The organism is Candidatus Omnitrophota bacterium, assembly GCA_023227985.1.
GTDB lineage: Bacteria > Omnitrophota > Gorgyraeia > Gygaellales > Profunditerraquicolaceae > JALOCB01.
In genome coordinates, this window is record JALOCB010000013.1 from 1 (window position 1) to 45,760 (window position 45,760).

A 45,760-nucleotide genomic window follows, 5' to 3' on the forward strand; every position below is an offset into this window, starting at 1 on the left:
AGGGAGGTAGTAGTGGCGGTCACTAAAGGGAAGCTTGACTTTGGACCCTGGGAACAGATCTTCTACGCGGAATTCGACGGCCGGCGCAGGAAGCGGGTGTTGGTCAAGATAATCGGGGAATAATCAACAAAATGAAGATAAATAATACCGAGATAAAAATAGTAAAAGGGGATATTACCGGTTTTAAGGTTGACGCTATAGTCAACGCGGCGAATAATCTTCTGGAAATGGGTGGTGGCTTGGCTGGAGCGATAAAAAGAAAAGGCGGGCAATGTATCGAGGATGAGGCGATAAAAAAAGGCCCGATACAGGTCGGCACGGCGATATATACATTCGCAGGCGGATTGCCTTGTAAATATGTGATCCACGCGGCTACAATGGGGATGGATTTTAAGACCGACGAGAATAAGATCCGTAAGTCTTGTAAGGATTCTTTGAGGGTAGCTGAGGAATTGAAGATAAGATCAATAGTTTTTCCGGCTTTGGGCTGTGGGGTGGGCAGGTTTCCGCTTGCCGCTGCCGCCAAGATAATGGCCCAGGAGGTTTTCAGGCATTTGAACGAGGATGCTTGCGGACTTGAGGAAATAATCTTTTGTTTATATGACGAAAAGGCCTTGGCTGCGTTTGAGGCTAATGCGCTGGGGTATTTGGATTATATATCCAACAAGCTGAAATCTCCGTTCCTGACCGTTGACGCGATCATCTCTGTTGAGGGAGGGGTAGTCGTTATTAAACGGAGCAATCCTCCTTTTGGCTGGGCTTTGCCCGGAGGCTTCGTGGATTACGGGGAAAGCCTGGAAGAAGCGGTAAGGCGGGAGATGAAAGAAGAGACCAGCCTTGATCTGTTAGATCTGAAACAGTTCCACACTTATTCCGATCCCGGACGCGACCCGCGTTTTCACACCGTCTGCACGGTTTTTACCGCGAAAGGCAAAGGCACGCCTGAAGCCGGCGATGACGCGGCGGGGATCAAGTTGATAACTCCGCAGGACCTGGAAAGCCTGGATTTCGCTTTTGACCACCGCAACATACTAAAAGAATATTTCTGCAGTCTTAAGAAGGGTTAACTCTCGCGCAGTTGTTTTTCCGCATCCACTATGCCGCGGTTGATCACGCGGATAGTCTCTTTGATCCTTGCTTTTAACAAAGCCGAAGAAACCGGATTATCCTGTATTTCCCTTAAGATCTGGATCGCCATCCGGAAATAACGGATTATCTCTCCTTCATCGGTATCGGTAAACTGCAGGATATTGGCGAATTCGGTGCCGCGCAGCCAGTATTCCATGGCTTGAGAGAGGTGGAAGTAGGGGAGTTTGCACTGCGGGAATATCCTGAACGCGGTTTCCTTTTCCCTGATCTCGGCGTAGATCTGCTCGGATCCGGTCCTGATCCTGCGGGCGTTCTTGGACATGCTCAGTATTTCCTGGTTCTTGCGCGGTTCAAAAACCATGGCCGCTGCGATTATCCCTAACCCGAATTCATCCAGTTGTTCAAATACTCCCTGTTCATAAAGCTCTGATAGGAGCAACTCGTAGCCGTAGACCGTCCGGGCGAATTTGCCTTTTTGGGTCAATTCGCCGTTCTTGATATAACCCATATTTTTGAGAAGATTGAGTTTCGCCTCCATTAATTTCAACGCCTGCTGCCGCTGGTTTTTCCGGCTCTGGAAATAATGGAAAGACAGCGTATATGTGCTGAAAAGCTCTTCTTTATATTTCTGGTAAAGGTTCAATATGGTGGCGTATGATGTGTTCAACTGGCTGTTTACCGGCTCGGGCTTGTTGTAGATCACTTTTTTGACGTCTTCCGGGCTTATCCTGTTGGGGTTTACCCGGCAATAAACAAAACCTTCCTTGTCCATTCCGCGCCTTCCCGCCCGCCCGGCCATCTGGTAAAAATCCCGCGTCTTCAACACCCGGATGTACCTGCCGTAGAATTTTTTCAGGTCGTCGAATATGACCGAGCGGCTGGGCATATTTATCCCCAGGGCAAAGGTTTCGGTGGTGAATATCACTTTAAGCAGTTTGCTGGTGAAGAGCCTTTCCACTACCTCTTTAAGAGTGGGAAGCATCCCGGCGTGGTGAAAGGCTATGCCTCGGCGGATCAGAGGGAGCATGCGGGTGGCGCTTGTTTCGTGCTTCAGGTCGAAACGCTCGCACAGATCCTCATACATCCTAACGATCTGCGCCTGTTCCCTGGAATTAAGGAAATTATCGGCGGAGAGGTCAAAGGCCAGATCTTCAGCGCGCCTGCGCCCGAATACGAAGTATATGCAGGGTAGGCCTTCTGTATTGCGCAGGTGATTAGTCAGGTTCGACAATTTATTGGATTTGGCATAAGCGAACCTTTGCGGCCGGGTGACCCTGTCGGTTATTTGATTGGCATATTGGTAGAGAAAATGCAAAGGCACAGGCCGGTTATCTTCGACGACTATCTTTACCGGTTTCTGATGTATGGACTGGATCCAGTCAGCCAACTGTTTTATGTTGGGGATGGTGGCTGACAGCCCGAGCAGGCGCATATGTTTGGGGAGGAATATCAAGGATTCCTCCCAAACCGTGCCCCGTTCGTAATTATCCAGGTAATGGATTTCGTCATAGATGATCCAGGAGTATTTTTTAAGGCTTTCCGGTTCATCCAGCACCTTGTTGCGGAAGATCTCGGTGGTCATTATCAATACCGGCGCGTCCGCGTTCAGGGAGACGTCGCCGGTAAGTATCCCGATATCCTGGTTGAACTGTCCCTGGAAATCGCGGAATTTCTGGTTAGAAAGGGCTTTGATCGGCGCGGTATATATCACCCCGACCCTTTTCTCCAGGCAGCTTCTGATGACATGCTCGGCGATAACGGTCTTGCCCGCGCCCGTGGGGGCGGATACGATCACCGAATGGCCTTCATTTATGAAATTGATAGCTTCTTGTTGAAAACGGTCGTAAATCATGTGTTCATTATAACCTAAAACTGTTGATTTCTCCAACTAAAAAGAGTAGAATAAAAACATGGGTTACGCCGTCGCTATCAATAAGGCTTGGGAAGAATTAGCAGGTTTATCTGGGGGCGGGGCCAGGCAGGTCAAGTTCTTTTCGGATGTTTATTCAGTCGATTTTTCCGCCCGAATGGTCTCGTTCCTGCCATCGCAAGCTGCGGCGAAGGATTTTACCGCGGTCTTGATCCTGCATTACGCGATACGCGAATTAAAAGGGCTTAAGCCTTTGGCAAACGAATGGATCTCTTTTAAGGAATTATCCGGCGGTGAGGCGTATTACCCCGCTTTTCGTAAAAGGGCGATAGACCCGATAATCCGTAAATACGGTGATGACCCGGTTGGTTTGTATTCGAATCTGGACAGGCTTAGCGGCAAAAAAGCGGTTGGCGCTGACGCCGGTATTGTCATAGAGGCATTCAGCGGCGTGCCGGTGATGGTTTTGGTCTGGAAAGCGGATGAGGAGTTCAGCGCCGAGGCTAATCTTCTTTTTGACCGCGGTATCAGCGGTCTTTTTAGCACCGAAGACATCGCTGTGCTGTCCGGGTATATCACGAAATATGTTTAGAATAACGATGGATATCCGCACAATACCGGTTTTGGTTTTATTGGTCGCTTTTTTTACGGTTATCCCTTTCTTTTACGGTTGTGATCCTTCCAATGCGGGGATATCCGCAACAGGCGAATTTTCGCTGCCTTGGGGCAGGACATACAATTATGAGGATATCCTGGTAACCCGGGTTATCGACGGGGACACGCTTAAACTGGAGAACGGAAAGCGGGTCAGGTTGATAGGGATCGATACCCCGGAGATGCACGAGTCGGCGAAACTGGACAGGGATAGCCAGAGAAGCGGGCAGGACAAGAAGGCCATTCAGGCTATGGGCAGAAGATCGTCCGATTTCACTAAAGGCCTGATTGAGGGCAAGCGGGTGCGCCTGGAATTCGATGTGGAAAGGCTCGATAGATATGACCGTATTCTGGCGTATGTTTATTTGGGTGACGGGACTTTTGTGAACGCGGAAATAATAAAACAGGGATATGCCTCTTTGATGACTTATCCGCCTAACGTAAGGCATGTGGATATATTTAAACAGCTGTATCGGGAAGCCAGGGAAAATAACCGGGGTTTGTGGAAAGAGTAAATTACCCCCGGAGTAAGGCGCCGCGCAGATTTATCAGCGTAAACGCCGGTAAATCTGCCCGCAACTCCAGGGGTTAATTCGCAGGCGTTCCGAAATTCCTTCGGAGCTATAACTTGCGTCGCTCAAGATCGCTCACTGTCTGTCGGCAGGCAGGTTTTTTTATAGTAATGTCTGGGAATAGACCCCTCGGCCATCATTCGGTTTTTCAGTATGGCTGTGGCCTCGGGGTCAAATTTTCGCTGCTACCGCAACTCAAATTTGAGGAGGTTTTATTATGTTGAGATGTCTTACTGCAGGAGAATCGCACGGCCGGTCGCTGGTAGCCATACTTGAAGGCCTGCCCGCGGGGCTAAAGATAGACCTGGATTTCGTGAACAGCCAGCTTAAGCGCCGGCAAATGGGCTTTGGCCGGGGCAAGAGGATGCGGATCGAGAAGGATACGGTCAAGTCCCTTTCCGGATTAAAGAATAATATTACCCTGGGCAGTCCTATAAGTATCGTAATTGAGAATAAGGACTTCAGCATAGAGAAACTGCATAAAGTAATTTATCCCAGGCCTGGCCACGCCGACCTGGCGGGTTTGTTAAAATACGGTTTCAGCGATATACGCCAGGTCCTGGAGCGGGCTTCAGCCAGGTCTACCGCAGCTACCGTAGGGGTAGGCGCTATCGCCAAGATATTCTTGCGGGAGTTCGGCATAGAACTGGGAAGCAGCGTTTTATCCATCGGCGGCGAGACAACTCATCAGGCTAAAGTAAATAAGATCAAAGAGGCGATCAGGCGCAAGGATACCCTGGGCGGGATCTTTAAGGTCAAGGCCTGCGGTGTGCCTGTGGGGTTGGGAAGTTATGTCCAGCCTGACCGCAGGTTGGACTCAAGGCTGGCTATGGGCATAATGGGGATCCCGGGGATCAAGGGGGTTGAGATCGGTCTGGGATTCGGTTACGCGGATAAATTCGGCTCAGAGGTTCATGACGCCATATATTATTCAAAAAACAAGGGATTTTTCCGGAAGAGCAACAATGCCGGAGGCATAGAAGGCGGGATTTCCAACGGCGGGGACATAATTTTGTCAGCTTGCATGAAACCCATATCTACTTTGATGAATCCGTTGGATTCAGTGAATATAAACACCGGTAATTCCGGTAAAGCGGCAACCGAGCGCTCCGATATATGCGCGGTCGAATCCGCGGCAGTGGTGGCGGAGGCTGTTTGCGCCTATGCCCTGGCCGAGGTTTTTCTGGAAAAATTCGGCGGGGACAGTATCAGCGACATAAAACAAAGCTATTCAGCTTACCTGAAAAGAATAGCCCGCAAGAAATAGGCAAATATCCTGTTAGAAAATCGCCTTTCTCTCGTCTATTATAAGCGAGAGGGGGTGATCGTTATGGGTGATTGCGCGGAAGTTCAGGTGGTCCGGTTATACCGCCTGGAGAACGAATCAAAGGTAAAGGCCTTTGTTGACGTCTCTATCGGCGATTTTATCGTCAAGGGTTTGAAGGTCCTTGAAGGCAAGAACGGCTTGTTCCTGGCTATGCCGCAGGACAAGGCTAAAGACGGTAAATGGTATGAAACATGTTTTCCGGCGACCAAGGATGCCCGGCAGAAAATAAGCCAGGTAGTCCTGGATGCGTACCAGCGTTGAGACTCTGTAGAAAATGACATAGGTATAGGAAGAGGGAAAGGTATAGAAAAACTTCAGTTATTATCTTTACCTATACCTCTACCTTTGCCTGTGTTTAAAATCGTGAGACAGATATGGGGAATATTTATCTAGTGGGGTTTATGGGAACGGGAAAGACCGCTGTGGGCCGCGAGCTGGCTGAAATAAAGGGATGGCGGTTTATTGACCTGGATGATCTGATAGAAGACTCTCAGCATAAAAGCGTCCCCGAAATATTCGCCAAGTCCGGTGAGGTTTATTTCCGAGAATTGGAAAAAGACGCGCTGTCCGGGATTTCCCGAAAGAGCGATTGTGTGGTTTCCTGCGGAGGAGGGATCGTCCTGGATCAGGGGAATATAGATGTGATGAGATCCACCGGCGTAATGGTCTGCCTTAGCGCTTCAGTGGATGAGATCATCCGCAGGACCCGCGGCCGCGTCCACCGTCCCTTATTGAATGTGCCTGACCCTAAAGAAAAAGTCGAATATCTCCTTAAAGTCCGCGCTCCTTATTATGACCGCGCAGATATCATTATCGATACTACGCAGGTCCCGATAGACGAAATAGCGAAAAAGATACTGTCCGCGATCGCAGATAAAAAATGAACGATTATGAGGCGTTGATCGGATTGAACCTTGTCCCGGAAATGGGCAGCGCCCGCCTTAAAAGGCTGTTGGCTGTTTTCGGCAGCCCGCGGGAGATACTGGCCGCTAATAGGGGATCTTTATGCGCGGTTCCGGGTATAGGCGATGGCATCGCAGAAAAGATAAAAGCCCTGACGGATAAAGATATCGGGCGGGAAATATCCGCCGCCGGTAAGAATGGGCTTACTATTCTTATTCAGGAAGATCCGGATTACCCGGAAAACCTGAAAAATATTTTTGATCCGCCTATAGTTATTTACGTGAAAGGAAGTTTGCTCCGGGAAGATAATTACGCGGTTTCTATTGTCGGTTCGCGCCAGGCGTCTATATACGGTTTAGAGGCGGCGGAAAGGTTCAGCCGCGATCTGGCAGGTTTGGGTTTCACTGTAGTATCCGGCCTGGCCCGGGGTATTGATACCGGCAGCCATAAGGCGGCGATAAAAGCAGGCGGAAGGACGATCGCGGTGATGGGCAGCGGGTTCGGTCATATTTATCCCGCGGAGAACAGGGGATTGGCCGAAGAAATAGCCCAAAACGGCGCGGTTATCTCGGAATTCCCTGTTGCTACCAGCCCTGCCAGGCAGAACTTTCCCCGGCGCAACCGGATTATCAGCGGATTGGCGCTGGGGGTACTGGTGGTTGAGGCTGCCCGGAACAGCGGCGCGCTTATAACCGCGGATTTTGCTTTGGAGCAGGGGCGGGATGTTTTTGCTTTGCCCGGAAAGGTGGATTCTTTGAATTCATTCGGGACGAACGGTTTGATCAGACAGGGGGCGCAGCTGGTTTGTTCGGCTGAGGATATTGCGGACGAGTTGAAACTGTCTTTAGGCTGCGTCGGTCAACCCGTAAAGAATTCCGCTGTTAATGCCGGAGAGGCTGCCCCGGAAGTCCTTGACGGGGTTTGCGCTTTATCTTGCGCAGAAACGCTATTGTATAATATAATATCAATTCAGCCGGTGTCTCTGGATGATATCCTGGAAAGGACAAATCTGGGGATCCCGGAATTATCACCCGCGCTTTTGAATCTGGAGTTGCGAAAAATGATTAAACAACTTCCGGGCAAACAATTCATACGGAGAGATCATGGCAAGTAAAAAACTGGTTATCGTGGAATCGCCGACTAAAGCCAAGACCATCAGCAGGATACTGGGCAAAGGTTATGAGGTGGTTTCCTCTATGGGGCACCTTATCGACCTGCCTAAGAAAGAGCTGGGGGTGGATATAGAAAAAGATTTTGAGCCTTCTTATGTGGTTATTTTCGGTCGGAAGAAACTGGTAACTCAGCTGAAGAAAGAAGGCGGACAGTCTGATGTGGTTTATATAGCCACAGACCCTGACCGCGAAGGCGAAGCTATCGGATGGCATCTGCAGGACAAGCTGTTCAAGGGGAAAGAAGTGTACAGGGTGAATTTCCACGAGATCACTCCCGCAGCGGTAAAGAACGCTTTTGATCATCCCCGGCCGTTCGACCATAATATGGTCCAGGCCCAGGTCTCCCGCAGGATCCTTGACCGGATTGTGGGGTATTTCTTGAGCCCGTTGTTATGGAAGAAGATCGCCCGCGGCTTAAGCGCGGGCCGCGTGCAATCCGTTGCCTTGAGGCTGATCGTCGAGAGGGAAAAGCAGATCAAGGAATTCATCCCTAAGGAATACTGGGAGATCGAGGCGGAATTGAGCAAGAAAGGTTCAAGTGCCGTCTTCACCGCCAAGCTGGATAAGATAGAAGGGCAGAAGGCCCAGATAAACAATAAGGAGCAGGCTGAAGAACTGGCCGGCCTGATAAATACCGGCAGTTTTACGGTAAAAGAGATCAAGACTACAGAGAAGAAACGTTACGCCGACCCGCCCTTTATTACCAGCACGCTGCAGCAGGAAGGTTTCAATAAATTAAAGTTCAACGCCACCAGGACAATGATCCTGGCCCAGCAGCTTTACGAAGGTATCGACATAGGCGAAGAAGCGCCTGTCGGTCTGATCACCTATATGCGTACGGATTCCACCAATGTGGCCAAGGAGGCGATAGCGCAGGTGCGTTCGCTTATCGCCGGTTCTTTCGGCAGGGATTATCTTCCGGACAGCCCGCCGGTGTATAAGACCAAAAAATTCGCCCAAGAGGCCCATGAAGCGATCCGCCCCACCTTGATCGACCGTAAGCCGGAGAGTTTAAAAAATTACCTCAACGCCGAACAGTATGAATTATACGAGCTTATTTATAACAGGTTTGTCGCCAGCCAGATGTCTCCTGCCCGGTATATGGCTACTTCCGTGGCGATCGAGAATGGCAAATTTATTTTTAACGCCTCCGGCAGCGCTTCTGTTTTTGACGGTTTCTCCGTGTTGTATAATAAGAACGGCCAGGACCAGGAGAAGAACAATATTCCATCCTTGGAGAAAGACGAGATCCTGGCCCTTTTGAAATTAGAGCCTTCCCAGCATTTCACCAAACCTCCCGCGAGATTCTCCGACAGTTCCCTGGTAAAGATAATGGAAGAGGAGGGCATAGGCCGGCCGTCAACTTACGCGCCGATCATCTCCACTCTTATATTGCGCGGATATGTGCACCGGATGCGGGGATATCTGCATCCCACTGAGCTGGGGTTTAAGGTCTGCGACATGCTTATTCAGTATTTCCCTGAGATAATGGATGTGAAATTCACCGCGTATATGGAAGGCGAGCTGGACGACGTGGAAGAAGGCAAGATCGCCAGGGGAAAGGTCCTGCTGGATTTTTATACCCCGTTCAAGGCCAGCTTTGATTTCGCCCAGGATAACATCAAGAAGGAAGTGGTGACCACCGACGAGATCTGCGATAAATGCGGCAAGCCGATGATCATTAAATGGGGCAGGAAGGGGAAGTTCCTGAGTTGTTCGGATTTCCCGGCATGTAAGAACGCTAAATCAATCACCTCGGGCGTGAAATGCCCTCAACCCGAATGCGGCGGGGAACTGGTCCAGCGCAGGTCCAAAAGGGGTTTTTTCTACGGCTGCACCAATTATCCCAAATGCACATTTATCGCCAAGGAGCTCCCGGAGGAAAAAGAATAGCTTATGGAGAGGTATATCGATAAATTCATGCGTTATATGGAGATTGAAAAGAATTACTCCAGGCATACGCTTTTGAATTACCGGATAGACCTGGAAGGGTTTCGCGCATTTCTGGGTCAGGCCGCCATAGAAAATGTCGATTACCTGTTCTTAAGGAAATACCTGGCCAATCTTAAAGAGAAGAGCCTGGGAGCGAAGTCAATGGCCAGGCATCTTTCAGCCTTGCGCTCATTTTTTAAATTTCTTATCCGGGAAGGATATCTCAAAGCGAACCCCATATTGAGCCTGTCCAGCCCGAAGATAGAGCAACACCTGCCTAAATTCCTGACTGAAGATGAAGTCTCTAATTTGATCGAATCCAGCATCCCCAAAGACCTCTCCGGTTCGCGCGACCGCGCGATCCTGGAGACTTTTTACAGTTCCGGCCTGCGTATAAGCGAACTGGTCGGGATAAATGTTGACGACATTGACTTTATCGGAGGGGTCATTAAAGTGCGCGGCAAAGGGAAGAAAGAAAGGATCGTTCCGATAGGGGATAAGGCAATTGAAGCCGTCCGGGTATACGTGGGTAAAAAAAAGAAAGAAACGCAGGCCTTGTTTCTGAATAAGAACGGCAAAAGAATAACCGATCGCGGGGTAAGGAATATCGTCGGCAAGTACCTGCGCATCTCAGGGGCCAAACAGGGGGCTTGTCCCCATACGCTGCGGCATTCTTTCGCCACGCATCTTCTGAACCGCGGGGCTGATCTGCGTACCGTGCAGGAGCTTTTGGGGCACGCCAATCTGGCCACCACGCAGATATACACCCATTTAACTACAGACAGGCTTAAGAGCGTTTACGATAAAGCGCACCCTAGGGCGTAAGGCATTTAAGTTCAACATCGGCAGAGGTAAAGGCATAGAAAGATCCTTGCCTGTGCCTATGTAAGGAGAATAGGAACCCTATGTTCATTATTTACGACCTGATATTCTGTTTGTTCGCTCTGATATACCTGCCGATGTTCCTGCTCAAAAAGAAAATGCATCCGGGGTTTGCTATGCGTTTGGGGATATTGCCGCCGGATTTTCATCCGAAGGCCCCTGTCTGGCTGCACGCGGTTAGCGTGGGCGAGGCGGTATCGATGAAGCAATTAGCGGACAGCCTGCGGATGGATTTTCCGGGTAAGGATTTTGTCGTTTCCACGGTCACGGCTACCGGCAACAAGATAGCCCGTGAGATAGCCTCCGGGCCTAACGACAAAGCGGTGTATCTTCCTCTTGACTTCAGCCTTATTGTAAAACGGGTGATCGACCGGGCTGACCCGGCTGTATTCGTGATCGCCGAGACCGAGATATGGCCTAATCTTATCCGTTATCTTTCCAAGAAAAATATCCCCGTTATCGTAGTTAACGGCCGCATATCCGATAGGTCATTTAAAGGATATAGGCGGATGAGATTTTTACTCAAGCCGCTTTTGAACAGGATCAGTGTGTTTTGCGTGCAGACCGAAACCGACAGGCAAAGGCTTATCTGCCTGGGGATGATGGGAGAACGGATAAAGGTCACCGGGAATATGAAGTTTGACCTTAGGATCAGGGATTACACGGAATTAAAAAAAGATTATACCGATTACCGCCTGGGATTGGGATTAGGGCCCAAAGACAAGCTGTGGGTCTGCGCGAGCACGCATCCGGGAGAAGAAGAGATATTGCTGGAGATCTATAAAAAGCTTTTAGAGAAAAATCCTTCGCTGAAATTCCTGATCGCGCCGCGGCATCCTGAAAGGGCGCGGGAGGTTGAACAACTCGCCGTAGCCAATGGTTTTAAGCCGGTCAAGGTATCTTGTTTATCGGCAAAGGCAAACGCGGGATCGGCTGTTCCGGCGGCCGTCCGGGCCGAACGGGGGGTGTTTATTCTGGATACTATCGGGCAGTTGATGTATTTCTACGCTATCGCGGATGTGGTATTCGTCGGCGGCAGCCTGGTGAATAAAGGCGGGCATAATATCCTTGAGCCTGCTTCTTTGGGGAAGCCGATAGTGTTCGGCTGTCATATGTTCAATTTCCGGGATATAACCAAGTCGTTCCTGGATGCCGGCGCGGGGATAATGGTATCCGACAAAAAGCAGTTGATGGAACGGGTCAGCGACCTTTTATCCAATGATCATCTAAGAAGCGAATTGGGGGCCAGGGCAAAGAAATTCATCCTGGGGAATCAGGGCGCGACCATGCGTAATAAGGATCTGATCAAACAGGCGCTTGAAAGATCGGGAAAGGCATAGAATATGCTGGAGATCTGTTTCCGGAAGGTGAACAACGCGGCAGTGCTGGATCTTTCCGGCACCCTGGATATTGATTCATCCAATTTGGTGGAAAAAGTCGCCTGGTGCCTGGAAAGCGGATACCAGGATATCCTTTGCACTTTGGACGGGATCGATGTGATGGATTATGCCGGGCTTTCGGCATTAGCCCTGGCTTTTAAGAATACGGTCAACCATCAGGCGGTGATGCGGTTGTGTAATGTCCCGGTGCATATAAGAAAAACGATCGAGTTGGTTTATCTGGACAAGGTTCTTGAGATATTCCCCGATGAGAATTCCGCGCTGGCGAGCTTTGTCCAGGACCGGGAAATGTCCCAGATACAAAATGCTAAACTGCGCAGGAGGTTCAAGAGGCTGCCCCTGGATATAGAAATGGGGTTGAGGTCCAAGCAGGATAAGGAATTCCACACGGTAAAACTGTTGAATATAAGCGCGATAGGGATGCTGGTCTTCAGCGATAAGGTTTATCCTTTGGGGGATATCCTGGATGTCAGGCTGTCCCTTAAGCCGATAGTATATGATCTGGAGCTGCGCGCTAAAGTGGTTTGGCTGGTGGAAAAAAAGATCCAGCCGCAGATATATCCGGGGCTGGGGCTGGAATTCTGCAACCTTGATCCGAAGATCCAGGAAAAGATACTGGAGTTCGTGGAGAGGAATCTTCCTTTGGATAGCGAAGTTTAATCCACAATAATAATGAAAAGGGCTAACCGCGATTTTCGGGCAGTGATCTTTGATATGGATGGGGTTATCGTGGATTCTATGCCGTATCATTTTATCTCCTGGTATGAGGCGCTTCTGCCGTTAGGCATACGGGTGAGTTGCTTTGATGTTTATTCCCGGGAAGGAGAGCGTTGGGAGAAGAGCCTGAAAGAGCTCCTGGCCGGCCGCGGGATCAGGCCTACTAAGAAGGTTATGCGGGGGATCTTTTACCGCCGGCAGAAGATATTCAAAAAATATTTCCGCAGGTTTATTTTTAAAGGGGTTAAAGAATTCCTGGCTTGTCTTAAAGCGCGGGGGTTTATGCTGGGATTGGTTACCGGTACCCCGGAAAAAGAGATCCGGAAGATCCTCGCGCCTGCGCTTTTAGGATTATTCGATGTTGTGGTAGCCGGAGATCAGGTTAAACACGGCAAGCCCCATCCTGAACCGTACCTTCGGGCTTGCCGGGCCTTGAAATTGAGCCCGGCTGATTGCGCGGTTGTTGAAAATGCGCCGTTAGGGGTTCGATCAGCTAAAAACGCGGGTATGTTTTGCATAGCCTTGACTACCAGCCTGCCTATCCAATACCTTAAAGCTGCTGACGTGATCGCCGGGGAATTGGAGGAGATCCCCGGTATAATTTCCCGGGCGTGCCGTGTGAAGAATAAAAGGAGGGCAAAATGACTTTGTATGAACGGATAATCTTATCCGGCAAGATTGCCGCGTCCTTTCTGGTTCTGACCGCTTTCCTGGGATTGACCGGCTTGAACTTTAAAGTGCATGAATTCGTCGGGGTCAGTACTGTTGTTTTCGTGATTATACATTTTTCATTGATCGTGTATAAAAATAATAAATTAAAACGCCGGTAGTTGATTCAGACTTGAACAGCGAATGTTTTGGTAGTAAAATAACGAATAAAGCATTTAATTGCAAATTGATATATATCAATTTGTTAGGTACAATGTCTGCATAAAAATAGGAGGGAAGAATGGGGAACTGGGGATATTTTCTTTTAGTATTGGGAGTCTTTGTTTTTTTGAGCGGGATCAGGATAGTCAGGCCTACGCATAGAGGCCTGGTGGAAAGAATGGGTAAATATTGTTATTTTGCCCATCCGGGTTTTACCTGGATCATCCCGGTGATAGATACTATGTATCAGGTTAATGTCACGGAAGTAATGGTTGACGCCGAGCCGCAGGAGATCATCACCAACGATAATTTGAACGCCCGGGTGGACGCCCAGGTGTATTTCAAGGTCAAGCCGGATGAAGAGAGCGTAAAAAGTTCCCAGTATAACGTAAATAACTACCAGTATCAGATCGTCAATCTCGCCCGGACCACTCTGAGGAATATAATCGGGACCCTGACTTTGAAATCGGCTAACAGCGAAAGGGGAAAGATAAACGAAGAGTTGCAGAAGACTATGAAGAAAGAAACCGCCAATTGGGGCATCGAGATAGTCAGGACAGAGCTTAAAGAGATCGATCCGCCCAAGGATGTCCAGGAGACGATGAACAAGGTCGTTAAAGCGGAGAACGAGAAGATCTCGGCGATAGATTTCGCCACGGCTACCGAGACCATGGCCGACGGGCAAAGGCGTTCGGAGATAAAAAAGGCCGAAGGCATAAGGCAGGCCAAGATACTGGAAGCCGAAGGCGAGGCCCAGGCAATAAAGCTGGTCAATGAGGCGGCAAACCAGTATTTTGTAGGCAACGCCCAGTTGTTACGGCGCCTTGAGACAGTAGAGAAATCCTTGGCGAATAACGCTAAAATAGTCATCCCTGCTAAGACCGAATTGATCAATGTGATCGGAGAAATGGCCGGGGTGGTCCCTCTGCCCAGGAAAGATTAATATGAGCGGGATCGATCTGTTCAAGAAAAGGCGCAGTGCAAGGGCCTTCCAGGAAAAACCAATTGCAAAAAGCGTATTGGAGGATATAGTAGATGCGGCGAGGCTTGCGCCTACTGCCAGAAATGTGCAGCCCTGGGAATTTGTGGTAGTTACCGGCAAGGCCATTTTGAAGGATATCGCCGCGATAACCGACCACGGCAAGTTCATTGCCAATGCCGGGGCTTGTATTTTGGTGTTTTGCGCCGATACCAAGTATTATCTAGAAGACGGATGCGCAGCTACCGAGAATATACTTTTGGCTGCAGCCGCTTTGGGGTTAGGCGCATGCTGGGTGGCGGCGGATAAAAAGGCTTATTGCGACCGGATAAATTCCTTGTTTTCTGCGCCGGGCTCTTTTAAACTGGTGAGTATGGTTGCGATCGGTTATCTTCTTCCCGGCGAAGAGAACAACCCCGTCCAGAAAAGGGGTCTGGAAGAGGTTATCCACTGGGAAAAATTCTAGGAGGCCTGGAATGTATAAAGTAGAGGTGAAGAATTCCGGAGATTACCTGTTTAAAGTTCAGGCCAGGGGCAATGAGTTTGTTATTGATCCTATGGGCAGCGGTGTTTCCCCTGCAGACGCGCTTTTGGCAAGCCTGGGCAGCTGCATGGGGTTTTTCTGCCGCCGGTATATTGAGAGCGCGAACTTAGGGATAAATGATCTTTCGATAACCCTGGAAGGGGAATTCACCAGGGACGCGCCGATCTGCCTAAAAGAGATCCGGGTTTTGCTGGATCTTAAAGGCAGCCAGGTGGAAGAAAGGCGTAAAGCCGCGCTTTTGGAATTCATAAAGAACTGTCCGATCGGGAATACCTTAAAGGGGAATCCCGAAATAACCGTTACTATAAACTAAGGCATTGCGGGGGAATAAGATCAAGATAATATTTAAGTTAAATGGGTTGGATTTTCAGGCGGAATTGGGGAATATCCCGTTTGTGCAGGAGCTAATAAAGAAACTGCCGTTGTCCTGCGCGGTTTTTATGGTCGATCCAGGGATTTATTGCGAGCTTGGCCCAACGGGATCCTGCGGAAACGCGACAACCGGGGTGAATACCGGGGATCTGGCATTTTGTCCGGCCAGCGGACGTCTCTACGCTTTTTTAATGCCCGAAGCCGGCAATGTTTTGAACAATATCGTGGTGGAAAGCCCGGTGGTCATTGTCGGAAAAACCCTGGCCTCTATGGCCATATGCCGCAGGATAAAGCCCGGGGATAAAGCCGATATCTCTGTTTTGGAGGAGGCTAAGCATTTGGATAAGCCCGATCCTGCTTCCGACAGCCGGAAATTGAGCCAAGTGGAAATAGACGACCTGGTAAAAAGGCTGCTGGAAGAGAAAAATAAAAAAAGCGGTTAAACGCGGATATCCGGGCTATTTCTTTGCCTTGACATACCTTTGATTGTGTGATATGTATAACAAATGAAGCATTTCCACAGTAAATTGCAGGGTAGTTACACCCAACCTAATTGGACAGGTTGGTGTTAAGTCTCTACTTAAGGAGGTGCGGTATGGGCAATTGGCAGTTGGTTTTTGTGGAGCCGGTCAAGACCATTGTCGGGCAACTAAAGCAATTCTTGGGAAATATTTTTATGGTTTTGGGGATACTCATCGTAGGCTGGATTATCTCGCTGGTTATTAAAAAACTGTTGGTGAAGCTTTTGCGGTCATTAAGGCTCGATGTTTTATCTGAGCGCATAGAATTAAAAAGCCTGTTGGCCAAGGGCGGGATAAACTACGGCTTTTCCGAGCTTGTCGGAGTGATATTTTACTGGCTCGGGCTCTTAGTTACTTTTGTGATCGCGGTGAATTCCATAGGCCTGACCATTGCTACCGATCTTTTGAACCGGCTGGTCCTTTACATCCCGAATATCATCGCAGCGATATTCATCCTGGTCCTGGGGATGTTCCTGGCCACCTTGTTCAAGAATATCATCCTGACAGCCGCCTCTAACGCCGGGTTGTCCCATTCGAGGCTTTTAGCCAAGGCCGTTGAGGTCGTAATCGCGATATTCGCGGTGATGATCGCTCTGGAAGAGTTGAATATCGGCGCCGGGATCATTGAATTGATGATCAGCATTGTATTGGGCTCTCTGGGGTTGGCTTTTGCCCTGGCTTTAGGTTTCGGCTGCCAGGATCTCGCCCGTAAGACAATCAATGATCTGGTGGAAAAGCTAAAAACCAAAAAGTAATATCTTTATTTTAATTGATCTAATCCTGCCCCGCCTCTCCTCCCGGGAGTGGCGGGGCTCGTAATTGACGAAATGATCTATAGATTCATAGACGATAAAGCCGCATTCGCGATCAAAGACCCGCACAGGTATAATCTGTATTTCCCGCTTACCGATGCCAAAGGCAGGTTATTGAGTTCCATAAGCCCGGATCTTTCCGGAGACATCAAACAGGATAACGAACATTTTCTGACGCCTCCGGCAAGCGCGCTGGACCTTAAGAATAATCTTTTGTGCCGCCGGGAATTTTTTGTACGTTCGGGTAATGAGGTCATCAGGCTGTCCCGGCCATATGATGATACTCTTGAGGCAGGGATGCTTTATCACAAGGTCATCAAGAAAACCGGTAAATTTACGGTTGAGGCGCTTAATTTTATTCCTCATGACGCGCCTGTTGAAGTGATGCGGATAACTATCCGGAATACCTCTAAATTTGCCCGGGAAATAATCCCCACTTCTTTTATCCCCCTTTACGGCCGATCGGAAAAGAATCTGCGCGACCACCGGCATGTAAGCTCGCTTTTGAACCGGCTGACCCTGGAGAAACGCGGGATCGTCCTTGAGCCTACTATGATCTTTGATGAAAAAGGCCACAGGCGCAACTATACGAAGTATTTCGTCCTGGGCTATGAAGGAAAAGGGCGGCCTTTCCGCGGCCAATTCCCGACTATGGAATATTTTTTCGGCGAGGGGGATATACTGAGCCCCGACGCTATAGAAAAAAAAGTTTTGCCGGTTGAAGGCAAGACCGGCAATTTAGACGGGAAAGAGGCCTGTGCCGCTTTTCGTTTTGCGAAGAAAAGATTAGCTCCCGGCCAGGCCGCGGAATATTTTCTGATCATGGGGATAAGCCGCAGCGCTGCGGATATCAGCCGGTATTGGCGTAAACTTAACGCCGCTAATAAGGTAAATAAGGCGTTTAAACAAACTTGTCAATATTGGCAGGATTATCTGGCGGGGTTGCGTTTTGATTTCCGTAATGATCACCTGAATAACTGGTTGTCCTGGGTCAAGCTGCAGCCTAACCTTCGAAAGCTCTTCGGTTGTTCGTTTCTTCCGCATTTTGATTACGGTAAGGGCGGCAGGGGATGGCGGGATCTCTGGCAGGACGGGTTAAGCCTTCTATTGACCGAACCGGAAAAGGCAAAAGAGATCATCCTGAACAGTTTTCGGGGGGTAAGGCTTGACGGATCCAACGCCACCATAATCACCGGTAGCGGCGATTTTATCGCCGACCGCAACCGGATAAGCCGGGTGTGGATGGATCACGGGGTATGGCCGTATCTGACCACCAGGTTTTATATCGATAAGTCGGGAGATCTGGATTTTTTGTTAAAAGACCAGGCTTATTTCCGCGATCACCATCTCAGCCGGGGCAAAGAGATCGATACCAGGTTCGATCAAAACGACTTTGTTCAGCGTTGCGGGAATAACCGCGTTTACCGGGGGACTGTCCTGGAGCACCTGCTTATCCAGAACCTGGTCCAGTTCTTTAACGTGGGCAGTCATAATATCATCCGGCTGGAGAACGCGGATTGGAATGACGGGCTGGATATGGCCCCGGATAAGGGCGAGAGCGTGGTTTTCAGCTCTATGTATTATTATAACCTTAAAAGCCTTTGCGTTTTTCTGGAGGCGTTAAAAAAGAAGAAGAAAAGCGTATTTATCTTAAAAGATCTGGCGTTGCTTTTGGACAGCATATGCCGGCCTGTAGCTTACGACGATTTTCGGCAAAAGCAGAAAAGGCTGGCTGAATATCTGGGACGGATCAAGAGTATAAGCGGCGAAAAGGTGGAAATAAGCATAGATGACCTTATAGCCGATCTCAGTAAAAAGTCCGGACATTTATCATCCTGGTTGAGCAAAAAGGAGTGGCTGGCCGAGGGGTTTTTTAACGGTTATTATGATAATAAAGGCCGCAGGGTAGAAGGCAAAAAGCCATCGGGGCTTAGGATGATGCTGGCTTCCCAGGTGTTCGCCATAATGAGCGGAGTGGCTGATAACGGACAGATCAAAAAAACCTGGTTGTCGGTCAATCGTAATTTGCGGGATAAGAAGCTTAAAGGATTCCGCCTGAACACGGACTTCGGTTCTTGTTATATGGATTTGGGCCGGGCTTTTGGTTTCAGTTACGGGGACAAAGAAAATGGCGCGTTCTTCAGCCATATGAACGTTATGCTGGCTAACGCCTTATATAAACGCGGATTTACCCGGGAAGGTTTTACTGTCCTGGATTCTATTTATAAGATGGCCTTGAATGAAAAAGCCGGGATCCCTCCGGTGCTGCCGGAATACTTCAACGGCCAGGGCAAAGGGTTGTATCTTTATCTTACCGGATCGGCAAGCTGGTATATGTACACGATTACCGAGGAGCTTTTAGGGATAAAGTTCATTTTAGGCGATATCCTTATCGATCCTAAGCTGGTAAGCGGGAATTTCTTCGGGAAGGATATACAGGCCTGTTTCAGCCTTTGGGGAAAGAAAGTCAAGGTTGTTTATATCAAGACCGTTAAAGTGGACCGTCCTTTAGCCGTTAGCAGGGTTTTGCTGTCGGATAAGGATATTTTCTGCGGCCCAAGCGGATACCTGGTCAAAAAAAGCCTGTTGTCAGATAAGGAGAATGTCATCAAAGTGTATTTGGGATAACTGCGTAAGATCAGCAATACGACCCAAGCAAAAATGCTTGGGTTTTTTTGTTATCGGCGGTATAATAGAGGATTAAAAGTATAGGGAATATCGATACTTAGGATGAATAAAATGTGCGAAAAGTACCTTTATGATCTGGCCACGGATAAGGCTAAAGGCGGGATTGCGGCTATAATCAAGCCGGTATTATTCTTTTTTTCTCTTTTATACGGCCTAATAGTCTTTTTCATTCGGTTTATTTCCATTATCTCCGGCAGAAAACCGGGTTGCAAGGTTCTCAGCGTAGGCAATATTACGCTGGGAGGAACAGGCAAAACCGTCATAGTTGAATTTATCTGCCGGTATCTTAGGGAAAAAGGGCGCAAAGTAGCGGTGTTGACCCGCGGATATGCCAGGCCGCAGGTCTCTGCCCAGAGGACACAGCCCGGTTATGAAACTATGGGCGATGAACCGTATATGCTCCAGGCGAAATTGGCGGATGTCCCGGTAATGGTTAACCCGGACAGGTTTAAAGGCGCGGATAAGGCTGTAAAAGAATTTCAGGTCGATACTGTGGTCCTGGATGACGGATTTCAACAGTGGCGGATAAAAAAAGACCTGGAGATCGCGGCCATTGACGCGGTTAATCCTTTTGGCAACGGCATGCTTATCCCCAGGGGGATATTGCGCGAACCTGTTTCAAGCCTTTCCCGGGCGGATGTATTGATCCTGACCAATACCGATCTCGCGAAGGATACTGCCGGGCTTAAACATCGGTTGAGCCGGATCAATCCTTCCGCGTTGATCATAGGGGCCGCACATCAGCCGGAAGGATTGTATAAAATAAAGCAAGAGGATGTTTTGATCCCTGTTGAAAGCCTGCGATCTAAAACAGTGGCAATCGCCTGCGCTATCGGCAATCCCGGCTCTTTTCAAGGCCTTCTGGAAAAGTCGCAGGCCAGGGTGGGTTTGGTTTTTATTTTCCCGGATCATTACCGGTATACGCAGGATGACCTGGAAAGAATAGCGTCTCAGGCGGGGGAAAAGGGGATAAACACTTTGGTTATTACGGAGAAAGACGCGGTAAAGATCGCGGGGATGGATCTGCGCAAGACCGCTCTGGATATACTGGTCTTAAAAATAAAATTGAGGATCAATGAAAACGAACAGGGATTTCTTGATAGACTGCTTGGGGTCTATACTTCTTAAGACTTTAGGCCCGTTGCTGCGAATCCTGCCGTACCGGCTGGTTTTGGTCCTGGGCAGTCTTCTGGGGGAGGTGTTCTACGCATTTGACTTCAAACACCGGGCAGTGGCGCACGCCAATATCAAAACCGCTTTCTGCGGCGCGTTCCCCCCTTGCCGGATCCGCAGGCTGACCAAACAGTTCTATAAGGCATTCGGGCAAAACCTCTTTGAAATATTCCTTATCCCCTTGATCGACAAGGCGTATATCCGCAGGTATGTGACCATAGAAGGCCTGGAGAACATCGAAGCCGGATTTAAGAAAGGCAAAGGCGCGATATTTGTGGCAATGCACGCCGGAAGCTGGGAGCTATCCAATATCATCTGCGCGAATTTAAGCATCCCTTTTAACCTTTTTGTCCGCGAACAGAAACTGCCGCGCCTGGAGAAGATCCTTAATTTTTACCGCGGCCAGAAAGGGTGCCGGTTCATTCAGCGCGAGAACCAGACCAGGCAGTTGATCCAAGTCCTGCGCGCAAACGAATCGGTGGCAATGACCATTGACCAGGGAGGAAGGAACGGGACCGGGGTGGATTTTTTCGGCAAAGACGCATCTATGGCCTCCGGGGCGGTAAGATTGGGCTTGAAATACGGCTGCAGCCTTATCCCGGTATTCCCGGTGAGGATAAAAGGGCCGCATATCAAGTTTATCGTTGACCGGGAGTTCGAGCTTAAGAGATCCGCGAGTGTGGAAAAGGATATCCGGGATAATCTCCAGGGGTTGGTGCATGTGTTTGAAAAACATATCCGGCAGTATCCGCAGGAATATCTCTGGACCTATAAATCCTGGAAATATTCCCGGCAAAGGGATATATTGATCCTCACTGACGGGAAAACAGGGCATTTGCGCCAGGCGCAGGCCTTAGCAGGGATAACTGCCAGGAGGTTAGAAGGGGCAGGGGCCGCTGCGCGGGTTTACAGCGCAGTGGTTAAAACAAAAAACAGGCTTTCCGGGCATCTTATGGCATTGAGTAATCTTCTCGCCGGAAGATACATCTGCCAGGGTTGCCTTTTATGCCTGAAGGCGTTTTTAGATCCGCAGTCTTATGCGGATATAACCGGCAGAAAATTTGATATTATTATTTCCTGCGGTTCTTCAGCCGCAGGGGTGAATTATATCCTTTCCAAAGACAATCTCGCCAGATCTTTGGCGATAATGCGGCCGTCGTTTCTAAGTATAAAAAAGTTCGACCTGGTGGTCCTGCCTAAGCACGATGATCCGCCCCGGCGCAAGAATGTGGTCAGGATAGAAGGCGCGCTTAACCTTATTGATGACGCCTACCTGGCCGAAGAGTCCCGGATGTTAAAAGAGCAAGCCGGCATAATCCTGGATCCGGCAAGGCCGTGCGTCGGGTTATTGCTTGGCGGGGATGCCAAGGGTTTTCATATGGCCGAAGCCTCGGTTCTGGAATGTGCCGGCCAGATCAAGGCGTTCCTGGAAAAGGTAGACGGTCAGGTTTTGGTCAGCACTTCCCGCAGGACCCCTCCAGCGATCGAGGAACTGGTCAGGAAAGAGTTTTCAGGTTATAAGCGTGCTCGGGCCGTGATCATTGCCAATCAAAAAAATTATCCTGCCAGTATCGGGGGGATCCTGGGCTTAAGCCAGATGGTGGTGACTTCCGCAGAAAGCATATCCATGGTTTCAGAGGCTGTAAGCAGCGGAAAATACGTCTTTGTTTTTAGCGCCGACGGTTTAAAGAGGAGGCACCGCAGGTTCCTGGATAATTTTGTAAGCAAAGGGTATATTTATTTGAAGGCCCCTGAAGAATTGTCCGGGGCTATGCATGATGTCTGGAGCAGGAAGCCGCAGGTCATGACGATAAAAGACAACGCCGTGGTCGAAGAGGCGGTCGGGAAATTATTATGAACGTATTGCAGATACTTCCGGAATTGAATGTCGGCGGGGTAGAGCGCGGGACAGTGGATTTGGTCAAGCATTTGGTCAAGCTTGGGCATAAAGCCGTAGTGGTCTCCAACGGAGGGAGCCTGGTCCGCGATATCGAGGCGTTGGGTGCGAAGCATTATCAGCTTCCGGTGCACCGTAAATCCATAATAAACCTGGTCAAGCTTATTCCTCTGCTGGTTGATATAATCCGGAAGGAAGAGATCGACATAGTCCACGGCCGTTCGCGCATGCCTGCCTGGATCGCGTATTTCGCCTGCCGCAGGACAAAGGCTGTTTTTATCACCACCTGCCATGGCTATTACAGTAAACATTTATTCAGTCATGTGATGGGTTGGGCAAAGCGGGTGATCGTTCCCAGCAACGTGATCGCCAGGCATATGATCGAGGATTTCGGCGTGCCGCGGGAAAGGATCCGGCTGGTAGCGCGCAGCGTGGATTTGGATACGTTTAAATACAGCGCTCCGAACAGAAGAAAACCCGGGGAATTCCATGTCGGCATAATCGGCCGGCTTACTCCGATCAAAGGCCATCTGCCTTTTATTAAAGCTATGTCCAGGGTAGCCCGGGAGAACGAACGTTTTAAGATATGGATAGTCGGGGACGCCCCGGCGTCAAAAGCCGCCTATAAAGAACAGATCAGGGTTCTGGTAAAGAGGCTGGGACTTTGGCATTGCACGGAATTCCTGGGGACCCAGAAAAATATCCCGGAGATACTTTCGCATTTGGACCTGTTGGTCCTGGCTACCACTACCCAGGAGGCCTTCGGCAGGGTGATCATTGAAGCTCAGGCAGCCGGCGTGCCGGTAGTGGCTACGGCAGTAGGCGGCGTTGTGGACATTATTGAGAACGGAAAGACCGGTTTGATCGTTCCGCCTGCCGATCCCCAGGCTATGTCCGAGGCAATACTAAAGATAATGCAGAATAAAGACCTGGCGCAGGAGATGGCTGAGAATGCCTACAAGAAAGTCAAAGATGAATATAATCTGGAACTGATGGTTTCCAATACCATTGATGTGTATAAAGAGGCCTTGGATAATTTTCGGGTACTGGCGATAAAATTCAGCGCGCTGGGCGATGTGATCCTCTCGACGGCCGCCTTGAGGGCGATACGGGAAAGGCTGGTGGGGGAATATAAGATAAGTTTTCTTGTCGGAAATGAATGCAAGGATATCCTTTTGCGCAGCCCGTACATCGACGAGTTGCTGGTCTGCGATTTCAAGAACAAGGACAGCGGGCTGTTCGGGTTCCTTAAACTGGGCAGAGAGTTAAGAAAAAAGGATTTCGACGCGGTCATCGACCTGCAGAATAACCGAAAGAGCCATATCTTAAGTTTTTTGACAATGGCCCCGGAGCGTTACGGCTATGATGTTAAGTGGGGGGGGCTGCTTAATCACCGCATAGATAATGATGCGGTCGATCTGGCGCCCGTTGATCATCAGTTCAGGATACTGAAAATGCTGGGTATCGAATTAAAGGACCGCCGCCTGGAATTGTGGCCCACTCCTTCAGATCGTAGTTATGTTGATGAATTCCTGAAGTCGCAGTGGCTGTCCGATAATCAAAAGATGGTCGGCATTAATATCAGCGCCAGTAAAAGATGGATAACCAAGCTTTGGCCGGGACAGCATATAATCCGTTTGGCGGAAGAGTTGAACCGCAGGGATATCCGGGTGGTTTTTACCGGGACAAGCGAAGATCTGGCCACGGCGGAAAAGTTATCAAGCGCGATGCCTAAGGTCAAACCTATCAATGCCTGCGCTAAGATGACGGTCAATCAACTGGCCTGTTTGATCAAGCGCTGCGGGGTGTATATCTCCGCTGATTCCGCGCCTTTGCATATTGCAGCCAGCCAGGGCACTGCGATCGTCGCTTTATTCGGGCCTACCGACCCTGTCCGGCATATGCCCGCGGCGGGGAACGCGCTGGTGATCAGGAAAGAACTAGCCTGCAGCCCGTGTTATAAACCAAAATGCCGCAGCGTCAAGTGTATGAAGCTGATCAGTCCGGAAGAAGTGTTTGCGGCGGTAATTAAGTTATTGAAATGAACATTCTTTTTCTGAATAATCACCTGAACGTAGGAGGGATCACCAGTTATCTTTTATCCCTCAGCCGCGGATTGAAAGAAAGGGGCCATAAGGTATATATTGCCTCAAGCCCCGGCGACTGCCTGACCCGTTTTACCGAGCAGGGGATAGTTTATGTCCCCATACCTATCCGGACAAAATCCGAATTGAATGTCCTTAAGATGGGAATGAGCCTGTTCAGGTTGATCCGCGCGGTCAAGGAGAAAGGAATAGATGTGGTGCATTCCAATACCCGGGTTACTCAGGTATTGGGAACTTGGCTTAGCCGCTGCACAGGTAAGCCGCATATCACCACCTGGCACGGTTTTTTCAAGAACAGGTTATCCCGGAAGGTTTTTCCCTGTAAGGCTATGGCGACCATAGCTATAAGCGAATCCGTGCGCGACCATCTGATCAATGATTTTGGATATGACCAGGCAGGCCTTAGGCTTGTATATAACGGCATCGACACTGAGAAATTGAAGCTTCAGGATTTCAAGAGCCGCAAAGACGTTAAAAGAGAATTTGGATTAAAGGACGGTCCGGTAGTGGGGATCGTGGCCAGGCTTTCCGAGGTAAAGGGCCAGGCCTACCTTATCCGTGCGATGAAACTGGCGTTGAACAAGGTCCCTGACGCCCAGCTTTTTATAGTCGGAGAAGGAAGGACCGAGAAAGGGTTAAAAAGGCTTGTTCGCGAACAGGGGATGTCCGACAGCGTTGTTTTTCTGGCTAAATCCCAGAATATTCCGCAGGTTTTGTATGTAATGGATGTTTTTGTGATGCCGTCCTTGAACGAAGGGCTGGGCCTTGGGTTGATGGAGGCAATGGCCTGGGCTAAGCCGGTTATCGGCTCAAGGGTCGGGGGGATATTAAACCTGGTCTCCCACGGCCAGAACGGATTGCTGGTCAACCCCGCGGATGTCCCTGGATTGTGCTCGGCGATAGTGGAATTAATTAATGATCCGGTCAAGGCTTCCAGCTTGGGCAATAACGCCAGGATATTCGTTAATCAGCGATTTTCAATGGAAAAGATGGTTGTGGAGACAGAAAGGATATACCAGGAATGCGTAGACAAAAAAGATTAGCGGTTATTTCAGGTATTGTCGCGCTGGTTTTTATCGTAGCCGCGGGGTTTATCCGGCAGCAATACCTTTTGCCCATAGCAATGTACCATTCAATATCCCAGAGCGTGCCAGAGGGGAACCGTTTGATTGTTTCGGTTAAGACATTTGACAGGCAAATGGAGTTCTTAAAAACGCATAAGTATAACGTGATCTCTCTGGAGGAAGCGGGGGATTTGATCAAAAACAGAAAAAAAGCCCCTGCCCGGACCTTGGTTTTGACCTTTGATGACGGGTATAAGGATAATTACACCTATGCCTTTCCCATATTGAAGAAATATAACCTTCCGGCTACAATATTCATAATAGTCAATGAGGTGGGAAGGCCTGACCGGCTTAGCTGGGACCAGATGAAGGAGATGCAGGATTCCGGTTTGGTTACTTTCGGCAGCCACACGCTGTCGCATCCTTTTCTTGAATGCGTGGAAGACGATCAGAAATTGCTTGAAGAAATTGAAAGTTCGCGCAGGATACTCCAGGAAAAACTGGCAAGCCCGGTGAATACATTCTCGTATCCCTGCGGCAGATTGAACGCCAGGGTCAGGGAATGCGCGGTCAATGCCGGGTATAAGGCGGCGGTAGCTACCAACCCCGGAAAGAAGATGGCTAATGACGATGTTTTTGCCCTGAAGCGCCTTAGGATATCCGAGAACGCGGCGAACCTTTTTGTTTTCTGGGCGGAGACCAGCGGGTATTACAATTTTATCCGCGAGAATAGGCATAAATAATATTGAAATGAAGAATAAAGAAAAAATACTGATATTCAACGTCAACTGGCTGGGGGATGTCCTTTTCTCCACCGCGGTCATCCGGAACATTCGTTATAATTACCCGGATAGTTTCATAGCCTGCGTTATTCCCGGCAGATGTCAGTCTGTTTTAGAAGGCAATCCATACCTCGATGAGGTAATTATTTTCGATGAGAAAAAAGAGCACAAAGGGGTCTTGGCTAAAATAAAATTTGTCGCTTACTTGAGGGGTAAGAAATTCGACAGGATATTCCTTTTGCACCGGTCATTCAGCCGGCTGCTTATCGCGTTCCTGGCCGGGATACCCCGGCGCATCGGTTATTACACCGCTAAACGCGGCTTCCTTCTGACCCAAAAAATAACGCCGCCGGATATAAACAGCATGCACCGCATAGATTATTATTTAAATGTGATCGGGAAGTCGGGGCTGGAAGTCAAGGACCGGTTCACCGACTTCTTTGTCAGCGAAAAGGACCTGTTGCGGGTTAAAGAATTATTAGCCGGTTATGGCTTGACTGACAAGGACCTTTTGGTAGGGATAAACCCCGGAGGTAACTGGGGCCCTAAACGCTGGCCAAAAGAATATTTCAGTTGTTTAGCCGACCGGTTGATCGAAGAATTATCCGCGAGGGTGCTTATTACCGGCAGCCAGAAGGATCTCGCTTTGGCTGAGGAGATCCGCTCAAAGATGAAGAATAAGCCGGTTATAGTCTGCGGCCAATTAAGCATCAAGCAGTTCGCCGGCCTGGCGAAAAGGCTGGATTTGTTTATCAGCGCTGATTCCGGCCCTTTGCATATCGCCAACGCCGCAGGCGCGAAGAAAATTATAGGCCTTTTTGGCCCCACCGATACCAAAATAACCGGGCCTTATCCGCCGGATAACGCGGTCATTTTGCAAATAAATGCAGGATGCGTTATACCTTGTTACAAAGTTGATTGTAGGGATAACCGCTGTATGAAGGCCCTCACTCCGGATATGGTGATCTCCCGGGTAATGGAGATATTCCCGGCTCCTTAAATATTACTGATATGGCCAAGATAAATAAAATCTTATTTGTTACCCTGAGCAATATCGGCGACGCGATTTTGACTCTGCCGGTCATCGATAATCTGAGATTGGCTTATCCGCAGGCTCAAATAACCGTGTTATCCGGACCGCGCCCGGCTGAGATATTCAGGGATAACCCTAATATCAAGGAACTGGTGGTTTATGATAAGCATGCCGGGCTCAAAGAGAAGATCCGGATATTGTCAGGTTTCTATCAGGCAGGATTTGACCTGGTTGTGGATCTGCGTAATAGTATTTTCGGCTTTCTTGTCCCGGCCAGGTTTAAGACGCCGTTATTTTCAGGTATCCCCGCGGATATAAAACATATGCAGGCAAGGCACCTGTTTAAGATAGAAAACTTTAAAATACCGCAGCCGCAGGCTGGCGCCGGTGAATATGGGTTTTTAAACATTCCCTCTTCTGACAAGGCATACATCAAAGGCGTTTTAAGCAATAATAACATAAAAGAGCAGGATAAGATCGTAGTAGTTTCCCCGGGGGCAAGAAGCCATATTAAGCGCTGGCCCAGGGAAAGGTTCGCGGAATTATGTTCCGACCTGATCCAAGAGTTCAATGCCAAATTGATCCTGGTAGGGGACAGTCAGGATATCCCTATAAATAAATATATACGGGATAATGTAAAAACCCCGGTCATTGACCTGAGCGCAAAGACTACGATCCGCCAACTCGCGGTTTTGTTGAAGAAGGCGAGAGTCCTTATCACCAATGACAGCGCGAATATGCATCTGGCCAGTTATTTGAATGTTCCGGTAGTGGCTGTTTTTGGTCCGACGGATGATGAGAAATACCGGCCATGGTCGGATAATTCGTTTGTGGTTAAAAAGGAGCTCTTTTGCCGCCCCTGCCGCAAAGCCCAGTGCGCTTCCGGCGACCTTCTATGCATGAGCCTGGTGCGGGTAAAGGATGTTTTGAATAAGGTGCGAGATGTTTTGACCACCGCTTCCGAAACTTTGCTGTCCGGCCAGCGCCAGAATTTTAAACGCATCCTGATCTGCCGCACGGACAGGATAGGCGATGTTATATTATCCACGCCCGTGGTTGCTGCTTTGAGAAACGCTTATCCGTCGGCTTATATCGCTATGATGGTCCGGCCGTATACTAAAGATATCGTTCAAGGCAATCCTGATTTGGATGAGGTCATAATTTATGATAAAGATATCCTGGAAAAGAACGGTCTCAGGTTTCTGAAATTCGCTAATTCCGTCCGAAAGAAAAAATTTGATCTGGCACTTATCCTGCATCCGACCAATATGATACATTTATTGGCCCTTTTAGCTGCTATACCTGTCAGGGTAGGTTATGACCGCAAATCGGGCTTTTTGTTGACCCGGCGTATTCCCCACCTTAAGCATTTAGGCCAGAAACATGAGATGGAATATACCTTGGATATGATCAGGGCTATCGGCATAGAGCCGCGGGATAAGGGGCTTTTTGTTTCGGTTAGCCCGGATTCGGAAGAATGGGTTGAAGAGATGTTTCGGGAGAAAGGGCTGAGCAGCCAGAATAAGATATTAGCATTGCATCCCGGGTCCAGTTGTAAGTCCAAGATGTGGCCGGCGGAAAGGTTCGCCCAAGCCGCCAGGGAATTGTCCAGGGTAAAGGGTTTTAAGGTATTGATATTAGGCAGCCCGCAGGAAAAAGAGTTGGCGGCAAATGTCAATAAGCTGTTAGACGGGGAGGCGATCGATCTTTCCGGGACAACCATAAGCCAGGATATAAGTATCCTGAAAAGGTGCGCTTTATTGATCACTACTGATTGCGGGACAATGCATATGGCTTCAGCTTTAAACGTGCCACAGGTGGTGATCTTCGGCAGGAACCAGCCGGGGTTAAGCGTATCGCGCTGGGGGCCTACTGGAAAGAATTCCCGGGTATTGCATAAAAAGGCCGGTTGTTCGGAATGCCTGGCCCATGACTGTAAAAAAGATTTCGCCTGCCTGAAGGCGGTCAGCGTAAAGGATGTCCTGGCCGCTGTTGAGTCGTTATAGGCCAAGAAAAAATATTGACAAGATAAGACCGGGTGGTATACTAAAAATGAATATTAAGTAAAGGGATTAAAGGACAAGGACGTCCGTCAATCTTAGACGGAGTCCTTTTTTTTTGGCTTGCCGTGCTTAAAAAACAGGCGATAATCGCCGGTTATTATGACAACGGCGAAAAAGGAGGAAAGGATGTCAAAGCGGATCGAAGAGTTTATGGCAGGGGTTATCGCTAAGAACCCGGGCGAGACCGAGTTTCACCAGGCAGTGCGCGAGGTCGTGGAATCAGTAATGCCTTATGTCGAGGCTAACCCGAGATACCAGAAAGCAAAAATCCTGGAAAGGATAGTTGAACCGGAAAAAACGGTGATCTTTAGGGTCCCTTGGTGCGATGATAAAGGCGAATTCCAGGTAAACCGGGGGTTTCGTATTCAGATGAACAGCGCTATCGGCCCTTATAAAGGAGGGATACGCCTTCATCCCAGCGTTAACCTTGGCATATTGAAATTCCTGGCTTTTGAACAGGTATTTAAGAACAGCCTGACTACTTTACCTATGGGCGGCGCCAAGGGCGGTTCAGATTTCGACCCTAAAGGTAAATCCGATAACGAGGTGATGCGTTTCTGCCAGAGTTTTATGACCGAACTGCAAAAGCATATCGGCCCGGATACCGATGTCCCTGCCGGAGATATCGGCACAGGCGGACGCGAGATCGGGTTTATGTTCGGCCAGTATAAAAGGTTGCGCAATGAATTTACCGGTGTGCTTACCGGCAAAGGCCTGAATTGGGGCGGCAGCCTGGTTCGTCCGGAAGCTACCGGTTACGGATGCGTTTATTTCGCCCAGGAGATGCTCAAGACCAAAGGCGAATCATTGAAGGGGAAAGTCTGCGTGGTTTCCGGTTCAGGCAATGTCGCGCAGTATACGGTTGAGAAACTTTTGCAGCTGGGGGCTAAACCGGTCACGCTTTCCGATTCCACCGGATATATCTATGACCCGGACGGGATCAGCGAGCAGAAACTGAGATTCGTGATGGAGCTTAAGAACGTAAAACGCGGCAGGATCAAGGAATATGCCGATAAATACGGCTGCAAATACTTTGAAGGCAAAAAACCCTGGGATGTTAAATGCGATATGGCGTTTCCCTCAGCGACCCAGAACGAGATCAATGAGGCTGATGCCAAGAAGCTGATAAAGAACGGATGTCTCTGCGTGGCTGAAGGCGCGAATATGCCTTCTACCCCGGAAGCGATCGCAGTATACCAGGACTCCAAGATACTTTACGCGCCTGGTAAGGCCTCGAATGCCGGCGGCGTAGCCACCTCAGGCCTGGAAATGTCCCAGAACAGCCAGAGGCTGTCCTGGACCAGGGAAGAAGTGGATGAGAAGCTGCATCAGATCATGATCAGCATCCATGAATCCTGCGTTAAATACGGAAAAGAAGGAAAATACATCAACTATGTCAAGGGCGCGAATGTGGCTGGATTCGTTAAAGTCGCTGACGCCATGCTTGATCAAGGTTTGGTGTAATCGCGGTTAACAGCTAAGATAAAAGGGCGGGTTTCTACTCTAAAAACGTTTCCTTCGGGAAATGTAGGTTAGATCAGGAGCCCGCTCTTTTGTTTTATGCGGTTAAAAATAAATACTTGACAAAATAAAACTATATGTTATATTCTACCAAAGTGATAGAGATAGTAGAGATTAATCGGGAGAGATGAAAATGCTTAAATTATCGACTAAAGGAAGATATGGAGTTCGGTTAATGCTGGATCTGGCTCTGCATTTCGGCAAAGGCCCGATCTCGTTGAAGGATATTTCCAAAAGGCAGGAGATCTCCGAGAAATACCTGTGGCATTTGATCCCCCCGCTGAAGAATGCCGGTTTGGTCACTGCTACGCGCGGCGCGCATGGAGGTTATATATTAGCGAAACCAGCTTCGCAGATCAATCTGCAGGAGATCGTTTCTCTATTAGAAGGTCCTATGCGCCTGGTTGAATGCACGCAGGATCTGGGCGCTTGTAGACGTTCAAATAACTGTATTGTTCGGGACATTTGGACTGAGGCAACGGATAAATTTTTAGATATTTTGAGTTCTTTTACTCTAGAAAGCATTATAAAAAGGCATAACGGCAGATTTGAGGCGGTAGTATATAATATATAAGGAGGGTTAATGGCAAGGATATTCGCAGATATCACTAAAACGGTTGGAAATACTCCTTTAGTAAAGTTAAATCGTATAACTGAAGGATCGGCGGCAGTTATTTTGGCAAAGATCGAGTCATTTAATCCTTTGTCCAGCATAAAGGACCGCATAGGGGTAGCGATGGTGGAAGACGCCCAGAGGAAAGGCGTTCTTCGCAAGGATTCCGTGATCATCGAGCCGACTAGCGGTAATACCGGGATTGCTTTGGCTTTTGTGGCAGCGGCAAAGGGATACCGGCTGATCCTAACGATGCCGGAGACTATGAGTATAGAAAGGCGGAGATTGTTGTCTATCCTAGGGGCTGAAGTAGTTTTGACCTCCGGGGCAGAAGGAATGACCGGGGCAGTAGAAAAAGCGCAGGAATTAGTGAAAAAAACTCCAGGAGCAGTTATGTTGCAGCAGTTTTCTAATTCGGCTAACCCGGCTATTCATCGCAAAACTACGGCCGAAGAAATATGGAAAGATACTGAGGGTAAAGTTGATATTATTATCGCCGGAGTCGGAACCGGAGGGACGCTAACCGGGATCGCGGAAGCCCTTAAAAAGAGGAAGAAGGGCCTTAAGATGATCGCTGTAGAGCCGGATAACTCCGCGGTATTATCAGGGGGGACTGCCGGGGCGCATAAAATACAAGGGATAGGCGCTGGGTTTATCCCGCAAGTTTTGAACAGGGGGATTATAGATGAGGTCATCCGGGTCAAGGATGAGGATGCGGGGATCACCAGCCGCAGGCTGGCAAAGATGGAAGGCATTCTTGTAGGTATTTCCAGCGGCGCGGCGACCTGGGCAGCGTTAGCGGTCGGCAAAAGAAATGAAAATAAAGGCAAGGTTATTGTGGTAATATATCCTGATACAGGTGAAAGATATTTATCTGCCGATTTTTTTAATGAATAATTAATTGTCGGACGTTCAGGGAAAGGGTGAATGGTGACGAGCAATAAGATCGATATTTACGGGTTGTTGGAAAAGGTGCGCGAACAAAAGCCTATAGTGCATCATTTGACCAACTGGGTGACTATTTATGACTGCGCCAATGTGGTCAAGGTCTTTGGAGCTTCTCCGGTAATGGCCCATGCCAAAGAAGAGGCTGACCAGATGGCGGGTATCGCTTCGGCGCTGGTATTGAATATCGGAACCCTGACCGTGGAATTGGTGGAGGCAATGAAGATCGCCTGCGCTGGCGCGAACAAGAAAGGCATTCCGGTTGTGCTGGATGCCTGCGGAGCGGGGGCTACGCAGCTGCGCGATAAGAGTTGTTTTGAATTGCTGGATGAATGTAAGATAGATATCATAAAAGGAAATCCCTCGGAGATCGCCAGGATCGCCGGTGAGGATGTAAAGACAAAAGGCGTGGATTCAACTGATATCCGGGCGGACCTGAAACAATTAGCCGTAAAACTCGCTTTACAGCGCGGCTGCACTGTGGTTATCACCGGCAAAGAAGATATTATTACCGACGGCAAAAGAACATTTGTCGTCAAGAACGGTGATCCGTTGATGGCGGATATTGTCGGTACGGGTTGTATGGCTGCTTCGGTTATCGGGACGTTTGCAGCGGTTGAAAAAGATCCGGTCCTGGCAGTGTCTGCAGGGCTGGCTTGTTTTGAGATCGCCGCTGAATGCGCGGCTAAAAAGGCCAAAGGCCCGGGGTCGTTCAAAGAAGCGCTTTTTGACTGTATTTATAATTTGGATAAGAAAACCCTAGATACTAAGCAGAATATTTTTACGGCCTGAAACAGGTTTTTTTGAATATGTTACTGACAAAAGAACAGGCAGTCGGGTTGCTTTTAGATACCGATAAAAAAACGGTCGCCGGGTTATTCAGGCAGGCGGATGCTACCCGCAGGAAATATGTCGGAGACCAAGTCCATCTGCGCGGGCTTATTGAATTCTCCAATTATTGCCGTAAGGATTGCCTGTATTGCGGCTTGCGCAAGAGCAACCGCAAGCTGCGGCGGTACCGTATGGGGCTGGGGGAAATATTCGCGGCAGCTCAAAATGCTGCCGGCCTTGGTCTGCGTACTATCGTGCTGCAATCCGGAGAAGATCCGCAGTATAAGTCAAAAGAGTTGTGTTTGCTCATTGAGAAGATCAAGAAACTGGATGCGGCGGTTACTCTTTCAGTGGGGGAATTGACTTTTAGCCAATACAAACAGCTGAAGTCCGCCGGGGCTGATCGTTATCTGCTTAAATTTGAGACATCCGATCCGCAACTGTATAAAAAACTACGGCCGGGGTGCGTATTCTCCGATAGACTGCGTTGTTTAAACCAGCTTAAAGAGCTGGGTTATCAGGTCGGTTCAGGGATAATGACCGGTCTGCCCGGCCAGACTATCGGCAGCATTGCCGACGATATTTTTATTTTTAAGGACCTGGAGCTGGATATGATCGGTATCGGGCCGTTCATACCTCATCCAAATACGCCTTTGGCCAAAAGCCAGGGGGCAAGCCTGGAACAGGTATTAAGGGCTGTTGCATTAACGCGTATTGTTACTAAATATACCCACATACCCGCGACTACGGCCACAGGAACGATCGACAGCCGGGGCCGGCAAAAGGCATTGCAGTGCGGAGCGAATATCCTTATGCCCAATGCCACGCCGCTTAAGTACCGTAAGCTCTACAAGATATATCCGGATAAGATATGTTTAAGCGATGATGCCTTTAAATGCCGGGGATGCGTGAAAAAAATGGTTTTATCGCTGGGCAGGAAGATCGGTTCCGGACCCGGCCATAGTTTGAGAAAACGATGAAAAAGAAAGTTATGGTGGCGATGAGCGGCGGTGTGGACTCCTCGGTCGCCGCAGCTATCCTTAAGGAAAAAGGTTTTGAGGTTGCGGGTTTGACCATGTGTCTTGATCTGCCTGATGCCAAACATTCGGTGCAGCACCCTGCCCATTTGGATGGGCAGGGGTGCGCCTCTGCGCGACCTGCCTGTTGCGGGACGCAGGGGATCAGCGACGCCAGGCGCGTGGCTGATATTCTGGGGATACGGCATTATGCGTTTAGCTTCGGCAGGGATTTGCAGGAAAAGGTGATCGCGGATTTCGTGAAGCAGTACAGCCTCGGGGTTACCCCTAATCCCTGCGTGCGCTGCAATGAATTTTTGAAATTCGACGGATTATTGAAAAAGTCGATCGGCCTGGGAATGGATTATCTGGCTACCGGGCATTATTGCCGGATCAGCAGGTCAGGGAGCAAGTATTTTTTAAAGAAAGCGCTGGATAAGAACAAGGATCAATCCTATTTTCTGTACCGCCTGACCCAGGATAAAATAAGACGCATATTATTCCCTTTGGGCGGATTGACCAAAGATCAGGTGCGCGGCCTCGCTCAAAAGTACGGTTTGCCGGTCGCCGACAAGAAAGAAAGCCAGGAGATCTGTTTTGTCCCTGGGACTTACCGGGAATTTATTGAGGAGAAATTGAGAGGAAAATTCTCCCCGGGACCGATAAAGGACACGCAGGGCAAAGCCCTGGGAATTCATAAAGGCATTCCTTTTTACACCATAGGGCAAAGGGATAAATTGGGAATCGCCTGCGGATATCCGGTATATGTTTCTGTAATAGACAGACGGAAGAACACCATAGTCGTCGGCAGGAAAGAGGAATTGCTGAAAAGCAGGTTTTTGGTCAAGGATATCATTTATCCCGGATCATCTATCAGAAGAAAAAAACTGTTAAAGGTCAGGATCCGGCATCTTTCGCCTGAAGCGCCGGCTTCTGTCAAGCCCGCAGGCAGGAACGCCGAGGTAGAATTCAGAAAGCCCTGTTTTGCCATCACTCCGGGGCAGTCAGCTGTATTCTATGATAAAGATAAGGTGGTTGGAGGCGGGATCATCGCAAAAGTCCTATCCTGATATCCCCGGACCGGATTCGCTAAAAAATCAATAAAATGCTTGATTTTAGCGGAAATTGTGATATATTTTTACTTTCTGACCGTATTGCAAATCCCGGATAAAAAGCTGTCACAATAGAAAGATCTTTCAGATGGAAGATAAGAATATAATCGAGATCAAAAATTTAGTCGATAAGTGGAAGGACAAGGAAGGCAACTTGATCATGATCCTCCACGAGATACAGAACCATCACGGATACGTCCCCCGTGAGCTTTCTTTGGAACTTTCCCGGATGCTGGGTGTGCCGCTGGCCCGGATCTACGAAGTGATCACTTTCTACAATTTCTTTAAATTATCCCCTCCAGGTAAACACAGAATATCCGTTTGTCTGGGAACAGCCTGTTATCTTAAGGGCGCCGCTGAACTTATTTCCGAACTTAAAAGCTTTTTAAGCGTGGAAGAAGGCCAGACCACAAAGGACGGGTTGTTCCATTTGGACGTGGTCAGGTGCCTGGGATGCTGCGGTTTGTCACCGGTGATGATGATCGATGATAAGGTCTACGGCAAGGTCAAAAAAGCCGAGGTCATCGATATCATATCCAAATATACTAAAGAGGGCTGATCTTATGGCAAAATTTACCCCGGCAGACATAGACAGGATCAAGAGTGAGACCAGATCCCGGTCAAAGAATTGGATCAAGGTGGGTATGAGCACTTGCGGCGTCGCCGCCGGCGCGGATGAGGTATTTGCCGTGTTCTCCGAGGAGGTAAAGAAGCGTAATCTCCAGGTTGAGGTGAAGAAGTGCGGCTGTCTGGGTATGTGTTACGCCGAGCCGCTGGTTGAGGTAAATATCGAGGGGAGCCCCGCGGTTATCTACGGCCGGGTGAATAAAGAAGTGGCTATTAAGATAATGGAAAAACATGTCTGCGACAAGATGTTGGTCAATGATTATGTGGTTGAACTGGAACTTAAAGATCAAACCGCCTAACTATGTACACTAAGACAATACTATTAAAGGATACCGCGCTTTTTCAGGAGGACAGGACAAAGGAATTTTATACCACCCTGTTGAACCAGTTGCGCGAGGCCGGCCTGCATGACGAGGTTCAGGTGGTCAGGGTGGCGGATATCGGCGTGTATAACCGCGGCATAGTGCTAAAGATTCTGCCGGATAATATATTTTATGCCGATGTAAAAGAAGAAGATATCAGAAAGATAATCAATCAGACCATAAAGGCCCATAAGATAGTCGATGGCATTCATCTCAAGCATGAGGCTAAGCAGATAAGGATAGTTCTGCGCAACTGCGGAAAGATCAATCCTGAAAGCATCGAGGAATATATAGCCTGCGACGGGTACCAGGCGTTGAAAAAGATACTGACTGAATACACCCCGGAAAAGGCCATAGAGGAATTAAAAAAAGCAGGGCTAAGGGGCCGGGGCGGCGCCGGTTATCCTACCTGGATGAAATGGAAGTTCGCCCGGGGGGTTGTTTCAGGGGAAAAATTCGTTATCTGCAACGCCGATGAAGGCGATCCGGGGGCTTATATGGATCGCAGCGTCCTGGAGGGCGATCCGCATTCGGTCATTGAGGGTTTGATCATCGCGGCATTCACTATAGGCGCTTCCAAAGGGTATTTTTATATAAGGGCTGAGTATCCCTTGGCGGTTGAAAGGATACAGAATGCCATAAATCAGGCTTACGAGCATGGTCTTTTAGGAAAAGATATATTAGGGACATCTTTTAATCTGGATATTGAGATCAGGTTAGGCGCGGGTGCGTTTGTCTGCGGAGAAGAAACCGCGTTGATCGCTTCGATAGAGGGCAGACGCGGAACGCCCAGGCCGCGTCCGCCGTATCCCTCGGTAAAAGGTTTATGGGGTAAACCCACGGTAATTAATAACGTGGAGACCCTGGCCAATATACCGGTGATATTCGCCAAAGGCGCGGAATGGTTTAACCGTATCGGCACGCCGACTTCCAAGGGGACAAAGGTTTTTGCCGTGACCGGTAAAGTTAAGAACTCCGGACTGGTAGAGGTCCCTATGGGGATAACCTTAAGAGAGATAGTTTATGATATCGGCGGCGGCACGATCTCCAATAAACCGGTAAAGGCGGTGCAGACCGGCGGTCCTTCCGGCGGGGTTATACCCGTTGAATGCCTGGATACGCCTGTGGATTACGAAAACCTGCAGAAATTAGGCTCGATCATGGGCTCAGGCGGTATGATCGTCATGGATGAGGACGATTGTATGGTGGATATCGCCAAGTTCTACCTCAAATTCTGCGTTGAGGAATCCTGCGGTAAATGCGCGCCCTGCCGTATAGGCGGGACCCAGATGCTGGCTATACTTGAACGCATATCCGAAGGCAAAGGCAAGATCGAAGATATCGCTTACTTAAAAAGGATCGCCTTTGCCATGCAGAAGGCGTCGTTATGCGGGCTGGGCCAGACCGCGTCTAATCCGGTGCTTTCGACCATAAGATATTTCGAGGCTGAATATAAAGAACATATCTTGGATAAGAAATGCGCTTCGCATAAATGCGCTAACCTGGCCACTTACAGCGTAATTCAGGAGAAATGCAAGAAATGCGGGATGTGCCAGAAGAACTGCCCTGTGGACGCTATCCCCGGAAGCAAGGAAGAAGGATTTATGATCAAACAGGAAAAATGCGTCAAATGCGGCAGATGTTTCGAGGTCTGCAAATTCAAGGCGATCTTAAAAGGATAATATGGCTAAAGCGGTAAAGGCTAAAATAAACGGTATTCTCCTGACAGTCCCGGTAGGAACGACGATACTCGAGGCTGCCAGGGATGTGCAGATAAAGATTCCCACATTGTGCAAACATCCGGACCTGCCTCCGTCGGCTTCCTGCGGTATATGTATAGTAAAGGTAAAGGGCTCGAATAAGATGCTCAGGGCCTGTTGTACCCCGGTGGAAGAGGGCATGGATATCATCACTCATGACCCGGAGATCGTGGAGATCCGCAGGACGGTTATCGAACTGATATTATCAAATCATCCCAATGACTGCCTTAAATGCGGAAGGAATAACGATTGCGAGCTGCAGAAGCTGGTAGCGGATTTCGGGATCAGGGAAGAATCATTCGCCCAGTTCCTTAAGGACTTGCCTAAAGATAATTCGACCAATACCATAGTGCTGGAGCCCCAAAAATGCATACTCTGCGGCCGGTGCGTTGAAGTCTGCCAGGATATCCAGGATGTCTGGGCGCTGTCATTCCTGGAAAGAGGGATAGAAACAAGGATCTCTCCTGCCGGGGATATCCAGTTGGCTGATTCTCCGTGTGTTAGATGCGGACAGTGCGCGGCGCATTGTCCGACTGGAGCTATAGTTGAGAAAGACGAAGCCTCCAGGGTCTGGGAGGCTTTGCAGAATAAAGATAAATATTGCGTTGTGCAGATCGCGCCCGCGGTTAGGGTGGCGATAGGGGAGGCTTTTGGTTTCCCTGTGGGCGCTAATTTGACCAAGAAACTCTACGCGCTTTTGCGCAGGCTGGGTTTCAAAGCTGTATTCGACACCAATTTCGCCGCAGACCTGACTATTATGGAAGAGGCGAGTGAATTCGAGGAGAGGTTGCTTCTGGGAAAACGCCCGTTGCCGCTGATCACATCCTGCTGCCCTTCTTGGGTAGATTATATGGAGAAGTTCCATACGGATATGATCGACAATTTCTCTTCCTGTAAATCCCCGCATGAGATACTGGGGGTATTGTCCAAGACCTATTACGCCAAGAAGAACAATATCGACCCGAGCAAGATATTCATGGTTTCGATAATGCCCTGCACCGCTAAAAAATATGAGATTACCCGCAGCGACGATATGTTCGCCTCGGGCCTGCAGGATGTCGATGTGGCTTTGACCACCCGTGAATTGGCCAGGATGATCAAGCAGGCGGGCATAGATTTTAATTCCCTGCCGGATGAAGAATCGGACAGCATCCTGGGGGAATATGCCGGAGCGGGAGTTATTTTCGGGGCTACCGGCGGGGTAATGGAAGCCGCCTTAAGGACCGCGTATTATTTCATTACCGGCAAGGAATTGAACAAGGTTGAGTTTGAAAGCGTCCGAGGCCTGAAAGGCGTTAAAGAGACCGAGGTGGAGGTGGCTGGCAAAAAGATCAAGATCGCGATCGCCCACGGATTGGGTAATGTGGAATACGTTTTAAATAAGGTCAGGGATGCCAGGAATAACAATCAAGAACTGCCGTATCATTTTATCGAAGTCATGGCCTGTCCCGGTGGTTGCGTGGGCGGCGGCGGTCAACCGTATATGGTCACCGACGAATTGCGCATCAAGAGGGCTGCAGGGTTGTATCAGGATGACAGCGAAAAGCAGATCCGTTGTTCTCATCAGAACCCCTACATCAAACGTATTTACGAGGAATTTTTAGAGAAGCCGTTAAGCGAAAAATCCGAGAAGCTTTTGCATACAACATATAAAGCCCGGCCCACTTATCGCAAATGAAAACAGATCTGTAACGAAATAAAAGATGCGCCTGTTCCTGCAAGAACAGGCGCTTTTTTATTGTGTGGGTTTTACTGGAAGGAGATGGCGATTTGAAGATATTGGTCACCGGAGCTACCGGTTTTGTGGGCCAAAGCCTGGTTGAGGCGTTGAACAGGGAAAAACATCAGCTTTACGCGTTAGTCAGGAAAACGAGCAGCGTGGACGTTCTGAAAAAGAATAATGTCCGGCTGGCTTACGGCGATATAGCCGCGGGCGAAGGGTTAAAAGAGGCCTTAGGCCTTGGCTTCGACGCCATATACCATTGTTCCGGCCTGGTTGAAGACACTAAGTTAAAAAGATTGAGGGAAGTTAATGTCAAGGGCACGGAGAATATTTGCAGGTTAGCCCTGGAAGTAAAAGTACCCAGGTTCATCTATTTGAGTTCAGTCGCGGTGGTCAGCGGTAATCTTGATGTGCCGTTAACAGAAAACCTTCCGTTTAAAGCTACCAATAACTATGGAATATCCAAATTAGAGGCGGAAAAAAAGGTGATTGAATTCCGTAAGCAAGGGTTAAGGGCCGCGATAATCCGGCCGAGTATGATCTATGGGGAGGGCGAGCCGCATCTTTCGGGGCTGCTAATGCGATTGCTAAAGTTCCGGCTTTTGCCTATTGTTGACGGTGGTAATAATAAATTACACCTGGCGTATGTGAAGAATGTGGCGGCGGCCCTGGTTATGGCTCTGCATAATGACGCTTTTTTGGAGGGTTCTTTCTTTGTCGCCGATGAAGATGTCCTGACAGTAAAGGAGATATTCACGACCTGGAGCAAGGTAGTAGCCGGGGGCCCGCCTTTTCTTATGCCCCGCTGGATCACTCCGGCATTAACCGCTATTCCCGGTATAGGCAAAAAACTAAGTTTTTTCCTGAAAGACCGGGTATATGATATCTCCCGTATAAGATCTCTGGGTTACAAACCGGTGCTGGATACCCGTCAGGCGCTTATTAAAACCGCACAATATTGGAAGGGGTAGGGGACGGTTCCTCGTTAAATTACTCTTTGATATATAATAAGTTACAACGACGCTATTGGCAAATTTAGACGGCTATGAAAGAAATTACTGCGGCGCGAGTTGACAAATGCCTCAATGCAACTACTGTAACTGCAGATATCTATAAGCAGAGGAACCGTCCCCTACTTTTTGAGATAGATGCGCGCGCTGGCATCCACTTCTTCGAATTCCCCGGTCATTCTAGATGCCAGGTTTTCGGTTTTTCCAAGGACCAAATATCCTGGTAACCGCAGGCATTTGTGGAATTTGCCCAGGATATCTTCCTGCAGTTTTAGATCGAAGTAAATAAAAACATTGCGGCAGGTTATCAGATCGATATCCTTCAGGTTGATATCGGAAGTAAGATCCAGGTAGGAGTATGCGACCATGTCCTTTATCTCCTGGCGAAGCTGGTATTCCTGGTTGTTTCGATCCTGAAAATACCTGTTTAACTGCCCCGGGTTGATATTTACCAGGCTTTTTTTCGGGTAACATGCCTTTTGGGCGAAGTTGAGGCAGGCTCTATCCACATCCGTAGCCTGGATATGTATGCTGAAATTTTTAAGGTTTTTACCGAATAATTCAGCGATCATGATCGCCAGCGAGAATGGTTCTTCACCGTTCGCACAGCCCGCGGACCATATCCTCAGCGTATTTTCTCCGTTTTTATTCTTGATCCGTATTAAATTTTCCAAAAGATATCTTATAGTCACCCATACCGGAGGGTCGCGGAAGAATTCAGAAACATTGATGCACATGGTTTCAAACAATTTATCATACTCCGCCGGGTTCCGGGTCAGGAATTCCAGGTAAGCGGCGTAGGAATTCAATTGATTGGCGCGGATCCTTAGGGCCATACGCCTTTTTAAGATCTCGATATGGTAATGGCGCAGGTCCAGGCTGCGTTCCTGTAATATTCTATCCATTATTGACCGGAGCGTTTTATTGCGGTTTTCTTTGATTTCGTGCGGAGGGTCATTGCTTGTTTCATCGATGGATAGAGATATTGCGCGGGTAAAGGTGTTTTGGTGTTCTATTTTGATTTGATGGCTGAGCGCGCTAAGCTCTTGCGGGGGAATATCGGTAAATTCCGCCGGCAGACGGGATAATATTCTCTCCAGCATGTTTTTTTTACAGGCCGGGCAGGTGCAGATATCGAAACGCAGGTCCAGGACGTTGTTCAGCCGTTCGGCAATGAATGCCGAGTTATTTTTCCTGTTATTTTCAGGCATCCCTGGATAATAAGATGCGTAGCTATGCCGATCAGTCTTTTCTCTGATATATGCGCGCGTTGCCGTCTACCTCTTCGAATATTGTTTTTGCTTCCCTGACCAACGTCTCGGATTGCCCCATGATCAAGTATCCTTCCGGGCGGAGGGCTTTGTAAAACTTCATCAAAAGCTGTTCCTGCAGGCTGCGGTCGAAATAAATGAACACGTTGCGGCAGAAAACCATATCTACATCGTTCACCATTTCCGCGGAAGTAAGGTCCAGGTATCGGTAGGTGATCAGTTTGTTTATATCGTCTTTTGTCCGGTAGATATCCTTGTCCTGATTGAAATATCTATCCAGGTATTTTTTGCTTACGTTCTTCAGGCTGTCTTTGGCGTATTCGCCCTTCTCGGCGATCTTAATGCTTTTTTTGTCCACGTCGGTGGCAATGATCTCCACGCAGAAATTCAGGATATCCGCCTGCAGCAGAGAGAGCAGTTTTATGGCTATGGTATGCGGCTCTTCCCCATTGGCGCATCCGGCCGACCATATCCGGATAGTCTTATTGTTATTCCGGGTCTTCCTGCGGATCAGTTCCGCAAAAATTATTCTTACTTTTACCCAGACCGCAGGGTCGCGGAAAAACTCGGACACATTTATGCACATGACCTCGAACAGCTTTTCGTATTCTTCAGGGTTGCGTATAAGCAGCCTGAGATAATCCGGATAGTTATCTATATTGGTCGCGCGCATCCTGATGGCGACGCGCCTTTTTAACAGCTCCTGGTGATAATGTTTGAAATCCAAGCCTCGGTCTTCTTTTATTTTCTCAAGCAGAAGTCCGAAGGTCTGCATTTTGTCCTCTTTTATTTGATGCCTGGGGTTAAGGCTGATCGTGTCGATGGCGGCAATCACCGCGCGGGCGATCTCTGCCTGATGCTCGATCCGGGTCTGTTGGATCACCGTATGCAAAGCGCCTTGTTCAGTAGTTACATATTTAGCGGGGATGCGGGAGAGGATAAAAGCCAGCATGTCATTCTTGCAGGATTGGCAGGTGCAAATATCATAACGCAGGGTCAGGGCGTTATTTAAGCAATCCTTGGCAACATCTTCTATTATATTTTTTAATTTTGTGGACATGTCTCCGGGGAGTTATTAATTACGTTTACATTATAGCATAAATCAAAAAAAAGCAATATTTATTGCTGAAAATTTTTTTCTTGCTTTTTTTGGGAAAACTCTTAAAATATATTCAAATACCATTAACATATATCAGATAGTTTTTGATGTGTATTACCGAACTGATTGAAATAGCTGAAGATAAAATATTATGTCCGAAAAACGTTTTATTATTTTGGGATATAAAGGTTTTACGCTTATTGAAGTAGTTTTAGTCGTGGTTATCATGGGAATATTGGCGGGTTTGGCTATACCCCGGCTGAACAGTTTTTACGCTATAAAGTTGAGCAGTGCGGTGAAGAAAACAGTCAGCGATATCCGGTATATTCAGCGCAAGGCTCTGACTGATAGCACTAATTGTCGTCTGGTTTTTAATGCCGGCACCGACGCATATACGGGACAGGAAGAAAAGCCCAGGGGCAGCAATAACTGGGTCAGCGTAAATGATCCGTTTACCGGCCAGGCCCTCAACGTGAATTTTCGGACCGAGCCTCAATATGCAGGGATCGATATTTCCGGTGCCTCCTTTTTTGGATCGGCGACTTTACAGTTCAATTGGCAGGGGATACCCTTGGCCCCGGGTTCTGTAACGCTTTCTTATAAGGGCGAGAGTAGTATTTTGAGCGTAGCGAACAATACGGGATACGTGAGCGTGCAATGAGACGGCTGAACAACAGGGGATTGACGTTGATCGAGCTTATAGTGATCATTGTGGTGATGGGCCTGGCTATTCCGGCTTTGATCGCCAATCTGGCTACTATTACTTGGCGTTCAACGCAATCTCAGGCGATCGGCGATTCTTTATCTTATGCCCGCAGCCTGCTGGAGGAAATAAAGGTAAAGGACTTTTCCGATCCCGATGATCCGGATAATACGACTCTGGGGGTCAATGCCGACGATGTATATCCTAACTATAACGACGTAGATGACTATAACGGTTATAATGATACCCCGGCATCCGGATTCAGCCGCAGGGTCGCGGTTGATTACGTTAATCTCAGCTCTAATCAATGGTCGGATTCCGCCGACCCTACGGATTTTAAAAGGGTCAATGTGACGGTTTCTTCAAGCGCGGGTTTTTCGGGGAATATTACGCTGGAATATGTGGCCAGCGCTTATAAATTCTTTTAGCTTTTACGCGGGTGGCAGGTTGTTAAAGGTTGGAAAGTCAAATGGTGTCACGCTTATCGAACTGGTGGTTGTGATCGCAATAGCCGGGATCCTGGCTTACGCGTCATCGGCGTATATAAAACAGGTGGTGGACCTGTGGAGGATACTTAATTTCACCGGCGAGACGGTAACCCAAGGCAAAGACGCGGTAGGAAGGATGGTCAGGGAGATCCGGGAGGTCAATAACGAGACCTGCGTGTATATCGCCAATAACGCGGAATTCAGATTCCTGAACACCACCGGAAGCAGCATAGACTTTTATATGTCGAACAATACCTTGATGCGTAACAACGATAAACTGGCCGGGAATATAAATAACCTGACCTTCACGTATTTTAATGAAACCAGCTCGGTTATCAATTCCCCTATAGTCTCGCCGCAAAAAACCGATATACGCAGGGTCGTCATTACGGTCGGGGTCAGGGACGGGGAATTCGGCAGAACGATCACGGAGCAGGCTGTTCCGCGCAACCTGGCAAATTGACCTGGGCCTATGAACAAGAAAAACCGATCTAATTTTAAAGGGATGAGCCTGGTAATAGTGATCATGGCTATGGTGATACTTGGCTCTTTGGGTTGGACTCTGGCGGTCCTGCAATCGCAGAGTTTTCAGGCTAATGTCTCGGAAGTTGATTCGCAGAGGGCGCTGGATATGGCGGAGAGCGGCAGCCAATGGGCGTTATATCAACTCCTTTCGGATACGTCCTGGAGGCAGACCAGTGCGCTGCTGCATACGCTTTATCCCGGACAGTACGAGATAATCTGCCGTAACCCTACCGTCGGCGAAACAGGTGACGCTATCATTGAATCTACCGGATATTATCCCACCAAGGCCAATTATACCGCGATGCGCAAGATTAAACTGCTGGGGAAGCTCGGCAACTTTACCCATGGCAACCAGGTAGGCGTCCAAGTCGCCGGTATCTTTGATTGGGATAATGTTTCCACTTCCGCTATCCGGATAAATTGCGATATGGTCTGCGGACATTATGAAGGCAATGACTCCAATCATACCCTGGACCAGGCCCCTGACTTTCAGGTGCCGGTCACCAGCAGACGGCGCACAGTGATGATTGAGGGGACTATGCCTATGATCGATATAGAGGAGTATGAGGCCGCGGCTTCCGTCAGATACAACGTGGCCGCGGAAACCACGGTCTCCGGCGTGTCCGGAAATAAAACGGTATATACCAACACTGATTTCTTTAAGGCTGCCATGGTTGGCCAGGTCCTGCGCAATGTGACCTCCGGCACCTGGGATGATACGAATTGGGCGGTG

General features: G+C 48.8%; 45 protein-coding genes and 1 pseudogene. 43 read left to right on the top strand and 3 right to left on the bottom strand.

All coding sequences use genetic code 11. The annotated features are described in order from the left end of the window. The 3 genes and pseudogenes from M0R35_04245 to M0R35_04255 all read left to right on the top strand — a co-directional run. Positions 1–123, top strand: a 123-nt coding sequence (locus tag M0R35_04245) for a YjbQ family protein (protein ID MCK9594868.1), incomplete at its 5' end; no start/stop codon positions are given. 104 nt (positions 124–227) lie between these two features. Beyond that, positions 228–473: pseudogene (locus M0R35_04250) on the top strand (macro domain-containing protein). Positions 474–638: 165 nt separating this feature from the next. After that, entirely contained in the window at positions 639–1,067 is a 429-nt protein-coding gene (locus M0R35_04255) for an NUDIX hydrolase (protein MCK9594869.1), read from the top strand. Here M0R35_04255 and M0R35_04260 read toward each other — a convergent pair. Then, positions 1,064–2,941 carry a DEAD/DEAH box helicase gene (locus M0R35_04260; protein MCK9594870.1) on the bottom strand — a complete coding sequence of 626 codons (1,878 nt, stop codon included), beginning with the start codon at positions 2,939–2,941 and terminating at the stop codon, positions 1,064–1,066. The genes M0R35_04255 and M0R35_04260 overlap by 4 nt on opposite strands. Positions 2,942–2,999: 58 nt before the next feature. Between M0R35_04260 and M0R35_04265 the strand changes: the two genes are divergently transcribed. The 36 genes from M0R35_04265 to M0R35_04440 all read left to right on the top strand — a co-directional run bounded on the left by M0R35_04265 (position 3,000) and on the right by M0R35_04440 (position 40,902). Next, positions 3,000–3,551, top strand: coding sequence for a DUF3786 domain-containing protein (locus M0R35_04265; protein MCK9594871.1), 552 nt, complete (start codon positions 3,000–3,002; stop codon positions 3,549–3,551). Then, positions 3,544–4,128 (top strand): thermonuclease family protein, encoded by a 585-nt coding sequence (locus M0R35_04270; protein ID MCK9594872.1) that lies wholly within the window; start codon positions 3,544–3,546, stop codon positions 4,126–4,128. Before M0R35_04265 ends, M0R35_04270 begins: the two co-directional genes overlap by 8 nt. 277 nt (positions 4,129–4,405) lie before the next feature. Then, positions 4,406–5,452: a chorismate synthase gene (locus tag M0R35_04275; GenBank protein ID MCK9594873.1), complete on the top strand. Its 1,047-nt coding sequence runs from the start codon at positions 4,406–4,408 to the stop codon at positions 5,450–5,452. A gap of 63 nt (positions 5,453–5,515) precedes the next feature. Further along, positions 5,516–5,773 (top strand): SpoVG family protein, encoded by a 258-nt coding sequence (locus tag M0R35_04280; protein ID MCK9594874.1) that lies wholly within the window; start codon positions 5,516–5,518, stop codon positions 5,771–5,773. 113 nt (positions 5,774–5,886) lie between these two features. Then, entirely contained in the window at positions 5,887–6,396 is a 510-nt protein-coding gene (locus tag M0R35_04285) for a shikimate kinase (GenBank protein ID MCK9594875.1), read from the top strand. Further along, positions 6,393–7,529 (top strand): DNA-processing protein DprA, encoded by a 1,137-nt coding sequence (gene dprA / locus M0R35_04290; protein ID MCK9594876.1) that lies wholly within the window; start codon positions 6,393–6,395, stop codon positions 7,527–7,529. Before M0R35_04285 ends, dprA begins: the two co-directional genes overlap by 4 nt. After that, complete coding sequence (gene topA / locus M0R35_04295; GenBank protein ID MCK9594877.1) at positions 7,519–9,480, top strand: type I DNA topoisomerase; 1,962 nt, start codon at positions 7,519–7,521, stop codon at positions 9,478–9,480. Before dprA ends, topA begins: the two co-directional genes overlap by 11 nt. A 36-nt stretch (positions 9,481–9,516) precedes the next feature. Further along, the gene (xerC, locus tag M0R35_04300; protein MCK9594878.1) at positions 9,517–10,344 is read left to right on the top strand and encodes a tyrosine recombinase XerC; all 828 of its coding nucleotides are present in this window, start codon (positions 9,517–9,519) and stop codon (positions 10,342–10,344) included. A gap of 80 nt (positions 10,345–10,424) precedes the next feature. Continuing rightward, the gene (locus tag M0R35_04305) at positions 10,425–11,741 is read left to right on the top strand and encodes a 3-deoxy-D-manno-octulosonic acid transferase (protein ID MCK9594879.1); all 1,317 of its coding nucleotides are present in this window, start codon (positions 10,425–10,427) and stop codon (positions 11,739–11,741) included. A gap of 3 nt (positions 11,742–11,744) precedes the next feature. Beyond that, entirely contained in the window at positions 11,745–12,461 is a 717-nt protein-coding gene (locus M0R35_04310; GenBank protein ID MCK9594880.1) for a PilZ domain-containing protein, read from the top strand. A gap of 12 nt (positions 12,462–12,473) precedes the next feature. Further along, a complete protein-coding gene (locus tag M0R35_04315) occupies positions 12,474–13,163 on the top strand; it encodes an HAD family phosphatase (GenBank protein ID MCK9594881.1) in 690 nt (229 codons plus the stop codon). Further along, entirely contained in the window at positions 13,160–13,348 is a 189-nt protein-coding gene (locus M0R35_04320; GenBank protein ID MCK9594882.1) for a hypothetical protein, read from the top strand. Before M0R35_04315 ends, M0R35_04320 begins: the two co-directional genes overlap by 4 nt. 119 nt (positions 13,349–13,467) lie before the next feature. Beyond that, complete coding sequence (locus M0R35_04325; protein MCK9594883.1) at positions 13,468–14,331, top strand: SPFH/Band 7/PHB domain protein; 864 nt, start codon at positions 13,468–13,470, stop codon at positions 14,329–14,331. Between the two features lies 1 nt (position 14,332). Continuing rightward, the gene (locus M0R35_04330) at positions 14,333–14,833 is read left to right on the top strand and encodes a nitroreductase family protein (protein ID MCK9594884.1); all 501 of its coding nucleotides are present in this window, start codon (positions 14,333–14,335) and stop codon (positions 14,831–14,833) included. Between the two features lie 10 nt (positions 14,834–14,843). After that, positions 14,844–15,224: an OsmC family protein gene (locus M0R35_04335; GenBank protein MCK9594885.1), complete on the top strand. Its 381-nt coding sequence runs from the start codon at positions 14,844–14,846 to the stop codon at positions 15,222–15,224. 4 nt (positions 15,225–15,228) lie between these two features. Next, on the top strand, positions 15,229–15,726 hold the full coding sequence (locus M0R35_04340; GenBank protein ID MCK9594886.1) for a hypothetical protein: 498 nt from the start codon (positions 15,229–15,231) through the stop codon (positions 15,724–15,726). 152 nt (positions 15,727–15,878) lie between these two features. Beyond that, entirely contained in the window at positions 15,879–16,559 is a 681-nt protein-coding gene (locus M0R35_04345; GenBank protein MCK9594887.1) for a hypothetical protein, read from the top strand. 72 nt (positions 16,560–16,631) lie between these two features. Beyond that, positions 16,632–19,244: a cellobiose phosphorylase gene (locus M0R35_04350; GenBank protein MCK9594888.1), complete on the top strand. Its 2,613-nt coding sequence runs from the start codon at positions 16,632–16,634 to the stop codon at positions 19,242–19,244. A 111-nt stretch (positions 19,245–19,355) separates the two neighbouring features. After that, positions 19,356–20,432, top strand: coding sequence for a tetraacyldisaccharide 4'-kinase (gene lpxK / locus M0R35_04355; protein ID MCK9594889.1), 1,077 nt, complete (start codon positions 19,356–19,358; stop codon positions 20,430–20,432). Beyond that, the gene (locus M0R35_04360) at positions 20,380–22,335 is read left to right on the top strand and encodes a mitochondrial fission ELM1 family protein (protein MCK9594890.1); all 1,956 of its coding nucleotides are present in this window, start codon (positions 20,380–20,382) and stop codon (positions 22,333–22,335) included. Before lpxK ends, M0R35_04360 begins: the two co-directional genes overlap by 53 nt. Beyond that, complete coding sequence (gene pelF, locus M0R35_04365; GenBank protein MCK9594891.1) at positions 22,332–24,419, top strand: GT4 family glycosyltransferase PelF; 2,088 nt, start codon at positions 22,332–22,334, stop codon at positions 24,417–24,419. The genes M0R35_04360 and pelF overlap by 4 nt, the downstream gene beginning before the upstream one ends. Continuing rightward, positions 24,416–25,522: a glycosyltransferase family 4 protein gene (locus M0R35_04370; protein MCK9594892.1), complete on the top strand. Its 1,107-nt coding sequence runs from the start codon at positions 24,416–24,418 to the stop codon at positions 25,520–25,522. The genes pelF and M0R35_04370 overlap by 4 nt, the downstream gene beginning before the upstream one ends. Next, positions 25,501–26,286: a polysaccharide deacetylase family protein gene (locus tag M0R35_04375; GenBank protein MCK9594893.1), complete on the top strand. Its 786-nt coding sequence runs from the start codon at positions 25,501–25,503 to the stop codon at positions 26,284–26,286. Before M0R35_04370 ends, M0R35_04375 begins: the two co-directional genes overlap by 22 nt. A gap of 7 nt (positions 26,287–26,293) precedes the next feature. Beyond that, positions 26,294–27,325 carry a lipopolysaccharide heptosyltransferase II gene (gene waaF / locus M0R35_04380; protein ID MCK9594894.1) on the top strand — a complete coding sequence of 344 codons (1,032 nt, stop codon included), beginning with the start codon at positions 26,294–26,296 and terminating at the stop codon, positions 27,323–27,325. A gap of 11 nt (positions 27,326–27,336) precedes the next feature. Beyond that, positions 27,337–29,364, top strand: coding sequence for a lipopolysaccharide heptosyltransferase II (waaF, locus tag M0R35_04385; protein ID MCK9594895.1), 2,028 nt, complete (start codon positions 27,337–27,339; stop codon positions 29,362–29,364). 183 nt (positions 29,365–29,547) lie between these two features. Continuing rightward, positions 29,548–30,885 carry an NADP-specific glutamate dehydrogenase gene (gene gdhA / locus M0R35_04390; GenBank protein ID MCK9594896.1) on the top strand — a complete coding sequence of 446 codons (1,338 nt, stop codon included), beginning with the start codon at positions 29,548–29,550 and terminating at the stop codon, positions 30,883–30,885. Between the two features lie 190 nt (positions 30,886–31,075). Next, the gene (locus tag M0R35_04395; protein MCK9594897.1) at positions 31,076–31,516 is read left to right on the top strand and encodes an Rrf2 family transcriptional regulator; all 441 of its coding nucleotides are present in this window, start codon (positions 31,076–31,078) and stop codon (positions 31,514–31,516) included. 9 nt (positions 31,517–31,525) lie between these two features. Further along, entirely contained in the window at positions 31,526–32,452 is a 927-nt protein-coding gene (gene cysK, locus M0R35_04400; protein ID MCK9594898.1) for a cysteine synthase A, read from the top strand. Between the two features lie 30 nt (positions 32,453–32,482). Next, positions 32,483–33,292 carry a hydroxyethylthiazole kinase gene (gene thiM, locus M0R35_04405; protein MCK9594899.1) on the top strand — a complete coding sequence of 270 codons (810 nt, stop codon included), beginning with the start codon at positions 32,483–32,485 and terminating at the stop codon, positions 33,290–33,292. 17 nt (positions 33,293–33,309) lie between these two features. Further along, on the top strand, positions 33,310–34,311 hold the full coding sequence (hydE, locus tag M0R35_04410) for a [FeFe] hydrogenase H-cluster radical SAM maturase HydE (GenBank protein ID MCK9594900.1): 1,002 nt from the start codon (positions 33,310–33,312) through the stop codon (positions 34,309–34,311). After that, a complete protein-coding gene (gene mnmA, locus M0R35_04415) occupies positions 34,308–35,417 on the top strand; it encodes a tRNA 2-thiouridine(34) synthase MnmA (GenBank protein ID MCK9594901.1) in 1,110 nt (369 codons plus the stop codon). Before hydE ends, mnmA begins: the two co-directional genes overlap by 4 nt. A gap of 130 nt (positions 35,418–35,547) precedes the next feature. Beyond that, the gene (locus M0R35_04420) at positions 35,548–36,018 is read left to right on the top strand and encodes an NAD(P)H-dependent oxidoreductase subunit E (protein ID MCK9594902.1); all 471 of its coding nucleotides are present in this window, start codon (positions 35,548–35,550) and stop codon (positions 36,016–36,018) included. Positions 36,019–36,022: 4 nt separating this feature from the next. Beyond that, on the top strand, positions 36,023–36,385 hold the full coding sequence (locus tag M0R35_04425) for a (2Fe-2S) ferredoxin domain-containing protein (protein MCK9594903.1): 363 nt from the start codon (positions 36,023–36,025) through the stop codon (positions 36,383–36,385). Positions 36,386–36,387: 2 nt separating this feature from the next. Next, entirely contained in the window at positions 36,388–38,130 is a 1,743-nt protein-coding gene (locus M0R35_04430; protein MCK9594904.1) for an NADH-quinone oxidoreductase subunit NuoF, read from the top strand. 1 nt (position 38,131) lies between these two features. Next, on the top strand, positions 38,132–39,886 hold the full coding sequence (locus M0R35_04435; GenBank protein ID MCK9594905.1) for an NADH-dependent [FeFe] hydrogenase, group A6: 1,755 nt from the start codon (positions 38,132–38,134) through the stop codon (positions 39,884–39,886). A gap of 92 nt (positions 39,887–39,978) precedes the next feature. Then, positions 39,979–40,902: an NAD-dependent epimerase/dehydratase family protein gene (locus M0R35_04440; protein ID MCK9594906.1), complete on the top strand. Its 924-nt coding sequence runs from the start codon at positions 39,979–39,981 to the stop codon at positions 40,900–40,902. Positions 40,903–41,063: 161 nt separating this feature from the next. On the opposite strand, the gene M0R35_04445 is transcribed toward M0R35_04440, so the two are convergent. Both M0R35_04445 and M0R35_04450 read right to left on the bottom strand, forming a co-directional pair. Next, positions 41,064–42,152, bottom strand: coding sequence for a protein-glutamate O-methyltransferase CheR (locus M0R35_04445; protein ID MCK9594907.1), 1,089 nt, complete (start codon positions 42,150–42,152; stop codon positions 41,064–41,066). Between the two features lie 31 nt (positions 42,153–42,183). Then, positions 42,184–43,272, bottom strand: a complete 1,089-nt coding sequence (locus M0R35_04450) for a late competence development ComFB family protein (protein MCK9594908.1) — start codon at positions 43,270–43,272, stop codon at positions 42,184–42,186. Between the two features lie 190 nt (positions 43,273–43,462). Between M0R35_04450 and M0R35_04455 the strand changes: the two genes are divergently transcribed. The 4 genes from M0R35_04455 to M0R35_04470 form a co-directional block, all read left to right on the top strand. Then, entirely contained in the window at positions 43,463–43,972 is a 510-nt protein-coding gene (locus M0R35_04455) for a prepilin-type N-terminal cleavage/methylation domain-containing protein (protein ID MCK9594909.1), read from the top strand. Next, complete coding sequence (locus M0R35_04460; GenBank protein MCK9594910.1) at positions 43,969–44,442, top strand: type II secretion system GspH family protein; 474 nt, start codon at positions 43,969–43,971, stop codon at positions 44,440–44,442. Before M0R35_04455 ends, M0R35_04460 begins: the two co-directional genes overlap by 4 nt. A 19-nt stretch (positions 44,443–44,461) precedes the next feature. Continuing rightward, the gene (locus tag M0R35_04465; protein MCK9594911.1) at positions 44,462–44,965 is read left to right on the top strand and encodes a type II secretion system GspH family protein; all 504 of its coding nucleotides are present in this window, start codon (positions 44,462–44,464) and stop codon (positions 44,963–44,965) included. Positions 44,966–44,974: 9 nt separating this feature from the next. Then, positions 44,975–45,760, top strand: a 786-nt coding sequence (locus tag M0R35_04470; protein MCK9594912.1) for a hypothetical protein, incomplete at its 3' end; no start/stop codon positions are given.

Excerpts from the sequence above, each read along its gene's own strand:
- M0R35_04345 (MCK9594887.1), top strand. The coding sequence starts at position 15,879 with ATGGGCAATTGGCAGTTGGTTTTTGTGGAGCCGGTCAAGACCATTGTC.
- M0R35_04305 (MCK9594879.1), top strand. The coding sequence starts at position 10,425 with ATGTTCATTATTTACGACCTGATATTCTGTTTGTTCGCTCTGATATAC.
- M0R35_04455 (MCK9594909.1), top strand. The coding sequence starts at position 43,463 with ATGTCCGAAAAACGTTTTATTATTTTGGGATATAAAGGTTTTACGCTT.
- M0R35_04435 (MCK9594905.1), top strand. The coding sequence starts at position 38,132 with ATGGCTAAAGCGGTAAAGGCTAAAATAAACGGTATTCTCCTGACAGTC.
- hydE (MCK9594900.1), top strand. The coding sequence starts at position 33,310 with ATGTTACTGACAAAAGAACAGGCAGTCGGGTTGCTTTTAGATACCGAT.
- M0R35_04350 (MCK9594888.1), top strand. The coding sequence starts at position 16,632 with ATGATCTATAGATTCATAGACGATAAAGCCGCATTCGCGATCAAAGAC.
- M0R35_04360 (MCK9594890.1), top strand. The coding sequence starts at position 20,380 with ATGAAAACGAACAGGGATTTCTTGATAGACTGCTTGGGGTCTATACTT.
- dprA (MCK9594876.1), top strand. The coding sequence starts at position 6,393 with ATGAACGATTATGAGGCGTTGATCGGATTGAACCTTGTCCCGGAAATG.
- M0R35_04430 (MCK9594904.1), top strand. The coding sequence starts at position 36,388 with ATGTACACTAAGACAATACTATTAAAGGATACCGCGCTTTTTCAGGAG.
- pelF (MCK9594891.1), top strand. The coding sequence starts at position 22,332 with ATGAACGTATTGCAGATACTTCCGGAATTGAATGTCGGCGGGGTAGAG.
- waaF (MCK9594894.1), top strand. The coding sequence starts at position 26,294 with ATGAAGAATAAAGAAAAAATACTGATATTCAACGTCAACTGGCTGGGG.
- M0R35_04425 (MCK9594903.1), top strand. The coding sequence starts at position 36,023 with ATGGCAAAATTTACCCCGGCAGACATAGACAGGATCAAGAGTGAGACC.
- M0R35_04310 (MCK9594880.1), top strand. The coding sequence starts at position 11,745 with ATGCTGGAGATCTGTTTCCGGAAGGTGAACAACGCGGCAGTGCTGGAT.
- gdhA (MCK9594896.1), top strand. The coding sequence starts at position 29,548 with ATGTCAAAGCGGATCGAAGAGTTTATGGCAGGGGTTATCGCTAAGAAC.
- M0R35_04420 (MCK9594902.1), top strand. The coding sequence starts at position 35,548 with ATGGAAGATAAGAATATAATCGAGATCAAAAATTTAGTCGATAAGTGG.
- M0R35_04450 (MCK9594908.1), bottom strand. The coding sequence starts at position 43,272 with ATGTCCACAAAATTAAAAAATATAATAGAAGATGTTGCCAAGGATTGC.
- M0R35_04315 (MCK9594881.1), top strand. The coding sequence starts at position 12,474 with ATGAAAAGGGCTAACCGCGATTTTCGGGCAGTGATCTTTGATATGGAT.
- M0R35_04395 (MCK9594897.1), top strand. The coding sequence starts at position 31,076 with ATGCTTAAATTATCGACTAAAGGAAGATATGGAGTTCGGTTAATGCTG.
- M0R35_04265 (MCK9594871.1), top strand. The coding sequence starts at position 3,000 with ATGGGTTACGCCGTCGCTATCAATAAGGCTTGGGAAGAATTAGCAGGT.
- waaF (MCK9594895.1), top strand. The coding sequence starts at position 27,337 with ATGGCCAAGATAAATAAAATCTTATTTGTTACCCTGAGCAATATCGGC.
- M0R35_04330 (MCK9594884.1), top strand. The coding sequence starts at position 14,333 with ATGAGCGGGATCGATCTGTTCAAGAAAAGGCGCAGTGCAAGGGCCTTC.
- cysK (MCK9594898.1), top strand. The coding sequence starts at position 31,526 with ATGGCAAGGATATTCGCAGATATCACTAAAACGGTTGGAAATACTCCT.
- topA (MCK9594877.1), top strand. The coding sequence starts at position 7,519 with ATGGCAAGTAAAAAACTGGTTATCGTGGAATCGCCGACTAAAGCCAAG.
- lpxK (MCK9594889.1), top strand. The coding sequence starts at position 19,356 with ATGTGCGAAAAGTACCTTTATGATCTGGCCACGGATAAGGCTAAAGGC.
- mnmA (MCK9594901.1), top strand. The coding sequence starts at position 34,308 with ATGAAAAAGAAAGTTATGGTGGCGATGAGCGGCGGTGTGGACTCCTCG.
- M0R35_04285 (MCK9594875.1), top strand. The coding sequence starts at position 5,887 with ATGGGGAATATTTATCTAGTGGGGTTTATGGGAACGGGAAAGACCGCT.
- M0R35_04280 (MCK9594874.1), top strand. The coding sequence starts at position 5,516 with ATGGGTGATTGCGCGGAAGTTCAGGTGGTCCGGTTATACCGCCTGGAG.
- M0R35_04445 (MCK9594907.1), bottom strand. The coding sequence starts at position 42,152 with ATGCCTGAAAATAACAGGAAAAATAACTCGGCATTCATTGCCGAACGG.
- xerC (MCK9594878.1), top strand. The coding sequence starts at position 9,517 with ATGGAGATTGAAAAGAATTACTCCAGGCATACGCTTTTGAATTACCGG.
- M0R35_04460 (MCK9594910.1), top strand. The coding sequence starts at position 43,969 with ATGAGACGGCTGAACAACAGGGGATTGACGTTGATCGAGCTTATAGTG.
- M0R35_04375 (MCK9594893.1), top strand. The coding sequence starts at position 25,501 with ATGCGTAGACAAAAAAGATTAGCGGTTATTTCAGGTATTGTCGCGCTG.
- M0R35_04320 (MCK9594882.1), top strand. The coding sequence starts at position 13,160 with ATGACTTTGTATGAACGGATAATCTTATCCGGCAAGATTGCCGCGTCC.
- thiM (MCK9594899.1), top strand. The coding sequence starts at position 32,483 with ATGGTGACGAGCAATAAGATCGATATTTACGGGTTGTTGGAAAAGGTG.
- M0R35_04260 (MCK9594870.1), bottom strand. The coding sequence starts at position 2,941 with ATGATTTACGACCGTTTTCAACAAGAAGCTATCAATTTCATAAATGAA.
- M0R35_04325 (MCK9594883.1), top strand. The coding sequence starts at position 13,468 with ATGGGGAACTGGGGATATTTTCTTTTAGTATTGGGAGTCTTTGTTTTT.
- M0R35_04270 (MCK9594872.1), top strand. The coding sequence starts at position 3,544 with ATGTTTAGAATAACGATGGATATCCGCACAATACCGGTTTTGGTTTTA.
- M0R35_04370 (MCK9594892.1), top strand. The coding sequence starts at position 24,416 with ATGAACATTCTTTTTCTGAATAATCACCTGAACGTAGGAGGGATCACC.
- M0R35_04335 (MCK9594885.1), top strand. The coding sequence starts at position 14,844 with ATGTATAAAGTAGAGGTGAAGAATTCCGGAGATTACCTGTTTAAAGTT.